This window comes from Bacillus sp. z26 (genome assembly GCF_058313635.1).
Genome location: NZ_JBZFQM010000005.1, coordinates 1 through 57,671, shown reverse-complemented (window position 1 = coordinate 57,671; position 57,671 = coordinate 1). Strand labels below are relative to the sequence as shown.

General features: G+C 39.4%; 48 protein-coding genes, 2 rRNA genes and 2 riboswitches (1 of these 52 running past the window's edge). Of the genes, 4 read left to right on the top strand and 46 right to left on the bottom strand.

Annotation, left to right across the window (positions count from 1 at the left end; translation table 11 throughout):
* From AC4G3K_RS14780 to bsh, 7 genes are all read right to left on the bottom strand, one after another.
* Nucleotides 1–423 carry the 5' end (the start) of a tRNA dihydrouridine synthase gene (locus AC4G3K_RS14780; RefSeq protein ID WP_491133795.1) on the bottom strand. 552 nt of this gene lie to the left of the window's left edge, so only the first 423 of its 975 coding nucleotides appear in the window; its start codon is at nt 421–423; the stop codon falls past the left edge of the window.
* 354 nt (nt 424–777) lie between these two features.
* Nucleotides 778–1,794, bottom strand: coding sequence for an oxidoreductase (locus AC4G3K_RS14775; RefSeq protein WP_491133794.1), 1,017 nt, complete (start codon nt 1,792–1,794; stop codon nt 778–780).
* A 245-nt stretch (nt 1,795–2,039) separates the two neighbouring features.
* Nucleotides 2,040–2,951, bottom strand: coding sequence for a PTS system mannose/fructose/sorbose family transporter subunit IID (locus tag AC4G3K_RS14770; RefSeq protein ID WP_491133793.1), 912 nt, complete (start codon nt 2,949–2,951; stop codon nt 2,040–2,042).
* Between the two features lie 18 nt (nt 2,952–2,969).
* A complete protein-coding gene (locus tag AC4G3K_RS14765) occupies nt 2,970–3,773 on the bottom strand; it encodes a PTS mannose/fructose/sorbose transporter subunit IIC (protein ID WP_491077968.1) in 804 nt (267 codons plus the stop codon).
* Nucleotides 3,774–3,816: 43 nt separating this feature from the next.
* Nucleotides 3,817–4,785: a mannose/fructose/sorbose PTS transporter subunit IIA gene (locus tag AC4G3K_RS14760; RefSeq protein WP_491077787.1), complete on the bottom strand. Its 969-nt coding sequence runs from the start codon at nt 4,783–4,785 to the stop codon at nt 3,817–3,819.
* Nucleotides 4,786–5,218: 433 nt separating this feature from the next.
* Nucleotides 5,219–5,590 (bottom strand): DUF956 family protein, encoded by a 372-nt coding sequence (locus tag AC4G3K_RS14755; protein WP_491077786.1) that lies wholly within the window; start codon nt 5,588–5,590, stop codon nt 5,219–5,221.
* A gap of 559 nt (nt 5,591–6,149) precedes the next feature.
* Nucleotides 6,150–7,148, bottom strand: a complete 999-nt coding sequence (bsh, locus tag AC4G3K_RS14750; protein ID WP_491133792.1) for a choloylglycine hydrolase — start codon at nt 7,146–7,148, stop codon at nt 6,150–6,152.
* A 289-nt stretch (nt 7,149–7,437) separates the two neighbouring features.
* Here bsh and AC4G3K_RS14745 point away from each other — a divergent pair, with 289 nt between their 5' ends.
* The 3 genes from AC4G3K_RS14745 to AC4G3K_RS14735 are packed head-to-tail and all read left to right on the top strand — an operon-like array spanning nt 7,438 to nt 9,598.
* Nucleotides 7,438–8,109 carry a response regulator transcription factor gene (locus AC4G3K_RS14745; RefSeq protein WP_491133791.1) on the top strand — a complete coding sequence of 224 codons (672 nt, stop codon included), beginning with the start codon at nt 7,438–7,440 and terminating at the stop codon, nt 8,107–8,109.
* Nucleotides 8,106–9,179 (top strand): HAMP domain-containing sensor histidine kinase, encoded by a 1,074-nt coding sequence (locus AC4G3K_RS14740; protein WP_491133790.1) that lies wholly within the window; start codon nt 8,106–8,108, stop codon nt 9,177–9,179. The genes AC4G3K_RS14745 and AC4G3K_RS14740 overlap by 4 nt, the downstream gene beginning before the upstream one ends.
* Before the next feature lie 50 nt (nt 9,180–9,229).
* Nucleotides 9,230–9,598, top strand: a complete 369-nt coding sequence (locus AC4G3K_RS14735; RefSeq protein ID WP_491077782.1) for a hypothetical protein — start codon at nt 9,230–9,232, stop codon at nt 9,596–9,598.
* A 554-nt stretch (nt 9,599–10,152) separates the two neighbouring features.
* Here AC4G3K_RS14735 and AC4G3K_RS14730 read toward each other — a convergent pair.
* The 8 genes from AC4G3K_RS14730 to AC4G3K_RS14695 form a co-directional block, all read right to left on the bottom strand.
* Nucleotides 10,153–11,112, bottom strand: a complete 960-nt coding sequence (locus AC4G3K_RS14730; protein ID WP_491077781.1) for an ABC transporter permease — start codon at nt 11,110–11,112, stop codon at nt 10,153–10,155.
* Nucleotides 11,112–12,263, bottom strand: a complete 1,152-nt coding sequence (locus tag AC4G3K_RS14725) for an ABC transporter permease (RefSeq protein WP_491133789.1) — start codon at nt 12,261–12,263, stop codon at nt 11,112–11,114. Before AC4G3K_RS14725 ends, AC4G3K_RS14730 begins: the two co-directional genes overlap by 1 nt.
* Nucleotides 12,256–13,788, bottom strand: coding sequence for an ABC transporter ATP-binding protein (locus tag AC4G3K_RS14720; protein WP_491133788.1), 1,533 nt, complete (start codon nt 13,786–13,788; stop codon nt 12,256–12,258). Before AC4G3K_RS14720 ends, AC4G3K_RS14725 begins: the two co-directional genes overlap by 8 nt.
* 125 nt (nt 13,789–13,913) lie before the next feature.
* On the bottom strand, nt 13,914–15,056 hold the full coding sequence (locus AC4G3K_RS14715) for a BMP family lipoprotein (RefSeq protein ID WP_491133787.1): 1,143 nt from the start codon (nt 15,054–15,056) through the stop codon (nt 13,914–13,916).
* Nucleotides 15,057–15,152, bottom strand: coding sequence for a hypothetical protein (locus AC4G3K_RS14710; RefSeq protein ID WP_491077967.1), 96 nt, complete (start codon nt 15,150–15,152; stop codon nt 15,057–15,059).
* 24 nt (nt 15,153–15,176) lie between these two features.
* A riboswitch (purine riboswitch) is annotated at nt 15,177–15,278 on the bottom strand.
* 374 nt (nt 15,279–15,652) lie between these two features.
* Nucleotides 15,653–16,795, bottom strand: coding sequence for a BMP family lipoprotein (locus tag AC4G3K_RS14705; protein ID WP_491077777.1), 1,143 nt, complete (start codon nt 16,793–16,795; stop codon nt 15,653–15,655).
* Between the two features lie 599 nt (nt 16,796–17,394).
* A complete protein-coding gene (locus AC4G3K_RS14700; RefSeq protein ID WP_491133786.1) occupies nt 17,395–17,592 on the bottom strand; it encodes a hypothetical protein in 198 nt (65 codons plus the stop codon).
* A 60-nt stretch (nt 17,593–17,652) separates the two neighbouring features.
* Complete coding sequence (locus AC4G3K_RS14695) at nt 17,653–17,835, bottom strand: Sec23/Sec24 zinc finger-containing protein (protein ID WP_491133785.1); 183 nt, start codon at nt 17,833–17,835, stop codon at nt 17,653–17,655.
* A gap of 672 nt (nt 17,836–18,507) precedes the next feature.
* On the opposite strand from AC4G3K_RS14695, the gene AC4G3K_RS14690 reads away from it, so the two are divergent.
* A complete protein-coding gene (locus AC4G3K_RS14690; protein WP_491133784.1) occupies nt 18,508–19,227 on the top strand; it encodes a hypothetical protein in 720 nt (239 codons plus the stop codon).
* Nucleotides 19,228–19,290: 63 nt separating this feature from the next.
* On the opposite strand, the gene rlmD is transcribed toward AC4G3K_RS14690, so the two are convergent.
* From rlmD to AC4G3K_RS14535, 31 genes are all read right to left on the bottom strand, one after another.
* On the bottom strand, nt 19,291–20,667 hold the full coding sequence (rlmD, locus tag AC4G3K_RS14685; protein WP_491077773.1) for a 23S rRNA (uracil(1939)-C(5))-methyltransferase RlmD: 1,377 nt from the start codon (nt 20,665–20,667) through the stop codon (nt 19,291–19,293).
* A 98-nt stretch (nt 20,668–20,765) separates the two neighbouring features.
* On the bottom strand, nt 20,766–21,746 hold the full coding sequence (locus tag AC4G3K_RS14680) for a diacylglycerol kinase (RefSeq protein ID WP_491077772.1): 981 nt from the start codon (nt 21,744–21,746) through the stop codon (nt 20,766–20,768).
* Between the two features lie 99 nt (nt 21,747–21,845).
* Entirely contained in the window at nt 21,846–24,014 is a 2,169-nt protein-coding gene (locus AC4G3K_RS14675) for a GDYXXLXY domain-containing protein (protein ID WP_491133783.1), read from the bottom strand.
* 226 nt (nt 24,015–24,240) lie between these two features.
* On the bottom strand, nt 24,241–25,671 hold the full coding sequence (gatB, locus tag AC4G3K_RS14670) for an Asp-tRNA(Asn)/Glu-tRNA(Gln) amidotransferase subunit GatB (protein WP_491133782.1): 1,431 nt from the start codon (nt 25,669–25,671) through the stop codon (nt 24,241–24,243).
* Complete coding sequence (gene gatA / locus AC4G3K_RS14665; RefSeq protein ID WP_491133781.1) at nt 25,671–27,140, bottom strand: Asp-tRNA(Asn)/Glu-tRNA(Gln) amidotransferase subunit GatA; 1,470 nt, start codon at nt 27,138–27,140, stop codon at nt 25,671–25,673. Before gatA ends, gatB begins: the two co-directional genes overlap by 1 nt.
* 16 nt (nt 27,141–27,156) lie before the next feature.
* Nucleotides 27,157–27,447, bottom strand: a complete 291-nt coding sequence (gene gatC, locus AC4G3K_RS14660) for an Asp-tRNA(Asn)/Glu-tRNA(Gln) amidotransferase subunit GatC (protein WP_491077768.1) — start codon at nt 27,445–27,447, stop codon at nt 27,157–27,159.
* Nucleotides 27,448–27,965: 518 nt separating this feature from the next.
* Entirely contained in the window at nt 27,966–29,243 is a 1,278-nt protein-coding gene (gene aceA, locus AC4G3K_RS14655) for an isocitrate lyase (protein ID WP_491133780.1), read from the bottom strand.
* 42 nt (nt 29,244–29,285) lie between these two features.
* Entirely contained in the window at nt 29,286–30,875 is a 1,590-nt protein-coding gene (gene aceB, locus AC4G3K_RS14650) for a malate synthase A (protein ID WP_491133779.1), read from the bottom strand.
* Nucleotides 30,876–31,140: 265 nt separating this feature from the next.
* The gene (gene pruA, locus AC4G3K_RS14645) at nt 31,141–32,688 is read right to left on the bottom strand and encodes an L-glutamate gamma-semialdehyde dehydrogenase (protein WP_491133778.1); all 1,548 of its coding nucleotides are present in this window, start codon (nt 32,686–32,688) and stop codon (nt 31,141–31,143) included.
* A gap of 163 nt (nt 32,689–32,851) precedes the next feature.
* A complete protein-coding gene (locus AC4G3K_RS14640; RefSeq protein ID WP_491077764.1) occupies nt 32,852–34,030 on the bottom strand; it encodes a CamS family sex pheromone protein in 1,179 nt (392 codons plus the stop codon).
* A 10-nt stretch (nt 34,031–34,040) separates the two neighbouring features.
* Nucleotides 34,041–36,056: an NAD-dependent DNA ligase LigA gene (ligA, locus tag AC4G3K_RS14635; protein ID WP_491133777.1), complete on the bottom strand. Its 2,016-nt coding sequence runs from the start codon at nt 36,054–36,056 to the stop codon at nt 34,041–34,043.
* A 36-nt stretch (nt 36,057–36,092) separates the two neighbouring features.
* Nucleotides 36,093–38,366, bottom strand: a complete 2,274-nt coding sequence (gene pcrA / locus AC4G3K_RS14630; RefSeq protein ID WP_491133776.1) for a DNA helicase PcrA — start codon at nt 38,364–38,366, stop codon at nt 36,093–36,095.
* 64 nt (nt 38,367–38,430) lie between these two features.
* Entirely contained in the window at nt 38,431–39,123 is a 693-nt protein-coding gene (gene pcrB / locus AC4G3K_RS14625) for a heptaprenylglyceryl phosphate synthase (RefSeq protein WP_491077761.1), read from the bottom strand.
* 314 nt (nt 39,124–39,437) lie between these two features.
* A complete protein-coding gene (locus AC4G3K_RS14620) occupies nt 39,438–39,737 on the bottom strand; it encodes a YerC/YecD family TrpR-related protein (protein ID WP_491077760.1) in 300 nt (99 codons plus the stop codon).
* A gap of 15 nt (nt 39,738–39,752) precedes the next feature.
* Nucleotides 39,753–40,778 carry a DUF3048 domain-containing protein gene (locus AC4G3K_RS14615; protein WP_491133775.1) on the bottom strand — a complete coding sequence of 342 codons (1,026 nt, stop codon included), beginning with the start codon at nt 40,776–40,778 and terminating at the stop codon, nt 39,753–39,755.
* 54 nt (nt 40,779–40,832) lie between these two features.
* Complete coding sequence (locus tag AC4G3K_RS14610; protein WP_491133774.1) at nt 40,833–42,578, bottom strand: adenine deaminase C-terminal domain-containing protein; 1,746 nt, start codon at nt 42,576–42,578, stop codon at nt 40,833–40,835.
* An 823-nt stretch (nt 42,579–43,401) separates the two neighbouring features.
* Nucleotides 43,402–44,691, bottom strand: coding sequence for a phosphoribosylamine--glycine ligase (gene purD, locus AC4G3K_RS14605; RefSeq protein WP_491133884.1), 1,290 nt, complete (start codon nt 44,689–44,691; stop codon nt 43,402–43,404).
* Between the two features lie 17 nt (nt 44,692–44,708).
* Complete coding sequence (purH, locus tag AC4G3K_RS14600; RefSeq protein WP_491133773.1) at nt 44,709–46,241, bottom strand: bifunctional phosphoribosylaminoimidazolecarboxamide formyltransferase/IMP cyclohydrolase; 1,533 nt, start codon at nt 46,239–46,241, stop codon at nt 44,709–44,711.
* The gene (purN, locus tag AC4G3K_RS14595; protein WP_491077965.1) at nt 46,238–46,819 is read right to left on the bottom strand and encodes a phosphoribosylglycinamide formyltransferase; all 582 of its coding nucleotides are present in this window, start codon (nt 46,817–46,819) and stop codon (nt 46,238–46,240) included. Before purN ends, purH begins: the two co-directional genes overlap by 4 nt.
* An 83-nt stretch (nt 46,820–46,902) precedes the next feature.
* Nucleotides 46,903–47,928 carry a phosphoribosylformylglycinamidine cyclo-ligase gene (gene purM / locus AC4G3K_RS14590; RefSeq protein WP_491133883.1) on the bottom strand — a complete coding sequence of 342 codons (1,026 nt, stop codon included), beginning with the start codon at nt 47,926–47,928 and terminating at the stop codon, nt 46,903–46,905.
* Nucleotides 47,929–47,970: 42 nt separating this feature from the next.
* On the bottom strand, nt 47,971–49,392 hold the full coding sequence (gene purF / locus AC4G3K_RS14585; protein ID WP_491133772.1) for an amidophosphoribosyltransferase: 1,422 nt from the start codon (nt 49,390–49,392) through the stop codon (nt 47,971–47,973).
* Nucleotides 49,368–51,602, bottom strand: a complete 2,235-nt coding sequence (gene purL / locus AC4G3K_RS14580; RefSeq protein ID WP_491133771.1) for a phosphoribosylformylglycinamidine synthase subunit PurL — start codon at nt 51,600–51,602, stop codon at nt 49,368–49,370. The genes purF and purL overlap by 25 nt, the downstream gene beginning before the upstream one ends.
* Nucleotides 51,586–52,269: a phosphoribosylformylglycinamidine synthase subunit PurQ gene (gene purQ, locus AC4G3K_RS14575; protein ID WP_491133770.1), complete on the bottom strand. Its 684-nt coding sequence runs from the start codon at nt 52,267–52,269 to the stop codon at nt 51,586–51,588. Before purQ ends, purL begins: the two co-directional genes overlap by 17 nt.
* Entirely contained in the window at nt 52,266–52,520 is a 255-nt protein-coding gene (gene purS / locus AC4G3K_RS14570) for a phosphoribosylformylglycinamidine synthase subunit PurS (RefSeq protein WP_491077753.1), read from the bottom strand. The genes purQ and purS overlap by 4 nt, the downstream gene beginning before the upstream one ends.
* Entirely contained in the window at nt 52,513–53,232 is a 720-nt protein-coding gene (gene purC / locus AC4G3K_RS14565; RefSeq protein ID WP_491133769.1) for a phosphoribosylaminoimidazolesuccinocarboxamide synthase, read from the bottom strand. Before purC ends, purS begins: the two co-directional genes overlap by 8 nt.
* A 105-nt stretch (nt 53,233–53,337) precedes the next feature.
* Entirely contained in the window at nt 53,338–54,630 is a 1,293-nt protein-coding gene (gene purB / locus AC4G3K_RS14560; protein WP_491077751.1) for an adenylosuccinate lyase, read from the bottom strand.
* Nucleotides 54,627–55,805, bottom strand: a complete 1,179-nt coding sequence (gene purK, locus AC4G3K_RS14555) for a 5-(carboxyamino)imidazole ribonucleotide synthase (protein WP_491133768.1) — start codon at nt 55,803–55,805, stop codon at nt 54,627–54,629. The genes purB and purK overlap by 4 nt, the downstream gene beginning before the upstream one ends.
* Nucleotides 55,792–56,283 carry a 5-(carboxyamino)imidazole ribonucleotide mutase gene (gene purE / locus AC4G3K_RS14550; RefSeq protein ID WP_491077749.1) on the bottom strand — a complete coding sequence of 164 codons (492 nt, stop codon included), beginning with the start codon at nt 56,281–56,283 and terminating at the stop codon, nt 55,792–55,794. The genes purK and purE overlap by 14 nt, the downstream gene beginning before the upstream one ends.
* 123 nt (nt 56,284–56,406) lie before the next feature.
* A riboswitch (purine riboswitch) is annotated at nt 56,407–56,510 on the bottom strand.
* A 91-nt stretch (nt 56,511–56,601) separates the two neighbouring features.
* Complete coding sequence (locus AC4G3K_RS14545) at nt 56,602–56,802, bottom strand: NETI motif-containing protein (protein WP_491077748.1); 201 nt, start codon at nt 56,800–56,802, stop codon at nt 56,602–56,604.
* 561 nt (nt 56,803–57,363) lie between these two features.
* Nucleotides 57,364–57,480 (bottom strand): 5S ribosomal RNA (gene rrf, locus AC4G3K_RS14540).
* A 73-nt stretch (nt 57,481–57,553) separates the two neighbouring features.
* A 23S ribosomal RNA gene (locus AC4G3K_RS14535) occupies nt 57,554–57,671 on the bottom strand; the annotation flags it as partial.

Genomic DNA, 57,671 nt, shown 5'->3' with positions numbered 1-57,671 from the left:
ACTTACCGGCAATCCCCCCGCTTTTGCTGCTTGTATTAAATCGGCTGCAACTTCAGGACGACAGATCAGGCCACTTCCCTTTCCATTATCAGCTACATTAGGTACGGGACATCCCATATTGATATCTATGCCTTTAAACCCTAACTCCGCCATACCAATACTCATTTTTCGGAAGTTTTCAGGCCTGTCCCCCCAAATATGGGCTACCAACGGTTGTTCATCCTCTGTATAGGCCAAACGTCCACGCACACTCTCTATTCCCAGAGGGTGACAATAGCTTTCCGAATTTGTAAACTCTGTAAAAAACACATCAGGTCTCCCTGCTTCACTAACAACATGGCGAAAAACAACATCCGTCACATCTTCCATCGGTGCCAGTACAAAAAAAGGTCGTGGTAGATCGCGCCAAAAATTTTCTTTCATATTAAAATTCCAATCCTCTCATTAAATGGGATATCAGATAGGACTCTATCCCTAAATTATACAGAAATAATCTTCTTTTACACTTATAGCATGCATAAGCACTATTTATCAAACTATAGAAATTTTGAACCCAAATAGGTTACTTCTTATATACTAATTCTGCGAAACGCTTATAAATAGTATCTCCTCCTTCTTAAACCCCTATTTAAGAATTTATATAAGCAGATAAATTCAACCTTTTTATTATCTCTTTTTGTTCCAAACAGTAAAAAAAAACGGCATTAGCCCCTAAATAAAAGAGCTAAAAGCCGCTTAAAATAATTCAATATCCACTTAACCGGAGCTGTCCTTTAATTACTTTAAATTTTCAATCCCAGTTTCTAATATTTCCATTTGGAGCAGGGTTTGTTCATCTGTAATGGTTTTATCTTTACCATTCATGATAGCTTCATATAATTCATCATATACTCGACCATAATCGCCATTGATGGATTTCACTTTTTCTTCGTGGAATGTACCATCTTCGTCAACATATGTCAGTACCCCATAATGTTCCAGTGTATCTACTCCAAAATCTTTATTGTCTGGCATATAAAATAATTTCAAGTGTTCTTCCTGACGATCTTTCGTTGCTTTCACAAAGCATCCCTTTTTGCCATAAACCACGAAGCTAGGTCTTTCTTTAATTCTAAAATAACTCGATTTTACAGTAACCTTTAATTCACCATAATATAGATCCAAATCAAAATAATCATTCATTCTGCCTTGCCCCAATAATTGCCTAACATCATAGTGAATGTGATCCGGCTTGCCGAAATAGCTGATAACCTGATCCAGTGTATGGCAAGCATGTCCATATAAAAATGACATAGCAGGATCGAAAGTAGTAGTAGACTCTGGTACTTCGGGGCGGAAATAGTCAAAATGCATTTCCACTTCCAATAAGTCCCCTAATTTCCCTTCTTCAATAACCTTTTGAACAGTTAAAAAATCACTATCAAAACGTCTATTTTGGTAGGCTTGAACAATTAATCCTTTCTCTCTCGCAATTGCAAATATTTCTTTTGCCTGCTCGGACGTTTCCATAAAAGGTTTTTCAACCAAACAGTGTTTATTATGTTCTAATACCAATTTTGCGTATTCATAATGACTGTCATGTTTTGTACAAACCACAATGAGTTGTATATCTTTGTCATTTAATAGTTGATCTAAATCAGATGTATAATGGACACCTGCAACCCGATCCCAACTTTCATGATCAGGATTTCTTTGATAAATTGTTTTTACTTTTATATTCTCTCTTTGCAGGACGAACGGCAAATGGTATCTGTTCGTACTTTTCCCATTTCCAATATAACCAATAGTTAGCATAGCAGCCTCCTGGAATATAAATTTTATATGTACACTCTTCTGTTCATACTATTGTTACTTGTAATGGACGTCAAAACGATTTCCATTTTGAAATGCGTGTAACAGGTGGCAACGATAAGTTTTGCGCTGATATATGAAGAACACCCCCTGAAAATGAATAACTCAAATTCAGGAGGTGCTTCTCTATTTGTTTATCAGTCTTCTATTATTTCTTTCAAGAAGCCTGAACAAACGTTATGAATCCATTACATGATGCCTAATACATGGAAGACAACACCAACGACGAACAATCCAAGAATCATTACGATTGGTGATACTTTCTTCCTAAGCAGCCACATGCATAGAAGTGTTAATAGCAATCCAGATAAGCCAGGGATTAAACTATCTAAATTTTGTTGTAGAGTTGTTACTTTAACATCACTTAATGAAAGACCGGCAGCTTGTTGTTCAAGCGCCGTTTTAATTCCTTCGGCTCCTGCAGGTAACTTATCCCAATTGATATAAGCACCTTCATCAAGCTGAACGGAAGATACAGTTGGCGTAAACTTAACAGATACCCAACGGTTAACTAACGCACCAAGGATAAACATCCCGAGTATCGAGGCACCTTTGGTAATGTCTTGAAGCAACCCACCAGATAAATCGTCTGTAATTTTAGAACCTGCTTTGTAACCAAATTCCTGTGTATACCAAGTGAATCCCATACGAATAAGATTCCATAATACGAAGTAAAGAATCGGTCCAAGTATGTTACCAGTCATAGCAAGAGAAGCCGCTAACGCACCAAGAATTGGCTTAACCGTGAACCAGAAAACTGGATCCCCGATACCCGCTAAAGGTCCCATCATACCGACTTTAACCCCTTGAATAGCTACATCGTCAACCGGTGCTCCATTTGCACGTTCTTCTTCAAGCGCTAAAGTTACACCAAGTATAGGTGAAGCTACATATGGATGAGTATTAAAGAACTCTAAGTGACGTTTTAGTGCAGCAGAGCGGTCTTCTTTTGTTTTATATAATCTTTTAATAGCTGGAATCATTGCATACGCCCAACCACCGTTTTGCATTCGTTCATAGTTCCAAGAACCTTGAATGAAAGTTGAACGCCACCAAACAGAAATACGATCTTTTTTCGATAATCTCAATTCTTTTTCCACTTTCTGTCCTCCTCCTTCTTAGTAATTATCAATAATAGCGCCTATTGGGTCACCTGTATTACCATTTCCGCCATTACCACCTGAACCACCTTGTTTAGAAAGAGCTAAATAGATGAGTGCCAGAGCCACACCAATAGCACCTAAACCAATAAGAGTGATTTCTGTAACAGTTGCTAATACGAATCCAATTGCAAAGAATGGCCATACTTCTTTTGTAGCCATCATATTAATAACCATTGCATAACCAACGGCAACAACCATTCCTCCGCCGATTGCTAAACCGTTTGTTAACCAATCTGGCATAGATTCAAGTAAGCTTTGAACCGGACCTGCACCAACTGCTAAAATCAATCCAGCTGGGATTGCAATACGTAATCCTTGCATACAGATTGCAGCGATGTGCCAAAATTCTACTACTCTGATATTTCCTTCTGCGGCAGCAGCATCCATAAAGTGAACAAATGCTGTTGCAATCGTACGACAGATAATTGTTAATAAAAGTCCAGCAACTGCAAGTGGAACTGCAATCGCAATTGCAGAAGATACTCCATCTTGTCCTTGACCACTTAAAACTAAGATAATGGCAGATGCAATTGATGCCAACGCGGCATCTGGTGCTACGGCTGCTCCAATGTTTGCCCAACCTAAAGCGATCATTTGAAGCGTACCGCCTAAGATAAGACAAGGTACAAGTTCTCCTGTAACTAAGCCGATTAACGTACATGCAATAATTGGCTGATGGAAGTGGAATTCATCCAAGATACCTTCTACACCGGCTAAGAATGCTACGAAAAGGACTAATATTATTTGAATAATAGTCAAATCCATAATGATTTATCCTCCCTTTTTTTCGTGATCATCATGATTACTTTTGTTTGTTTAACTCTTCTTGAGCTTTCTTGATAATGTCGTCCATGTTGCCTTTTGAGTCATTCGGGACTTTACGTACATCAAATTTCAAACCAAGCTCTTTTAATCTACCAAAAGTCTCAATATCCTCTTGGTTGAATGCAAGCACCTTATTCGGTTGAACTTTACCAGTTGAGTGTGCCATAGAACCAACATTGATCGTCTCCAATGGAACGCCACCTTCAACCGCCCTAAGTGCATCTTGCGGATTTTCGAAAAGAAGTAATGCGCGCTGACCGCCAAAATGCTGATCATCTTTTGCAAGTTCAATCATTTTATGTACAGGAACTACGTGTGCCTTTACACCTGGTGGAGCTGCTTGTTGGATTAATTTCTTACGAAGATCATCCTTAGCTACTGTATCAGATACAACGATGATACGAGTAGGATTTGTCGCCTTAGTCCAGCCAGTCGCTACTTGTCCGTGAAGCAAGCGAGAGTCGATACGAGCTAACACGTACTCAAATTTACCAGGAGTACCTGCAGTTGACGGTTTTTCAGCAGGTTTAACTTCTGCAACCGGTTCTAATCCTTCAGGTTTTACTTTAACTCCTTCTTTAGCAGTGCCTAAAATATGAGCGGCAATTTCATGTGCTTTGTTCATTGAAAAACGGGATGCAAAAGCTTCAATCAACATTGGCAAGTTCATACCAGCAACGATTGCCCATTTGTCTTGGTGTTCTTCAAGCAAGCTGTTGGCTTGGTTGAAAGGAGTACCACCCCAAAGATCGACTAAGAATAAGACTTCATCTTGGTTATCGAAAGAGGCGATTGCTTCTTTCATTTTTGCCTTTACATCATCAGGTCCTTCACTCGGCATTAATGTAACAGCTTTCACATTTTCTTGCACTCCGAAGATCATTTCTCCAGATTGCAAGAGACCATTAGCAAATTCACCGTGACTAGCAATGATAATCCCTACCATCTTTTTACCTCCTATTATTATTGTACAATCAAATAAAAACGGTAAAACACGCCTAGTTATTCCATAGATGTGTTTTCCGACCATCCTTAAGCGATTACATTATCGACAAAAAAAGACAAGAATAAAAAGTCGATTAAATGAAGTAATAGGTATAAACGCTCCCCCTTTTTCTTCATCAATCATTACTTTTTACCCATGCCTGATCGAATTTAGTAACGCGTAAAAAATAAAGGAGATGGTCATTTAAACTCGCTTTTCGAAAATTTCAATTAACTTTCATAGTGATTATAGCACGCCGAATAATCCGCTTTCAAGAACGATTTTATATTTCCATGTCCCTCGCCCTAATTTTCAATGACTACTTTATCTATCACATTTTTATTTCTTTCGACAAAAAAAGACAAGTTACTAACCTGTCTTTTTTGTGAAACTATTACTTTTTAAATATACTGATTATTCCGCGTTTAATTACATCAAAGAAACTTAATGATTGAACCATATAAGCGGGATCAACATGTTCACGAATGACTCGCAATACTTTTTTTGAATCCTTCGAGGAAAATGTAAATGTCCCATTTCGTTTAGTTTGAATAGCATAACGCGGAATCCATTTCCCTTTAAACATGATAGAAGCAATCACATAATCAACTTCCTCCCAAGGAATTTGAATAAATTTACGAGCATCACGTTCATTAAAGAATTCAAATCCTTTGTCACCAATCATAATTTTCCCGTATTCAGGAAGACCGTTATGTGAGGTCGCATCAATAACTAACTCAACTTTTGTATTGATTGATTGAACCATTTGATATACTACTCCATTTCTCTCTTTTAATATTCATTATTATACGCATTTTCTCACTTTAAGTGAATAGAGTTCATAAACATAGAAAAATCATCTTCAAAGATAAAAATAAACAAGTAGATGCTTGCTAGTGGAAATTTTCTAATTCTACTAACTGAACTTATCTAAATAATGGAAGATACTAATCAACAAATTGAAGAACCTTTCAAACCTTAAGACACTAACTACTCAACTCATTCACTCACCGGTCGAGAAATTGCTTGCACAACTGAGAGTCACATCCGGATTCAATACATATCGATAAATCTAATACCGGAAACATTAAAAGGCAGTGCCCCATTAACTGAGGCTGGACTGCCTTATTTTAAAATGTGTTGCGCAACATTTTCCACGTGTGTGGATTTAAGTGAAAATACATGAGGGGTAGTTATTTTATTCATATTGTTTAGCTATTCCTCTGAAAGAAGTTAAGCTTTTAGACACTTCGGTAAGCTATTTCTTCTTTCACTTATTATTTCTATCCGCTTATAGCCTAACTCCTTCGTCAACATGAGTAAATCTAATTCTGATAGTTAAAATCCTGGTTTGTGAGGTATTTAAAGATTTTAAGATTTATCCCCTCTAGTTGTTCCTTATGCATGTCTATCGCATTGATACGATTATTTTCATACGTTTTATAATAATAAACACCTTTGTCTTGATCCATACAAGAAGAATAGGTTGTACCATCCTCTAACCCTTCATCTGTAAGGACCCCTCCTTTAACCATTTTCACATAATCCAGCATATGAAAAAATTGTGTAATAGATTGTTTATCCCCTTCAATTTTAGGCATATGTGTACGAATATAAGCAATCCTTACAAATCTGGAAACGGAAGCAAAGTCTCCGGGTATCCCTAATGTTCCAGCTCCAATGCCCAATGCTTTTAATGTTTGCTTTCCCCATTTTGTTTCTTTTGGTGAAATCGGAGTCAGATGTAGATACTCATTCAAGTTTGTTAAATGCCAATCAAAGGTAGGGTTGTTGGTCAAAACTCCTATGAGATTGTCATGTACAGTCAAGCGGTCTTTTGTCTTTTCTACCACAATAGCCTTTCCTGTCTTATCTGCAATCATCCAGTGAAGCATTGAAACAGGTGTATTTTCATTGATTGGACAATCCACAAGTTCTAAATGCTCAATTCCACGTTTAACTTCTTCTACTGTTTCGTGATTTGATAATACCCATTGTATAAAGTCGTAGGGTGCAATATTATTTTTCCCTTCAATCGGTTCTTTCTCAAAATATGCGTATCCTTCAAAATTTAATCCTGCGCATGCTAGGCCAACATCGTTCATAGCATCAGCTAGAAGAGGATGGTTATCAATTACCGTTCCCATTCCAATAATAGCACGCTTATTGGTTACCATATTACCTGTTACTCTATCTTGATATTGATAGTTTCTTGGAATAATCATAACTGCCTGATTGAAATAATAGGCTAAGTCCATATTCCTTCCAAAAAACCACTTACCCTCTTGAGATTGAATACTTAATCCTGTACAAATATCGGTCACCTCATTTTTATCTTACTAAAGATCAGATATGCTATTATAACCACCTATTATCCAGCTATATTTTTCTGCATTTTTTAATTTTTATACAAGCTAATGCTAATTCGTATTGAATAGATACAGTTTTGTTTTAGATTCTAAATTAGGCTCTCTTTTGTATCAGTCAAGACTAGACTAATTCTTTTTCTGTTCTTATAGCATTACATCCATCTATTAGGCATTTTTAAAATACATTAACATTTCGTAAACAATCACATGCTATAATGTCAAAAATGCAACGAGGAGAATACAGATGTTTCAAATATTAGTAGTAGAAGATAATGAAAATTTAAATCAGACAGTATGTACTTATTTGAACCTAAACGGCTATCAAGCTAAAGGTGTTTTGGATGTCAATGATGCCTATGACGCGATGACTGACCGTATCTTTGATTTAATTATTTCTGACATAATGATGCCGGGGATTGATGGATTTGAATTTGCCAAGTCTGTGAGGGAATTGAACAATGATATTCCAATTTTATTTATGACAGCAAAGGAAGATCTCGAATCAAAAAGAAAAGGTTTCCATGCCGGTGCCGATGATTACATGGTAAAACCTGTTGATATGGATGAATTACTCCTTCGACTAGAAGCATTGCTCCGCAGGGCAAAAATTGCAGCCAATAAAAAAATTGAGATCGGCCAGCTGAGGCTGGATATCGAAGAGCACACAGCTTATTTAAATGAGGAAGAGATCAATCTGACGGTAAGAGAGTTCAAGTTGTTGTATAAGCTGTTGTCATACCCTAAGAAAACATTTACAAGAACTCAATTAATGGATGAGTTCTGGGATGCTGAATCCCAATCAGGACCACGTGTGGTGGATGTTTACATTACAAAATTGAGAGATAAGTTTTCTGCATGCAAGGATTTTGAGATTGTCACCGTACATGGATTAGGATATAAGACGGTGCTCAAATGAGAATTACATCAGATGAACGAAATAGGAGAAAGTTTTTATTTAATTTTGGGAGATTCCTTATATTTTTTATACTGATGGCATTTGTAGTTACCTGCAATTTGGTATTGTTTCTGCATTGGGTTGATTTGACGTCGGAAGAAATGAGAGCTGCTGTTCCCATTACCTTCTTAAACGTTATCATTCTCACATTTATTTTCAGTTTGATTGATGAAATTCGCCGTACCTTGATGGTAAGAAAACCAATAGCACGGATTCAGGCAGGTCTGGATGAAATAATGTCTGGCAATTTCAAGACACAGATTCCCTATATTAAAAACGAGAACAGCAGCAATGAATTCGATGCTATTATCAAAGGGATTAATGAGCTTGCTGTAGAGTTGTCTGGAGTAGAAACTCTTCGAACAGATTTTATTTCAAATGTCTCTCATGAAATTAAGACCCCGCTTGCGGCTATCCAAAATTATGGAACACTGCTTCAGGGACATTCCCTTTCAGAAACACAGAAGGTAGAATATGCAAAAGCCATTACTACGCAGACAAGAAGATTATCTGGTCTGATTACAAATATATTGAAATTAAATCGCCTGGAAAATCAACAAATCTTTCCGGAGAGAAAACAGTATAGTTTAACGGAACAAATTTGCGAATGTTTACTTCTATTTGAGCAGTCATGGACAAGTAAAAACATTCATATTGAAACCGATCTAGAAGAAGATATTTTCATACACGAAGATGCCGAACTGTTAAGTCTAGTATGGAACAATCTGTTTTCAAATGCGATAAAGTTTACGGATAATGGCGGAACTGTTGGTATTAAGGTAAAGAAAGAAGGACTTACTGCATTTGTAGAAGTCAGCGACAGCGGTTGTGGCATTAGCCCGGAAACAGGGAAGCATATTTTCGAAAAATTTTATCAGGGGGATACTTCCCATGCTGTGCAGGGAAACGGTCTGGGACTGGCATTGGTAAAGAGAGTGATTGATATAGTTGGCGGCGATATTCATGTACAAAGTACATTGGGAGAAGGCAGTACGTTTACTGTCTACTTAAGGAAGAACGTCATTGAATAAAATTAGAAATTGTCTTATGCGTAAATGTAAATCAAGAATGGAGGACTATGATGGAAAATAGTAAATTTGAGTATACGTATTCTGCAAAAAGACAGGGAGAAATCGAAGCGATTAAAAAGAAATATATGAAAAAGGAAGATGATCCATTCGAACAGTTACGCAATTTGGATAAAAGGGCAGAAAGACCAGGAACAATGTTGGCCATTATGTCAGGCCTTATAGGAACATTATTGTTTGGAATAGGTTTGAGTTGCTGTCTAGTATGGCGTGAACAGCTTTTCGTACCAGGAATAATCGTAGGTTTATTGGGACTTGTGCTAATAAGCGTTGCCTATCCCCTATATATAAAAATAACAAAAAGAGAGCGAGAAAAACTTGCACCACAGATTCTGTCTTTGAGCGAAGAATTATTAAAATAGATTTCATCAGGTAGGTAAGTAGGACATCCTGTAAACGGTAATCGTTTATAGGATTCTTTTTTATATATGGATAATATTTTTTCGGTTTAACATTTAGTAAACATTTCTTTTGCAATTCGCAAACATCAAATAGGTAAGATACAACTATCAAATGAAGTATATAAAGGAGATATTACAACATGGAAAACAAAAAAACTTTTATTACATTATTGATGGATGCTGCAACAGGATATGTGCTTACACTGGGTTTGTGGAATCTACCTTATATAGTCATCAAATAATTACTCCATTCTTTACTAATATAAAAGACAGAGCCCCCTTTTAAAAAGAGGGCTGACTGCCTTAATTTAATTCCAGCTTCGCAACATTTTCCACATGTGTGGACTATAATTGGCAACACAATGGGATGTTGGTAGGTTTATAATTTTATTTTATATCATGCTATCTGCAAGATGAGATTGTGTAGTGTCTTTGACGGTAATTTAGCGTTACTCACACGTTGCATTAACCGAATGTTAACATATCACCAGAATTAAACTGCTTAGTCAATTTATTTATCTCTTTCCTTTATCATAAACCTCACCTAATGCCCTAGGAGCACGGTTTGTTTTAGAGAAGAAGATTAATAACAGTAACGTTAATACATACGGTAAAATCATGAATAAATCGGTGAAACTGCTTGGCAATGCCATTGACTGGGCTATAAAAGCTCCCCCTGATTTTGCAAAACCAAATAAAAGACATGCAGCTAAGGTAGGGAGAATCCTCCAATTTCCAAAAATTAATGCGGCAATGGCCAAGAATCCATATCCCATATAGATACTTGAAGAAAAGTTTGCTGAAATGGAATAGGCAAAACACATACCGCCCAGACCTGATAATAGGCCCGAGATTAAAACGGCTGAAAACCTGATCTTCGATACATCCACACCTGCTGCATCAACCGAATGAGGGTTTTCTCCGCAAGCCCTCAAGCGCATGCCATATTTCGTTTTATATAAAAGGTACCAGGCAAATATCGCGATCACGATAATAATCACTTCGAACGGATATATATTTGTAAAAATCGCACCTATAATCGGTATATCGGCTAACCCTTCAATCGTAAAACGTTCCGATACTCCTAACTGAAACTTGTCCGAAGCTGTTCCAAATACAAGTGCATTTATTTGTGTCGTTAAGAATGTCGTAAGAGCCAACGCCAAAATATTGATCACAACACCGCTGATCACTTGGTCTGCCTTAAACTTAACACTCAGTACAGCATGAATAATGGAAAAAGCCATCCCGCCAATCATAGCAAACAGTAACGCCACGTAAAATAGATCTTGAATATCTGTGCCAAAAGCATTTGCGATCAGAACAGCTGCCAGCGCCCCAATGAATGCTCCAAAACCTTGAAAGCCTTCCAACGCCAGATTGGTAATTCCGCTCTTTTCACTATATATACCGCCTATTGCCATGATAAAAAGAGGAAGGGCAAAGGATAAACCATCAATAATTATTGTATCCATTATGCTTCACTCTCCTTTCGATCCGCTTCTTTTTCCTTCAGGCGGCTGACTTTATATTTCATGTACACTCCACATGCACTGAATAATAGAATCAATCCAACAATCACAGAAGATATTTCTTGTCTGATTCCAGCCTGCGAACTCATATATGTGCTCCCCTGCTCAATAGTGGATACTAGAAAAGATGAGAAAATAACGCCAATTGGATGTGAGTTTCCGAGCAAGGATACAGCTATGGAATCAAAACCGATGCTGGATAATACTTTTGGCTGGATAGAAGAAAAATAACCCAGATAATACGTGACACCTGCAAGACCAGCCAAACCACCTGAAATAACCATGGCTAAAACTGTATTTCTTCCTACATTGATTCCCGTATACTTTGCTGCATTCCGGTTGGAACCTACCGCTTTCAGTTCAAACCCAACTACTGTTTTATCCATGAAGAACTTAATTAAAACAGCTGTAAGGATAGCTAAAATAAAGCCCAATGGAATGTCCATTTTTAAGTTTCCTATTTCGACATTCACTAGCGTTAATCTTGCTGCTTCTGAGATATATTGAGATTGTCTTGAGACAGGGTCGATATAATACATCTGAATAAAAAAGCTAATGACATATTGGGCGATATAATTCAACATAATCGTAGATACTACTTCATTGATGTTAAATTTATATTTAAGCCACCCAACTAATCCTCCCATTAGTCCCCCAGCGATAATTCCGATTACCAACACAAGCGGCTTTGCGATGATGGCATCCAAACCACTGTAACCAACAATAATCGTCGCAAAGAAACCCGAGACGAGCATTTGGCCGGAGACCCCAATATTGAAGAGGCCCGCTCTAAATGCAACAGTAACTGCCAAGCTTGCAAACACAAGCGGCGTCATGGCATTCAGCAAACTCAAAAAATCAGTCAGCATGCTCTTATAGCCAGCATAAGATGGCTTCGGCAAGATTCCCGCCCCTTGGAGCAAATTGTAAAATGCCTGCAAGGGATTTTTGCCGATCAAAAGTATAACAATGGCTGCAGCAATGAAACTTATGAGTATGGCGACTAATGGAAGTGAAATCGGCTGCCATTTCTCATTGCTTATTGTCCGAATAAGACTATATCTTAAACTTTTTTTCTTTTTATCTTTACTCATGATTTGCCCCCATCATATATTCACCGACTTCATTCGTCGTTAATGATTCTCTTCTAGCAATCTTTTGAAGTTGGCCATTATATATAACTCCTATGGTATCCGCTACATTCATAATTTCATCCAGCTCTAATGAAATAAGCAGAATCGCTTTTCCTCGATCCCGTTCCTGAATAATCATTTTATGGATATTTTCAATCGCACCAATGTCTACTCCCCGCGTTGGCTGAACGAAAATCATGAGCGGCGATTGCAATTCAATTTCGCGAGCGATGATGGCTTTTTGCTGATTGCCACCACTCATCGAACGAACCTGTGTCTTAATGCCTTGTCCACTTCTAATATCATATTTATCAATCATCTTGTGGCCAAATTGCTCAATTTCTTCTTTATTTAAGATACCCTTACCAGAAAAAGGCTCCCTGTAATACTGTTTTAAAGCCAGATTGGTAGATAAATCAAAATCCAAAAATAACCCGTAGCTTTGCCTATCTTCAGGTATATAAGATATTCCAGCTTCTGTTCTGTTTCTTATCGTTTCATTCGTAATGTTCTTGCCGCCAAGAAGTATGTTTCCGCTGCTGACCTTTGTTAATCCAGCTATCGCATCCGCTATTTCAACCTGCCCATTATCTGCAACTCCGGCAATGGCAAATATTTCACCGCTGCGTATGGTAAAGGACACATCTTTCACTACTTCAAACCCATCTTCATTTTTAACGGTCAGATTTTCTACCTTCAATACTTCCTCTTTGAAATGGGCAGGCGCTTTTTCAGCTTCAAAATTTACCTCCCTGCCTACCATTAATCGAGCCATATGATTAACAGATGTCTTCTTCACATCCAACACATCGACTAATTTTCCCTTGTTCAATACAGCGCACCGATCAGCCACTTTCTTGATTTCTTCAAGCTTATGTGTAATTAATATGATTGTTTTTCCAGCGTTCCGTAGACCTTCAATAATGTTAAGCAAGAACTCAATTTCTTGTGGTGTTAAAACTGCAGTCGGTTCATCAAAAATGAGGATCTCTGCTTCACGGTAGAGTACTTTTAAAATTTCCACCCGTTGCTGCATAGAGACAGTTAAATCAGCTATTTTTTTAGTAGGATCAACCTCTAAGCCAAAGTTTTTGGACAGTTCTTCAACTTTTCGATTGGCATTTCGAATATCTACATATGAAAAGAGACCCGCCAATTTTTTGATTGGCTCAACTCCTAAAATAATATTCTCTGTAATCGTATAATCAGAGACTAACTTAAAATGCTGATGGACCATTCCTATGTTAAGCTTCGCCGCATGGTTAGGTGAACTGATTTCCACTTTTTCACCCCGGATATAAATTTCTCCTTCATCCGGTTCATACATGCCGCCCAGCATACTCATCAATGTTGATTTACCCGCACCATTCTCCCCGAGTAAAGCGAAAATTTCTCCTTTTTTTATGCCGATGGATACATCATCATTCGCTACTATTCCAGGGAATCGTTTGGTTATATGTTTCATTTCTACAATATAATCAGACATTTTTCTCCTCCTGTATCACAATATCCATATAGGAAAAATTTAGAAGTTTATCATCTCCCCGGTCCGCCAAAATAGGAAGCGATAAACTTCTAAAGGTTCATTTCATTATTGTGTTTCTATTGATGTTACAACCCTGGAAACTTTTCTGGCGTATGGCCATTAAAGTTAGATGCAGGTACAATTGTGCCATCTTTCACTAACTCATATGCTTCATTCATTTTAGTAAGTGTATCCTCTGATAATTGATGACGGCCTTCTTCTTTTATAAACCCAGTAGAATCTGTATCTGCATGAAGTACTACATTTCCTCCCTTAAAGCTTCCGTCAACAACTGAATTCAATGCCTTTTCAATATTCATGCTCATGAATTTTACACCGGATGTTAACACAATGTTTTCAGAACCATTTACACCGTCATCAAATTGGTCAACATCACAACCAATTACTTTTACGTCGCCTTTCGCTTCCTTAACAGCTGTGAATACACCATTTCCGGTTCCGCCCGCTGCAACAAAGATTTGATCTACACCTTTTTTAATTAACGCATTTCCGATCACTTTGCCGGTAGCTTCATCTGCAAAAGATCCTGCATAGTTTCCGCCAACATCTTTACCTGTGACATCAGTCCCTGCATAACCTGATAATTCTACAACTTCAACATCTTTTCCAAAAACCTTATTAGCGTAATGTACACCTGATTCAAAGCCAAATTGATAATTTACATTTGAAGGATAAGCGATACCATTTACAACCGCTACTTTATTTGATTTAGTTTCAAGTGCGGCTGCCATTCCGGCAAAAAAGCCACTTTCCTGTTCAGCAAAATTCATGGCATATATATTATCAAATTCTGTTTGGTCACCTACAGGCGCAGGCTCAGAGTCATTTATAATAAATTTTTTATCAGGATTTTCTAAAGCAATACTAGAAATTCCGGCGAATTGGAACCCAGGTGTTATAATAACATCATAATCTGCCACAATATCAGCAACAGCTTGTACAGCTGCAGCGGGATCGCCCGTTTCTTCTTTAATAGCCTTTACTGTTGCTGTTGGATTATTTTCGATAAAGTTTAAAATACCGTTATAGTTATCTTCATTAAAGTTACCATCATCAACACCTGAAGGACTCGTTACAATGGCAATTTTCAGCCCATCTTCACCTGATCCGGACTGTGCTTCATTGTCATTATTTCCGCATGCTGCCATAACAGCAGTCATTAATGCAATGATCAGTACCATTGCTATTTTTTGTATGCCTTTTTTCACTTAAATATCCTCCTCTGAAATCATTCTGATATTTTTCTGTCTGTAAAAATTAAAAAGCACCGAGTTATACCGGTGCTTGACTTCAGGAAGGTAGATAAAGGAAAAAGATATTTTTTTTCACTTATAAGTACACAACCTCGTAGTCAAGCTATTTATGGTAGCTTGGTAGAAACTTTCGGGCCATATCCCCAATATTATACGAGAATAACATTTAATTTTTACAACGTCATGTTAACATCGTGAATTCCAGCTGTCAATAAGACACTTATATTTTTTTGAAATAACAATTAATATTCGATAATAGATTAAAAAGAAATAACATTGCGGTTATATTTGGATAAATAGAGGTTAACAATCGTTAGTTCTAAGGATTTCATCTTTAGTCTCCTATTATCAAAATTGAAGAATCAGAGATCAGTATAGCTATTTACATTTAAAGCGTAATTTAATTGAGAATGTGATCAGATATCCTTCTCCTTCTTTATCACAATAACTAAAAAGAAAAAAATCAGAAGTTCACCATCTCCCTGATCCGCTAAAAATCAGGAAGTGATAAACTTCTAATGATTCATTTCATTACTTGTTTATATTGAATGTTACAACCCTGGAAACTTTTCTGGCGTATGACCATTAAAGTTAGATGCAGGTACGATTGTACCATCTTTCACTAACTCATATGCTTCATTCATTTTGGTAAGTGTATCCCCTGATAATTGATGGCGGCCTTCTTCTTTTATAAACCCAGTAGAATCTGTATCTGCATGAAGAACTACATTTTCACCTTTAAAGGTTCCTTCAACAACACCATTCAACGCTTTTTCAACATTCATGCCCATAAATTTAGCCGCAGATGTTAACACGATATTTTCAGAACCATTTACACCGTCATCAAATTGGTCAACATCACAGCCAATTACTTTTACGTCGCCTTTCGCTTCCTTAACCGCTGTGAATACACCATTGCCAGTGCCGCCTGCTGCAACAAAGATTTGATCTACACCTTTTTTAATCAATGCATTTCCGATTACTTTTCCAGTTGCTTCATCTCCAAAAGATCCTGCATAGTTACCGCCAACATCTTTACCTGTGACATCTGTCCCTGCATAACCTGATAATTCTACAACTTCAACATTTCTTCCATAGTTTTTATTAACAAACTCTACGCCTGATTCAAAACCAAACTGATAGTTTACGTTTGATGGGTACGCAATCCCGTTTACAACCGCAACTTTATTTGTTTTTGTTTCAAGTGCCGCAGCCATTCCGGCAAAAAAGCCACCTTCTTGTTCGGCAAAAGTCATAGAATATATATTATCGAACGTTTTTTGATCACCTACAGGTGTAGGCTCAGAATCAATTAAAATGAATGATTTATCAGGATTTTCTAAAGCAACACTTGAAATTCCAGCAAATTGGAACCCTGGTGTTACAATAACATCATAATCTGCCACGATATCCGCAACTGCTTGTACACCTGCAGCAGGGTCGCCTGTTTCTTCTTTAATAGCCTTTACAGTTGCTGTTGGATTGTTCTCAATAAACTTCAAAATACCTTCATAGTTATTTTCATTAAAGTTGCCATCATCAACACCAGTAAGGCTTGTTACAATAGCAATTTTTAATCCTTCTCCACCTGATCCGGACTCTTTTTTATCTTCACTATTTCCGCACGCTGCCATAACAACAGTCATTAAAGCTAATAATAAAACCATTGCTATTTTTTTAGTACTTTGTTTCAAGAAAAGATCCTCCTCTGTTATTCAGTTAAATTGCAGCCAAAAAAGAATCTTATTACACCAGCTCTTGACGTTTATACATAGACTCATAGTCAAGCTATTTTCGGTATTTCCACAGAAACTTTCAGGCTCAATCTTTTTATTATATTGAAATAACATCACTCATTTACTCACTTATAATAACAACACAGACCCTAACCGTCAATAAAAAATGCGTATATTTTATAATAAAAGTAATTTAATGTTCGTATATATACTAGCAAATAAATGGAAGCATAAGTTTATTTATATAAAATCAACAAAAAGACGAATACTCCTAAAAAAATCATTTTAATTAAGAGACACATCGGAGGAAAACTTTCTTAATTTAAAAAAGGCAGCACCCTCCTTATAGAGGGCTACTGCCTCATTCAATACTAATTATGCTACACTCTCGACGTGCGTGGAGTGTATGTGGCAATAAAACAAGAGAAGTTGCTGGATTTATCAACTCTTTCCTAACGACACAAGAAGCTTCAAGCACGTAAAGAAAATAAAAGCTATATAAACTTTAAGATGCCCAACACCCGGCTAACCCAATCATGCTAGCAGGGTGTTGATTTTTAAAGAGCATCTTCCAATTCTTCTTCAGTGTACCCAAACATATAATCTTCATCTTTCCCGTTCGAAGCCCATATCTCTGCAGCCTCATAAACACTTAAAGATTCATCAAATTCATCCGATTCATCAATTTCCTCAGATTTCTCATTAAGTACACCATATGGAATAACAGGGCTGTGGTCACGTTCAAAAATAGCCATAGTTTATCCTCCTTTATATTTATAAAGCAGTCTACTCAAGGTATCCTGAGCTAATTGTACTTAACCGTCGTAATTTCTGAAATCATCCTCAGGCTCATAGATTGAATTTAAAGAAATACTATTCTTATGACCGCACTCTGTACATTCCCAAACATAGTGATGGTCATCAAAATCCGGCTGTTCGCTCAGGCATGCATTACTGCGATCGCAAAACCACACGATATCTGGGAATCTCTCCTGCATAATTCCACCTCCTTATTCTGGATTGGCGCCAAGTAATTAATATACTCCTAATACTTCTGGTGCTATGGCATGGCGTATTGAGCACCTATGAATTAAGCAACACAGCACACCATATACTAATATATTATATAATAATAGTAATATTATTCTGAATATTTAGTCAAATAATTTCAATTCAGTTTATTTCACCCTTTAGCAAATTAATATATTTTGTTAGCAAAAATGCTTCTCAACAATGGCATGAATATTCCTTTCCTTGAACAACTGGCAATATTGTTGCGATTTTGCTCAAACCGCGCAACCTTTTAAAGTCAAAGGACACATCCGGATTCAATACACGTTCATAAATCCAATACAGGTAACATAAAAGGCAGCGCCCCGAGGGCTGCTGCCATATTTCAATACTAGTTTTGCTACACTTTCCACGTGTGTGGACTGTATGTGACAACACAACAAGAGATGTTGGTGAGTTTATCAACTTCTTTAACTATTTTCTTAAAAACGATACAGAAAGATTTTAAAAAAATTAACAATATATATAAAACATAAAGATATTTTTGTCTATTTATTCACATAAGTTTGAAATTTTATTATTCTAATATAGTAATGAGTTTCACAACTAAATAATATCGCTCACTATAATTTAAAAACATCTATGAAAGGAAGAACATCGTGTCTAAAGTTAAATTATTTATTATTGGAGCAGCTTCTACAGCAATTCTTTTAGGATTATTTTTAGTTTTTTTCGGAGATTCCAATACAAAAGAAACGATTATAGCCCCACTAGGGAAGGAAATCTATAAAATTACCGAATTAGAGGTTGGAGCTATACAAGATATCGTTAAAGAAACTTACATAGCAGGAAATCCAGTAACTACTACTATTAAACCTGTTGATAAACAAGGGAACTTTTTCTATAACGAGGTTATGGGAATGCAAAAAGAAATTGAACTGAAATATAAAGCATTGGTTAGATGGGGTTATAGAGGTGAAATTGACGAAAAAACTATCAAATACAATGAAAAAGAGAAGATACTGACAATTAAAGAGCCTCAACTAACTGCATTTTACGCAAAAGAATTGGTTGAATCCGATGATAATTTAGGATGGGTACAGTCCATAATCTCTCCGACATCCTATGATGATGCAAAAATATATGATAAACAAGCAAACACAATTATCGAGCAGACAATTAGAGATAATATTGAAACGGGTAGAGAAAAGGTACAAGACCATTTAAAAGACGAAATAAACAAATTAATTGAAAATAAAACAATCAAAATACCTATTAAAGATATTAATTTCGAAGAATCGGAAGAAGAGTTAAATTTAATTAACGAAGAACTAGAAGATCTTGAAATTACCCAATCAGAATCAGGAAAGAAAAACTAAAAAAAAGTAAGTAAAAGTAAAGAGTAAGGATAAAAAAGCAGCGCCCCCAAGAGGGCTGCTGCCTTATTTCAATACTAATTTTGCTACACTCTCGACGTGCATCGTCTGCGGGAACATGTCCACAGGCTGCACTTCCATTGTCTTATATCCATGCTCCTCAAGATACATGAGGTCACGTGCCAATGTAGCTGGGTTGCAGGATACATAGACGACTTTTTTCGGCTTCATTTCTGCGATGGTGTTTAAGAGGTTTTCGTCACAGCCTTTACGTGGTGGATCGACGACCAATACGTCTGCTGTGATCCCATCTTCGTACCAGGCCGGGATAACAGTTTCGGCGCTGCCTACCGCAAAGTCGACATTGGTGATGCCATTAAGTTTTGCGTTCTTTTTGGCGTCTTCTATGGCTTCTGGAACGATTTCTACACCGTATACCTTTTTCGCTTTTTTCGCTAAAAATAAAGATATGGTTCCAATTCCACAATAGGCATCAATCACGGTTTCGTTGCCTGATAGATTCGCATACTCCAGTGTCTTATCATAGAGGACCTTCGTCTGAGTAGGATTCACTTGATAGAATGAACGCGGAGAGATGGCAAATTTAACATCGCCGATATAATCATAAATCACATCAGCTCCCCATAATACAGTTGTTTTCGACCCGAGAATGACGTTTGTCTTCAGAGAATTCACATTCTGAATAATAGATTTAACCCCAGGAACTGCATCAATAATCTCTTTGATGATTTCTCTCGCATGCGGAAGCTCAGGTGTTCTTGTGACAAGGACGACCATAATTTCACCGGTCACTTGTCCATGGCGAACCATAATATGGCGAAGCAACCCTTTGTGGTTTCGTTCATCATAGGCACGAACACGGTACTTTTCACAAATCTTCTTCACTGTGCGGATCGTATCGTCGTTTTCTGAAACTTGAATCAGACATTCATCCATATTAATGATTTCATGCGAACGTTTCGCGTAGAAGCCAGCTACCAGTCCGCCTTCCATTTCTCCAACGGGAACCTGGGCTTTATTACGGTAATTCCACGGCTCACTCATTCCAAGGACTGGATGGACTGGTACATCAGGCAGTTTTCCGATTCTCGCCATTATTTCCCGGACCATTTTTTCCTTAGCCTTAAGCTGGCCTTCATATGATAAATGCTGCAGCTGGCAGCCACCGCATTGACGGTAAATCGGACATGGCGGCTCGACTCTGTCAGGACTTTCTTCCATTAGCTCCATCAAGCGCCCAAAGGCATAGCCTTTATTAATCTTGGTCACTTTAATTCGGGCTTTTTCTCCTGGAAGGCCAAACGGGACAAAAATCGGATATCCTTCTACCTTTGCTACTCCAGAGCCTTCATGAGTCAAATCTTCAAATACCACATCTATATAATCATTTTTTTGAATTGGCGCTTTTTTCTTTTCAGTCATTCTTTGCTAACCTCGATTTTTTATTGAGTAATCATGATTGTATCATAAAACAGGACAGACCGATAATCCATGGATTTTACCATAAAAAAACCAACTTCTTAAAGAAGTTGGTCCAAATCTGGCTTTTCAAACACGGCATCGTCAGAAACAAGTATATGCCGATCCGTTATTTTCTGTTTTTCATGTACACCTTCAGGCACAAAAACTTCTAAATGACGATAGAGATTAACAAATTCAGCAGGTGCCAAACCGCCAAACTCACCATCTAAATTTAATTGAAGCTTTTCAGTAGAGTGTACTTTTATACGGTTCGCTTTCACATAAATCACGGACGGATCATGAATATGCTCTCCACGTAAAGCCAACGCCGCTATACGCACAAAATCCGGCAGATTAATTTTCTTTAAAATTAATAGCGTAAACATGCCATCATTCAGGGAAGCATCTGGTGCCAATCGCTCAAATCCACCAACGGAGTTCGTATTGGCGACAAGGAAAAGCATCGCATCACCTTCGAACAGCTTGCCATCATACTCGATCTTCATCGAAGTTGCCTTCAAAGATGGCAGCAACATTTCGAGTCCTTTCATATAATATGCCAGCTGTCCAATTCTTGTTTTCAGCTTGCTTGGTACTTCATATGTCAGTTCGGTTAACCGACCACCAGCTGCTATATTAATGAAATATCGATTGTCCATTTTTCCGATATCAATTGGAATCGTAAGTCCTTCAGCAATTGTATCCGCTGCTTCAGGAATGGATTTCGTTGATATACGTAAGGCACGGGCAAAATCATTCGTTGTACCCACCGGGATAATTCCCAATTTCGGCCGGTATTCCTGTTCCGCCAATCCGTTGACCACTTCGTATATCGTTCCATCTCCTCCCGCTGCGATGACCACATCATAGCGCCTTTCCACAGCAATTTGTGCTGCTCTTGTCGCGTCACCCGCTTCAGTAGTCGCATGACAGGAAGCCTCATATCCAGCTTTCTCTAATTTTTCCAAAACTTCAGGTAAATGTTTTTTAAATGCTTCTTTTCCTGAAGTAGGATTGTATATTATCCTTGCTTTTTTCATAATCAATCATCATCCTATTTTATAAATTCGGAGTTAATATCTCTGTTTCAAATTTTCTTATATTATTATACATCCGTAAAAAGACATTTGCTAATGTGTTTACTCGAGCTTCGACAGACTACTTGACACACTTTTCAAAATGGCATCACCATTACTGCCAACAGTTATGGTTGCAAACTTGGCATTTTGTTCTAATTCAGCTCCAGTTCCTTCTTCAATGAAAAAGTTTTCAATGCCATAGAGAATCGTATCGCCGTTGACCTTTCCTGTTAGGATAGCCTGATTATTTCCTGTATGTTCGTCTTTTGCTTCTTCTATAGTATCATATATTTCTTTAATTTGATAAATTCCCTTTCCGTCTTCTTCCACCAGCACATATACCTGGTTAGGAAAATTAGTTGATTTTACCTGACTAATATTATAGGACAATTGGACATAATCCCCTTGTAATAAAGACCGCGGATCCACCGGTTCTACTTTCAGGACAATATCAGTTCCATTACGTAAAATCGCTTCCTTCTGAAAAATGATAATTGACAGAATCAGCACCTGAAGTACAACGATCGGGAACCATTTTCGAACACCCCGCAACACAAATCCGAAACGCTCATGGTTACGACCGTCTTTTATACTTTTATCCATATAAATCGCGATACATAATAGTAGGACTGCCAAAATTGCAAACGTAATCGATTTATGAAGCAGTGTCCAAAATAAATCGTAATATTTATAGCCGAGGTATCCGATCAAATAAAGAAAAACAGAATTCTCAAGCCAGTGATTTTTCTTATTCACAACGCGATACGTAAAATATATCAGGAAGAAAAGATAAGTAAAGTTGTAAAGATAGTATAGGACAGTATGTTCTGAGAAGAATGTAAGAATAAGCCACAGCGTCAGAATCGCAACCAAGTTCCATCCTTTGGTATACGGATTTTTCAGTCCGAAGTATAAACCAAAGGTTAGGGCCATCATTATTATGGCAACAGTGTCACCGGAGATGTCTGGGAATAGTTTATAGAGCAGAAGCACACCTGCATATATGATTCCGCCTAATCCAAAAGGATACATCACTCGCTCTCTTTCACGCCAAGTTGTATAGGCTATAAGAATAATATAGGTTAAGAGAACAATAATGGAATGATTCCACAGGATGACGGATGAAATAGCCCCTCCCGACAGCATGATCGTGTACCGGAGAATGGAATCATTCCTTGAAATAGTACTTCCAATCGGTACCAGAATGACCATGGCTAGCATAAACCACATAATATACTCTCCTAACCCAATCAGGAACAGGATTCCAATTACCGATGCTGATAGAAGTAAAACGGCCAGTATAATGAAGACCAGCTTGATTAACGAAGAGAGAAAATGACTTTCACCGGATGTTTTCGATGCAGTGAGTTTTGCCAGCCATTTTGTACCCAGCACAACAAGAGCAATAGCCATAAGGAGTCCAACAAAATAGATTAAAAACCCATTAATCCATACTGAAATAATCAGGAACTGAACAATGAGATTGATTGAAATCCCCAAAGAAAAAATAACACTAACCACTTTATTTTTTCTATTGCTCAAATAATCATAAAGAATCCAACCTGAAACGAGCGCAATTATCAGATAGGCTAGCATTCCAGTAAAAGAAAACTCATTATTATTATTATTATTAAACAAATATATAACCGTCCATTTGGTTGTCAAAACAATACATAACCATTGAATCCACACGCTTGAAAAAGAAGCAATTAACCTTGACCCTCTAGTTTTGAATCCATACAGACAAATAATATTCATAAGAATAATCCCTAGTAGAATCAATGTATCTTCTGTATCACTTTTCGGAAGCCAGCTATTCAAAGGATAAAAATATGTATACACGGTTATATTCAAAAGTATGTATGACTGAACAAAAAATATCGGATAACGAGTAAACATAGCTAACAGAACAGAGGGAATCAGCCATACTAAAAATAAAGAATAGCTGTCTGCATGAGAATTATATACCTGACCCAGCAGAGCCACGGCCACACCAAAGGCGATTGATCCTCCCCAGAAAATCCAGGCCCCGACGTCCTGTTGATGTTCCTTCCATTTAGAAAATCCATAACTAACCCCATAAAACAGAAGCATTAAAGTTACAATTAACCCTATTTTCACATATCGATCCAACCCTCCCCAATTGGCTGCAAAAAAATAAATTATTGCGCTTAACCCAAAGAGCAATCCAATCAGATAACTTGTTTTGGTTATCTTCTCTTGTTTCATGTACTTCACCCCTTTTTTTACATGTATATTCCTTCTACTCCTTAAAAACCTACTATCTATATAGTAGTGGAAATAAGATGGCTGATTTATCTGTTAAATGTATATATCTACCATACCAAACTTAATGACGGAGAGAAACACATAAAAAAACGACTAAGATTGTCAGCTCCCTATCGCGTAACAAAAACAGAGCCTCCCGTTTAAACCCGGGAGGCTCTATTTTTGTTTATCTTTTTTGAAGCTCTTCCATAATCAGTTTATTGACCATTTGTGGATTGGCTTGCCCTTTTGTAGCTTTCATCATTTGTCCAACAAGGAAACCAACTGCTTTTTGCTTACCATTTTTAAAGTCCTCGATGGATTGAGGATTCTTATCCAAAATTTCTGTTACGATTGTACGCAGCGAACCTTCATCAGAAATTTGAACAAGACCTTTTTCCTTCACAATTGCTTCAGGATTCCCCCCATGCTCCACTAATTCCTTAAAGACAGTTTTAGCGATTTTTGAAGAGATAGTACCATCTACAATCAATTTAATTAAGCCTGCCAGTCCTTCTGGAGTGAGGGCTATATCATGCAATTCTTTTTGAGAGGTTTTCAAGTAAGCAGAAAGCTCACCCATTATCCAGTTGGAAGCCTGTTTAGGCTCTGCTCCTGCACTTATTGTTTCTTCAAAGAAATCGGCTGTTTCTCTTGTCACGGTTAACACACCTGCATCATAGGCCGGCAATCCCAACTCTTCTGTATAACGCTTAATTCGTGCATCCGGCAATTCAGGAATTTCCGCGCGAACGCGACTTTTCCATTCATCATCAATATATAGTTCAACTAAATCCGGCTCAGGGAAGTAACGATAATCATCAGATCCTTCTTTTACACGCATCAATAGAGTTGCCCCGGTTGCTTCATCAAATCTGCGAGTTTCCTGCTGAATTTCTCCGCCTTCATTCAGTACTTCGGCTTGTCTTTGTTGTTCAAACTCAAGTCCTTTACGAACAAAGTTGAAGGAGTTTAAGTTCTTCAATTCTGTCTTCGTACCAAACTCTTCCTGACCATACGGACGTAAGGAAATATTCGCATCACAACGTAAGCTTCCTTCTTCCATCTTACAATCGGATACACCAGTATATTGGATTATCGTTTTCAGTTTATCAAGGTAAGCATAGGCTTCCTCCGGCGTTCGAATATCCGGTTCAGAAACGATCTCAATAAGCGGTGTTCCCTGTCTGTTATAATCGCACAAGGAATAGCCATCAGCAGTATGTGTCAATTTCCCTGCATCTTCTTCTAAGTGAAGGCGTGTAATTCCGATTCTTTTCTTCTCGCCATTTACTTCAATTTCAATCCAGCCATTTTCTCCAATCGGTTTGTCAAATTGTGAAATCTGATAAGCCTTCGGATTATCAGGATAAAAATAGTTTTTACGATCAAATTTTGTATCAGTCGCCACTTCACAGTTAAGCGCCATCGCTGCTTTCATCGCATATTCGACCGCTTTTTTATTTAACACCGGCAAAACACCCGGGTATCCAAGATCGATGACGGAGGTATTTGTATTAGGCTCCGCTCCAAACTGGTTCGGAGAGGATGAGAATATTTTTGATTCCGTTTTTAATTCAACATGGACCTCAAGACCAATAACTGTTTCGTATTTCATTACTCCACCTCCTGTAGAGAGGGTTTTTGTTTATGAAAATCTGTTGCCTGTTCATATGCATGGGCAACTTTATATACTGTGCTTTCATCAAAATGCTTCCCGATAATCTGCAAACCTAGCGGCAATCCGTTGCTAAAGCCATTTGGCACGGAAATTCCCGGTACACCGGCAAGATTGACAGGAATGGTTAAAATATCATTCATGTACATAGTCATCGGATCATTTGTGTTTTCGCCCAGTTTAAATGCAGGTGTCGGTGTAGTTGGTCCTACAATGACATCATATTGATCAAATATTGTTTCAAAATCCTGCTTAATCAATGTACGGACCTTTTGCGCTTTTTTATAGTATGCATCATAGTAACCAGAACTAAGTGCAAATGTACCAAGCATAATCCGTCTTTTTACTTCATCTCCAAAACCTTCTGCTCTACTTTGTTTATACATTTCGAGTAAGTTCTGTGGATTTTCCGTTCGGTGGCCATAACGCACACCGTCAAAACGAGAAAGATTCGCAGATGCTTCAGAAGAAGATAACAAATAGTATGTTGACAGAGCGTATTTAGAATGCGGCAGGGATACCTCTTCGTATGTAGCCCCCAATTTCTCCAGAACTGCCAATGAATCCAGAACAGACTGGCGTACTTCTGCACTAACACCTTCCCCTAGATATTCTTTAGGAACAGCTATCTTAAGACCCTTTACATCACCTGTTAAAGACTTTGTAAAATCAGGGACTTCAATATGCGCTGAAGTTCCATCCATTGGATCTAGACCGGCAATGGCATTTAATAGGTAAGCATTATCCTCTACCGACCGTGTAATTGGTCCAATTTGATCAAGTGAAGATGCAAATGCCACTAAACCATAGCGGGAAACACGCCCGTAAGTCGGCTTCATTCCTACAACTCCGCAGAAGGATGCGGGCTGACGGATGGAACCGCCTGTGTCTGAGCCTAAGCTAAACGGAACTTCTCCGGCTGCAACCGCCGCAGCTGAACCACCGGAAGAGCCGCCAGGTACTCTATCTAAATCCCACGGATTAGCTGTTTTTTCATATCCTGAGTTTTCAGTGGAAGAACCCATGGCGAACTCATCCATATTTAACTTACCAATCGTAATCGTTTTTTCTTTTTTCAACTTCTCAATAACAGTTGCATCGTAAATTGGGTTAAAATTGTCCAATATCTTACTGGCACAGGTTGTGCGCAAATCCTTTGTGACAATATTATCTTTGATTCCGATCGGCATACCAAATAAAGGACCGCCAATTTCACCGGAAACAAGCTGTTGATCCAGTTTTTCAGCTTCCTGGTAGGCATTTTCCTCATTTAATGTTAGAAAGGCATTTATATTGCCTTCTACTTTTTTAATTCTGGTAAAGGACTCTGAAACCAAATCCGTTACTGATAATTCCTTTTTGCGAAGCGACTCATGCAAGTCGGCTATTTTACGATCAAATAAAGACATGATTTTCCCTCCCTGGCTACTCCATTATTCCCGGTACACGTATTTGTCCATCTTGTTGGTCAGGAGCATTTTTCAGCACTTCTTCCCTTGGCAGTCCTTGAGACGCCTTATCTTCTCTTAAGACATTCTTCATATGTAAAACATGTGTAGTAGGTTCAATATTTTCTGTATCTAACTCATTTAATTGTTCAGCAAATGTGATAATTGAATCCAATTGCTTCTGTAACTTTTCAGTTTCTTCTTCTGTTATAGCCAATCTCGCCAAATTAGCAACATGCTTAACCTCTTCTTTTGAAATGCGAGTCATTTTTATACACCTCCATTTTACTGCGTGCCACAATACAATTATTATGATAATACCAAACTTTCGCGCGTTAAAGCAATCGGAATCAATGGCATATTGTAGCTTCCTGCCAATTAAGTCGAAAACAGCAAAAGATTTCTCTTCTTTTGAATTATTGCCCGGGAAAAGTTTGTCGTGAATTGATGATTCATACGGAATTTAAAAGGGGATATAAAGCAGATTATACCTTCTTGTTAGTTTTCCTCTACTATTCTATGTGGATATCCTGATATCCTATCATGTGCATTATTTGTATATTCCACAGCAAGCCTAGATGCTCTCCATTTATAGGTCATGAGTTATCAACCTTTGAACCCTGAAGTTAGACATTACCAGCTGAGCCGGTATATAAACGATTCTTTCAGTCGAACTTGCCTCTCTCTATACTGTCATAAATAAACAAAGCAGGTGAAGAGTGATCTCCACCTGCTTTGTTTATTTTATAGCTTAATGCCTAACTCTCTACTTTTGAAACTTGTATACTATGCTTTCTGGAATTGTTCTTCTTCAGTGGAACCTTTAAGGGCTGTTGTAGAAGAAGTTCCTCCAGTGATAACCTGAGCCACTTCATCAAAATAACCAGTACCGACTTCACGTTGATGTCTTGTTGCCGTGTAGCCGTATTGCTCACTGGAGAATTCGTTCTGCTGAAGTTCGGAATAGGCAGCCATCCCGCGCTCTTTATATCCTCTTGCTAGTTCAAACATACTGTGATTAAGGGCATGGAATCCTGCAAGGGTAACAAATTGGAATTTGTAGCCCATTTTTGCAATTTCTTTTTGGAAGTTCGCAATTGTTTCATCATCTAATTTTTTCTTCCAATTGAAAGACGGAGAGCAGTTATAAGCTAACATTTTGTTTGGATATTTTTCATGGATGGCATCGGCGAATCTCTTCGCATCCTCAAGATTTGGCTCAGATGTTTCACACCAAATTAAATCTGCATATGGTGCGTATGAAAGTCCACGTGCGATTGCTTGATCAATACCCGCTTTTGTTCGATAGAATCCTTCTGGCGTTCTTTCTCCAGTGATAAAGTCTTTGTCCGTTGGATCAATATCACTTGTAATCAAGTCAGCGGCATCGGCATCCGTACGAGCAATCAGAAGAGTAGGAACACCCATTACATCCGCAGCCAGACGAGCTGCAATCAAGTTCTTTACTGCTGTTTGAGTTGGAAGAAGTACTTTACCACCCAAGTGGCCGCATTTCTTTTCGGAAGAAAGCTGATCTTCAAAGTGGACTCCTGCCGCTCCTGCCTCAATCATCCCTTTCATAAGTTCAAAGCAGTTTAACTGGCCGCCAAAGCCCGCTTCAGCATCGGCAACAATAGGCTGAAACCAATCGATCTCTTCTTTGCCCTCTGAATAGTGGATTTGGTCCGCTCGTTGAAGAGCCTGATTAATTCGTTTTACGACAGATGGAACACTATTAGCTGGGTACAAAGATTGGTCAGGATACATATTGCCGGAAAGATTAGCGTCTGCAGCTACCTGCCATCCGCTCAAATAAATTGCTTTTAATCCTGCTTTTACCTGTTGGACAGCCTGATTTCCTGTCAGAGCACCAAGCGCATTAATATAATCTTCTGTTTTAAGGTAATTCCAAAGCTTTTCTGAGCCTCTTCTTGCCAAAGTGTGCTCAATTTGTACAGATCCTCGCAGTTTCACTACATCTTCAGCTGAATATGGTCGTTCAATTCCTTCCCATCTTTCATCTTTCCACTCTGCTTCAATTTGCTTAATCAGTTCTTCTCTCATCGTTTGTATTTCCTCCTTTTATATGAAACCTAATTAATTGTTTTATAGAATTTCGTAGGCAGGTAAAGTCAAGAAGTCATAATACTCATCACTGATAATCAATTGGTCAAAAATCTCTGCTGCTTCCTTGAAACGGCCATTTGAAAAGCGCTCATCACCAAGTTCTTGTTTAATCTTTTCTAATTCTTCTTCTTTAAATGTTTTGTACATCTTCTTATCAACCTTGCGTCCATCATCCAATACTCCTTTTGGATGACGTACCCATTGCCAAACCTGTGCCCTGGAGATTTCAGCTGTAGCCGCATCCTCCATCAGATTATTAATCGGAGCTGCCCCTTTTCCATTAAGCCAGGATTCAATATACTGAATTCCTACATTAATATTAGTTCGAACACCCTGTTCCGTGATGGAGCCCTCTGGAACTTCAAGGAGATCAGCTGCTGTAACCTGTACATCTTCACGCTTTTTACCGATTTGGTTTGGCTCTGGCATATAGAGGTCAAACACTTCCTTTGCCACTGGGACGAGAGCAGGATGGGCAACCCATGTTCCATCATGACCATTCTTAGCTTCACGTTCCTTATCAGCTTTCACCTTAGCAAAGGCTTCTTCATTAGCTTTTTTGTCATTTTTAACCGGTATTTGTGCAGCCATTCCCCCAATAGCAGGTGCATTCCGTTTATGGCAGGTTTTAATGGCTAACTGGGAATAGGCAGTCATGAATGGCACAGCCATGGTTACCACCGATCGGTCCGGGAGAATAATAGAATCATGGTTTCTGAATTTCTTCAGATAGCTAAAAATATAATCCCATCTTCCACAGTTCAAGCCAGCTGAATGATCCTTCAGCTCATACAAGATTTCATCCATTTCAAATGCAGCAAGAATAGTTTCAATAAGAACAGTTGCCTTAATGGAACCATGCGGCAGTCCTATGTGATTTTGTGCATAAACGAAAACGTCATTCCAAAGGCGTGCTTCCAGATGGCTTTCTATTTTAGGCAAATAGAAATATGGACCGCTTCCATTCTCCAGCAAGGTCTTTGCATTGTGGAAAAAATAAAGCCCAAAATCGAATAGCCCACCTGAGATCGGCTGACCATCCAATGTGACATTCTTTTCTTCAAGATGGAAGCCTCTCGGACGAATGATGAGCACTGCTGTCTCTTCATTCATTTTATATTTTTTTCCATTTGGATTTTCAAAGGTAATCGTACGATTCACTGCATCACGAAGATTTAACTGGCCTTCAATATTGTTTTTCCAAGTCGGGGAGTTGGCATCTTCAAAATCAGCCATAAAGCATTTGGCACCGGAATTTAAAGCATTGATGACCATTTTCCGATCAACTGGTCCTGTGATTTCAACCCGTCTGTCCTGCAAATCTTTAGGTAAAGGCGCAATCGTCCAATCACTCTCCCGTATACTTTTCGTTTCTGTCAAAAAGTCCGGGAGTTTACCATTATCAATTTCTTTCTGGCGTCTGATACGCTTCTCCAGTAATTCCTTACGCCTTGTTCCAAAGTGCCTTTCTAGGTTTTCAATGAATTCAAGCGCTTCTGAAGTCAATATTTCATCAAAACCACTTTCCATTTTCCCTAGGATACTGATCCCATTTGTCTGCACTGTCATGTAACACACTCACTTCCTTTGCTTGTACGTTTTGTTATAAAACAGAATACTTAGTATATTCTGTATTATATAACAGTTTTTAGAATTTGCAAACTGTTTTATGGGAATTTTTGTGTTTTTATAGAAATGTTAAAAACTATTAAAAACTCTCCATTGACGGTACTAAATCAAAACATAAATATTCTTAATTAATCGATTGATTAATAGGCAACGCAAAAACTCCCCTCCGAATGATTCAGAAGGGAGTTTTGAAAATAGCTATCTATTAATAAGTTTCAGATGTCGTTTTAGCTTGCATATGCAATGTTAAGTAGTCCGGACCGCCAGCTTTTGAATCCGTACCGGACATATTGAATCCACCAAATGGTTGGTAACCAACAATCGCACCGGTACAGCCTCTGTTGAAGTAAAGATTTCCGACATGGAAGTCTTCACGAGCTTTCTCTTGGTGCACACGGTTCCTTGTAAGAACTGCTCCTGTTAAGCCGTAATCTGTGTTATTGGCAATCTCAATTGCTTCATCAAAATTGCGAGCTTTGCTGAATGCCACAACAGGTCCAAAAATTTCTTCTTTCATGATGCGCGCATCAGGTGCCAAATCGGCGATAATAGTTGGTTGAATGAAGAAGCCTTTGGAATCATCAGATTCTCCACCCGTCATAAGACGGCCTTCATTTTTCCCAATTTCAATATACTCAGTAATCTTTTTAAATGCAGAAGCATCCACGACTGGTCCCATAAATGTAGCAAAATCAGTTGGATCACCTACCGTCAACTCTTTAGTCAGTTCAACGGCTCTATTCAGCACTTCATCATAAACATCTTCTACAATGACGGCTCTTGAACATGCCGAGCATTTTTGTCCAGCGAAACCAAACGCTGATGCAACAATTGACTTGGCAGCCAATTCTAGATCCGCATCTGAATCTACTACGATTGTATCTTTACCGCCCATTTCAGCGATGACACGTTTCAACCAGATTTGACCTTCCTGCACTTTTGCCGCTCTTTCATAAATCCTTGTTCCAACTTCACGTGAACCTGTAAAGCTGACAAAACGAGTTTGTGGATGGTCAACAAGATAGTCTCCCACTTCACTTCCGCTACCAGGAACAAAGTTAATCACGCCTGCAGGCAGACCTGCTTCTTCCATAACCTCTACGAATTTTGCTGACACTACCGGTGTAGTGGAAGCTGGTTTTAATAATACGGTATTCCCTGTAACAACAGCTGCTACACAGGTACCTGCCATAATGGCGAATGGGAAGTTCCAAGGGGAAATAATAATCCCAACACCAAGCGGTATGTAATCATATCTATTATATTCATTAGGACGGCTTTGTACCGGCTGGCCATCTTTTAATTTCAACATTTGTCTTGCATAGTACTCTAGGAAATCAATCGCTTCAGCCGTATCTGCATCTGCTTCCACCCATGGTTTACCTGCTTCTCTTACCATGATTGCAGAGAACTCATGCTTTCTGCGGCGGATAATGGCAGCTGCTTTAAATAAAACATCCGCGCGAACTTCAGGTTTCGTTTTGCTCCATGTTTTGTAAGCTTCCAGTGCTTCCTGCATCGCTCTTTCCGCTAACTCTTTATTTGCCTTAGAAACATTGCCTATTACTATTTCTTTATCGGAAGGACTGATAGATATAATTTTATCGTCTGTAGATACTCTCTCTCCACCAATAATTAAATCATAATCCTGACCAAGATAGCTATCTACTAATGCCAATGCATCCTCAAACGCACTTTTGTTTACGCTTTCAGAAAAATCAGTGAGTGGTTCATGCTTATATGCTTGTACCATATAATTCCCTCCCTATATATCTATGTAGTAATCCCTCTTATTCTACTCCATTGTAAGCTTGAAAGTCACTTAATATAGTTTATATTCAAAATCTTTGTATAACTATTTTTATCCTTTTTGCTTTATTTTATAAAAAAAAGCTACCTCAAGAGGTAGCTACTGTTTATTCGTTATAAATATACACGTCTGGTTCTTTGGTATTTGCCTTTTTCATAATAAGGGCTTCCTGTCCGTTGGAAGATGCTATTTTAGTTTCCACTGCTAAATATTCCGGAAAACTAGATTTCACCAAACCAGCCACATATTGTGTAAATCCAATAACCTCTGTTTTCCCATAGAACTGCATGTCTATTGAAATGGTCAACTTTTGCAGTTCTTTATTTACATAAAAGGCCTTCCCAATTACACCATTAAAATTAGGGAAGTATTCTTCAACATCCTGCTTAAAATTAGCAAAGGTCGTTGCATCATCACGGAAATCCTTTGTTGCTTTATCTGATGGGAACAAATAATATTCTTCTTGTACATTTGTCCATTTGGAAATCTTGTTGCTCTTCTCTCCCACTTTTGCATAGGAAATAAAATTCCCTGGCACAACCGCATCCTTGCTTCCTTGTTCAAATAAACCAATCATAATCGGAACGGTTTTTCCGCCCTCCATAGTTCTAATCCGTTTCACAACTTCAGCCGCAATCTTATGGCCTTCTTCAAGCAATTTATCTTCCTCAATTTTTATTTCGTACGTTTCCCCGTACTTTTCCTTTTGATAATAAAATACTGAGTTCAAGGCAAGTCCAATCGAAATACCGCCAAGTTCAACTTTATTATCATCTGTTTTGACTAGATAGTCATGCTCTAAAATATGGGCAAGATATTCCGGGTTCTTCTCATATCTTTCCTCAATATCGCCTTTTCCATCATCAAGCGGATTTAATCCAAGATTATCCTCCGCAGTTAATTTGTTCTCTTTCAACTGCTCTTTTGTATACTTACGATTCAGCCAGCTTTTAATCGTCTTTGTGTCCAATAGCTGACCTTCTCTGAAAATATATTCATCGGTTGGAAATGGATCCTGAGCCAGTCTCATCAATCCTGTTTCAAACTCTTCCAAATCAAGTCGAGTATTAATGTTTGAAACCACCAGACCTCTGGAACTGCTTATTTGATAAGGCAGCATCGTTTGATAATAATTGTCGGAGATTTGATATTCGGGAATAATGGATGACTCCTTTTTGGAATCTTTTTCGGTATTATCCTCTACTACCTCATCCTTATCAAATTTTGGTGCGCAGCCTACAAGCATAAGTGCCAGTACTATTGTTATTGCTATCAAACGCTTCATTCCTACACCTCTATCCCTGCTTGCCCAGTTCTTCCAGTAAATTGCCTTCATCCCACACTTCAATTCCTAAATCCTGGGCTTTTTTTAATTTTGAACCGGCATCTTCTCCGGCAATCAGTAAATCCGTCTTCTTACTTACGCTCCCCGTCACATTGCCGCCAAGCGCTTCAATTAATTCTTTCGCTTCATTCCTTCCGTACTTTTCCATTTTCCCTGTAAGTACAATGGTTTTACCGGAGAAATAACTATCTGTCGCTACTGCAACATTTTTCTTCTTACCTTTATAATCCATATTAACGCCGACATTTTTCAACTCAACAATCAGCTGCTGGCATTCTTCCTGGTTGAAATACGTAACAATCGCATCAGCCATTTTGTCACCTATTTCATTAATAGCGGTCAATTCATCTACATCAGCAGACATTAGGCGATCCATGTTTTCGAATTCTTCAGCGAGAATCCTAGCAGCCTTTGCTCCTACATGGCGGATTCCGAGCCCAAATAAAAGGCGCTCCAATGAATTGCTCTTAGAAGCTTCAATGGCGTTCAAAAGATTGGTAGCTGATTTATCCCCCATACGCTCCAAATTGATCAGCTGATCATAAGTCAATTTATAAATGTCAGCTACATCCTTAATTAAGGACTCACCAAATAGTTGGATGATCACTTTTTCACCAAGTCCATCAATATTCATAGCATTACGGGAAACGAAGTGAATTAATCCCTCTTTGATTTGTGCCGGACATTTTGGATTGATGCAACGCAGGGCTACTTCTCCTTCCAAACGGACAAGCTCACTGCCACAATCAGGACAATGTGTAGGCATATGGAATTCCTTTTCTTCCCCTGTCCGCTTATCAAACAGGACATTCACGACCTCTGGAATAATATCCCCGGCTTTTTTAACAACCACATGGTCACCGATCCGAATATCTTTTTCACGGATCAGGTCCTCATTATGAAGGGAGGCTCGTTTGACTGTCGTTCCGGCTACTCTTACTGGATCCAGTAAGGCAGTCGGCGTAATAACACCTGTACGTCCAACAGTTAATTCAATATCGCGAAGGATGGTAATGACTTCTTCTGCAGGAAACTTATAAGCAATTGCCCATCTTGGGCTTTTTGCAGTATAGCCTAATTCTTCTTGGTGAAACAGTGAATCTACTTTGATTACAATCCCATCAATATCATAATCCAAATCAGGCCTTTTAGCTGACCATTCCTGAATATACTCCAATACATCCTCAATCGTAGCACATTTTCTTCTATGCGGATTAGTTTTCAGTCCTAATTTTTGTAGCAGGTCAAGTCCTTCACTATGGGTTTCAACACCAGTTTCACCCGTTTCGCCGATTCCATATAGGAAGATATCCAAATTCCGAGATGCAGCTATACGCGGATCAAGCTGGCGCAAGGATCCCGCCGCTGCATTTCGTGGATTAGCAAACGGTTCTTCACCATTTTCTTGCTTTTTTTCATTTAAGGATACAAAAGATTTCTTTGGCATGTATGCCTCACCGCGAACCTCAAATGTAATAGGATCATTCAGTCGAAGTGGAATGGAACGTATCGTCTTGAGATTGGCTGTAATATCCTCACCAGTGGTTCCGTTACCTCTTGTAGCTCCTTTAACAAATAATCCCTCTTCGTAACGCAAAGATACAGCCAGCCCATCAATTTTTAATTCACATATATAGGAATATTCATCTGTGCCAAGCCCCTGCTTTACCCTTCTATCAAAGTCACGCAGATCACTTTCATTAAAAGCATTTCCAAGACTTAGCATTGGCGTGATATGTTCCACTTTTGTAAACGTATCAAGCACTTGTCCACCAACTCTTTGAGTAGGTGAATCAGGGGTTTGCAATTGCGGATATAGACTCTCTAATTCCACCAATTCTTTATATGTCTGATCATATATAGAATCTGGAACTGACGGTTGGTCGAGAACATAGTATTCATATCCATATTGATTTAATAGTGATTGAAGTTCAGCCACTCGTTTTTGCGCTTCTTTTATATCCATATCTTTCGCCCTCTCTACTCAAAGTTTCCTTTGGGACTATTGTTTTGTGATGGGTGCAAATTTAGCAAGCAATCGTTTAATGCCCATAGATGGGAAAGCAATATCAAGCTCCAGGCCATCCCCGCTTCCTTTTACACTGACGACTGTGCCAACGCCCCATTTTCCATGTGCAGCTTTGTCACCAACCTGCCAGTCGAGTTTCTCTCCACCGGACTCATTCATCATCGTTCTTCCAACTGCCTTATGTTTCGCCGGTCCATTGATTCCAGCACTGCTCATTCCAGTACCATTGATTCCAGTTCTTGCTTTGGCACCTGAACCTGATTGCATAAAGGAAGGTCTTGTTTGCCTCTTTTCTTCTGGCGGATTTAACATTTCGATTAAATCCTGTGGAATTTCTTTAATAAAGCGGGAAACAGGATTCAATGTTGTACGTCCATATAATGTACGCATCTGTGCATTGGTTATAAATAATTCACGTTCAGCCCGTGTGATTCCTACATAGGCAAGGCGGCGTTCTTCTTCCATTTCCACTTCTTCCATCAGGGCACGGCTATGCGGGAAGACACCTTCTTCAAGACCAATTAAGAAGACAACAGGGAATTCCAGCCCTTTTGCAGAGTGAAGGGTCATTAATACAACCCCATCTGTCACAACTTCATCCTCATCCACGCGATCAATGTCAGCCACGAGAGCAAGGTCTGTTAAAAAGGCAACCAAGCTCTTATCATCACTGCCCTTTTCAAAGTTTTTCGTAACAGATAAGAACTCATCAATATTTTCTAAGCGTGTTTCTGCTTCAATTGTTTTCTCGATTTCCAACGACTTTCTATAACCTGATTTTTCGATAACTTCCTCTATTAATTCAGTAACTGACAGGAACTCCTGCATTTGCGTATAGTTTTTAATTAAGTCTCTGAATTCAGCAGCCCCATTATAAGCTTTTCCGCTCAAGCCGATAAATTCAAGCTCCATCATCGCCTGGTACATGGAAATATCCTGATCGGCAGCATAATTCGCAATTTTGTCAACCGAGCTTGCACCAACCCCTCGTTTTGGAACATTGATGACTCTGCGCAAACTGATATCATCATCCGGATTGGCAATGAGGCGCAGATAAGCAAGAATGTCTTTAATCTCTTTACGATCATAGAATTTAATACCGCCGACAATTGTGTATGGAATATTTGATTTAAGCAGAACTTCCTCCATTACACGTGATTGAGCGTTTGTGCGGTACAAAATAGCGATATCAGATAGTTTCTTCCCTTGATGCTCTGTCAGCTCTTTAATTTTTCCAGCCACAAACTGCGCTTCACCCTGCTCACTATCCGCGCGGAAATAAGCCAGTTTATTCCCTTCCACATTCTCTGTCCATAAATTCTTTTCCTTGCGGTTCAAGTTATTGCCGATTACGCCATTGGCTGCTGCCAAAATTCGCTTAGATGAGCGATAATTTTGCTCAAGCATAATCACTTTAGCATTTGGATAATCCTTTTCAAAGGATAGGATGTTAGCAATATCGGCGCCGCGCCAACGATAAATAGACTGGTCGGAGTCCCCTACCACACACAGGTTTTTAAACCGCTGTGCTAATTTCTTAACAAGCATGTATTGAGCACGGTTTGTATCCTGATACTCATCCACATGGATAAATTGAAACTTTCTTTGATAGAATTCCAGTACTTCCGGAACCTTATCAAAAAGTTCAAATGTTTTCATAATCAAATCATCAAAATCCAATGCCTGATTCTTCCGAAGTCTTTTTTGATATTGAGTATAAAGGTCCGCTACTGTTTGCTCATAGTAATTGCCTGCACTATTGGCAAATTCCTCATGGTTAATTAATTCATTTTTGGCAGAGGAAATCGTTCCAAGTATCGTCTTAACATCAAATTTTTTCGTATCAATATTTTTTTCTTTCATGATTTGTTTTATAACCGTTTGTTGATCACCCGGATCGAGAATAGAGAAATTACGATTCATGCCAATTCGGTCGATATCACGGCGTAAGATCCGAACACACATCGAGTGGAAAGTGGAAATCCATATTTCCTCAGAAGCTCCGCCAAGAATACCCTGAATCCGTTCCTTCATCTCTCTTGCCGCCTTATTCGTAAATGTGATGGCAAGTATATTCCAAGGCGCTACTTCTTTTTCTACAATTAAATAAGCGATGCGATGGGTAAGAACCTTTGTTTTACCACTGCCCGCTCCAGCCATAATTAGCAAAGGGCCATCCGTAGCTTGTACTGCCTCTTTTTGTCTATTGTTTAATCCGGTTAACAGTCGATCTGATAAGAACTGCATTATGACACCACCCTAACGAACATTTGTTCTTATTATACTTCATCCAATGGCTTTCCACGATAATTTATTTATTTTTTTTAGCAGAATCTACTGTCAAGAGTGCCGTATTTAAATCATCATAAATGAGGTTTCCGACAACAATGACATCTGCCAATTCGGACATTTCCTTAGCTTTTTCTGGACTTGTAATACCCCCGCCGTAAAACAGGGTTGTATCCATCAATGTATTTTTAACAGTTCTAACAAGTGTTGGATCTCCGTACTGTCCACTGTATTCTAAATAAAAAATAGGTAAATGCAACATTTTTTCTGCCATAAGGGCATAGGCTGCTGCATCATCTTCTGTAATATCTGTATCGGCCTCCGTCAAATCTGCCACTTTACAATCAGCATTCATGATGCAATACCCCTCCACATGCATTTCATCCCAATTGATCATGTGGCCAAATTCTTTGATTGCTTCTTTATGCAAACCAAGGATCCAGTTTGGATTCTTGCTATTTAATACAGATGGTATAAAATACAAATCAAATCCCGGGGTTAAGGATTCTATATTTGAAACCTCAAGCACACAAGGCAGTGTATAACGCCTAACGCGGGCCATTAAGTCCAGGACATTTTCTAATGTAACACCATCTGAACCTCCGACAATAATCGCATCGGTACCCGATTCACATACCTTCTCCAGTGCTTCATCTGAAATTATTTTATTTGGATCGAGTTTAAACACATGTCTCCACTCGCGAAAATCATACATCCATGACAACCCCCATTCTAATTACCATTTAATCATTATAGCATTCCTTTTAGTGATACCAAAGAGTTAGAAAATTCACATGGTCTGCCAATATTTCACCGTTTGGTAAAACCGTTAAACACTGTTGATGGTAAGTTTTAACCTTGACGTTTTTCAGCAAAAAATAGACAAAAAAATTGTAGATGCCTCTCCTCACCATCATCACACAAACGTACTGTAAGGCAGATTTACTATAAAAATAGACAAAGAAAGACATATAAAAAAGCAAGCAGCCGTAGCGCTATTTCTACACGGTCTGCTTGCTTTTATTTAAGTTACGCATTATTTTCTTTCAATCTGCCAAGTGCCATTGTATAGGCATCATTTCCGTAATTCAGGCACCGTTTAACCCTTGAAATAGTAGCAGTACTTGCACCCGTTTCCGTCTCAATCATATGATACGTTTTTCCTTCTTCGAGCATACGAGCAACCTCTAGACGCTGGGCAAGAGATTGTATTTCATTTATCGTACATAAATCGTCAAAAAAACGATAACATTCATCGAGATCTTTTAAAGATAATATAGCATTGAATAGTTGATCCAAATCCTTGCCTTTTAGTTTGTTAATTTGCATATGTTCAGGTTCCTCCTAATCATTTGAGAGTGTGACACTCTTATTTAAGCCCGGTTGATCCGGAACAATATTAATCCATGTTTTTCCCTGTACCAATTTAACTTCCGTATCGCCGGATACAGGCACAATCCTACCATCTTTATTCTCCCATTGAACCTCTGAGCGTTTACCCTTTTGCAGTAGGTAAGCATCTCCACCTGTAGTTAAATCAATTTCCCGCCGGCCTTTATCATCTTTGACCTTGTGAATTGCTTCAACTATAAGGATATTATCCAGTTGAACAGGCTTTTTTGTCTCTTCATCTTCCGTACGTACTCCTGCAGTATAGCGTGTATACTTTTCACTGGCAGTATCATACTTATAGGTTACATCATAATCTGCAGAGCCATAAGATACGTTTGCGACTGTATAGTCCTCGCCTGAAATTAAGCCTGTTTCATCTTCTGAAAAAAAGGTATAAGCAGGCGTGTTTTCTTGCATTGTGTATCCTGCTTTTTTTGCACCATTCAAGATGGTATCATATGTGATATAGGAATTATGAGGTGCTTTGCGATCAGAGGATCGTTTGAAAAGCGTCCCATCATGGTCAAGCCCATTCAAGTAGTCTATATAGTCAGATTGAATTAACTTTTGTGCGTCGGGACTCCAGCCATGAAAAATATACAAGCTTTCATGCCCTTTGGCAAGCTCTATGTAATAATCTCTTGCACTTCTGACCGGACCGATATTCTCAGGAAATTCACTTTGGAAAATAGCTAAAAACCTCGTTATATTACTTTCGGCCAAAACCTCATATATGATGTCTGCTTTTGAAATACCTGATTGCGGTCTTGCTATGGGATGGTTATTAACCATAACCGAAATGGCTCTGTGATTGCTTTCCTCGTCATTAGAAACTCCTGTTAACGGATACGCATTCAGTGACTTTTTCAAGACCTCTTCCGTCTTCTCAGACTTTTCATTCGTTTCTTCCTTATTACCTGAACAACCTGCCAGAAGGACAAAAACTAACATCACTATGAACCAAGCTTTCTTAGTCATGCTATGTACCTCACCCCATCACATATAGGATATATTTCTCACTTCTTTACTATTTTAACGCATTATAGTCGGAAAGAGTACAGATTTATTCATAACATCATACAAACCTGCTTGTGTGACTCTCATATAAGGCAAATGAGTAGATGAGAAGAATAATAGGGAATAAATCGGATCTTCGAAAGGAAAGCCCTTTTCAGTCAACAATTCCCGTAATCCAGCCTCTTCTTCTATTAAAACAGGAAGTTCCTTATTGGACATCATGCCTTGTATCTGCAGAGGCATTTCAAACAATATTTCCCCTTTCTCTGCAATTACAATACCGCCGCCAATCTCTTTCATCCGATTAAAGGCCAATCTCATATCTTTTTTGCTCTTCCCAATTAACAGAATATCCCCTGAGTTGGAGAATGATGAGGCAAATCCATATAAACGTTTCGCAAAACCTTTCAGCAATGTATTGATTCTAAACTTGCCATCTCTGGTTAGGTACGTAAAAAAGCACTCATCATGATCTTCAGCCAATACCTCTCTTGAAATATCAATATGAATGGAATACGGCTTAGTAATTACATTATTATCCATATTTATACCAAATGGCATAGAGTATTGAAAATCATTTTCTGTTAGATTCCAATCAAGCTCCAGAGGGCTGAGGTCAAAGTCCTCCCACGCAATCGATGACCGTTTCATTTCAACCAGTTTATCCTCCCTTTTCACCCATTGTCCTTTCGATAATACAGAGTGAGGAGTTGGTTTATCTTTTGCAGACAGGAAATTAATGTTTGCTACCCGGCCTGTTGCAATATTTCCGTGTAAATAATCGATACCATAATAGCGGGCAATATTTATGGAAGCCATATTGTAAGCATCTATAATAGGCACACCCTTTTCAATTGCAATTGCAATTAATTGATCTGTAAATCCATCTTTATAAAACCCAGGCGTAGAGCCATCTGTGTTGAAAAATAACCGGTCATAAGAATTCAACTCATATTCTTTTAAATCATCTAAAATACGTGGAAGATCCGGACGAATGGACGAATGCCTTAACGATACATCATATCCCTGCATCAGTCTGTTGATCACTTCCTCGCCTGTCATAGCTTCATGATCACAATCAGCACCAAGCAACATTAATTTCGATAATGTTTTTTCAGAAGCACCCGGAAAATGGCCTTCAATTTTCCTCCTCATCCTTTTCGCTTCCTGAATCCAATGAAGCATCATATCATCCCCATCGAGAAGACGCGGCCATCCTGTCAGCTCTCCAGCTTGCAGGACACCATCATGCTCAAGCCAGCTCTTCACATTGGAATGCGAAAATACCATTTCTTCATTCCTCAGTTCTGTTTGGGAATCAAGCCTGGCCCACCAATACATAGAAATTGGAAGATGGCGCAATTCCTTGAGCAGTGCAAACGCTTGTTTATTATCCATTAGGGTAAACAAAAGCATATTATCATTGATTAAGGTCGTTGTTCCATACTGGGCCGCGTGCATACCAAGGGTTTCCGGATTATATAATTGAAATGGGTGGGCATGCGGCTCAATATAGCCAGGTACCAGATATTGATCTGTGCAATCTACAATCTCATACCCCTCCTGAATAAAAGGCATTTTTTCGCCTACATATACAATTCGATCTGCATAAATCCAGATATTCGCCTTCATCCACTTCTTAAATACCTGGTTCAAATACACCGCATTTGTTAATACTAGCGTCGGCGCCACTTTTCCATCTATCACATCAACATGCTCTCGTAGCTGTTTATTTTTCCATCTGTATCTTTGTCCAAGCACGAATATAACCCCCTTCTCAAAACGTAATTTATTATATTTTAAATAATGGAAGTATCGACTCAACCATTACAAATCATAAATGTAAGCCTTTTCAATATACTACCATATTTTTATAGTTTAGAGCATTAAAGAATGATAATTTCCATTTTTCCTTTTTATCTGAGAACCAATAAATTAGTGTATGTATTGTTTCAAATAAATACGCCTTTTTCTCGAATAGGTGTCACAAGGATATCCAAAACCCGTTAAATATAAGGTTATACATCTAACATGCAAGTCCTCAGTCCTCAACACATAGTTCATTCCCTTGATCCATTAATCAAAACCTGCACAATCCATCTATTCAGCAAGCTCACAGAACATTGCTGTATATAAAATGCATTGAACAGCAAAAAACATACTCAGGCAAGTATGTTTGTGTTATAGATTGACCTTAATTAACATAAGGACCTAAATTTAATTTTTTCAATGACATAAAACTATGTATCTAGTATTTAATGGCCGAAATAACTGGTTATCCAGTTAAATATATAGAAAATTTTATAAACATATGAGCGTAATTAGTCTATTATTGTGGGCTTCTGAGATTAATTGAGCGATTTTAGAGAGGTATTGAGTGAAATTTTTAGGTAATGAATGTATGTTGAGCAAAAACAAGTTTATCTTGATTGATCGAAAATCTATTTAAGCGATGTTAAGGAGTGAACTTCATCACGCTGTACTATCATGCCTTTTCGCGCCAACTGTATCTGCTCTTCACACTAAAAAATGATAAGATCCAGCCTGCCATTATTAATCTTCATAAAGCACCCCCTAAAAAGTCTCAATCCTCTCCTTTAGGGGCCGTACTAAAAAGCTGAATAGCGTTTTCACCAATATCATAACGATAGTAGAGACCCTTACATTGAATTCCTTCCAGTTCGTGATAGGCCTTTTTTTGAGCTAGTTCCAATGTTCGATCCAGCGCAGCCAGCAAGAGGACTCTTCCGCCATCTGTCACAAATTCGCCCCGTTCATTTTTATTTGTTCCGGCATGATATAGATGTGTATACACATCTATATAATTTAAGCCTTTTATGACATTGCCCTTTTCATACTCACCTGGATATCCATTCGCTGCCATGACGACTCCGACGGCGCTTTCCTCCGACCATTCAAACTCCATATCGACCGCCTTTAAGACATTTTCTACAACTTCCAATAAATCTGATTTTAATCTTGGCAGAATGACCTGCGTTTCGGGATCGCCAAATCTCGCATTAAATTCGATAACTTTAGGACCCTCGGTTGTAGTGATTAGTCCGGCATAGAGGATACCGGTAAAGGAGCGCCCCTCTTTCACCATTGCCTTTGCTGTTGGAATCAGGATCTCTTCAAGAGCCTGGCTAACCATATCTTGACCAATGTGAGGAACAGGTGAATAAGCTCCCATTCCACCTGTATTGGGACCTTTATCACCGTCAAAAGCTCGTTTATAGTCCTGAGCAATTTCCATTGGGTAAACCTTTTCTCCATTCACAAAGGCCATAAAGGTGAACTCTTCCCCGTTCAAAAATTCCTCAATCACAATTTTCTCTGATGACTCTCCAAACCTTTGATTAAGCAGCATCTCTTTTAAAGCTTCAAGTGCTTCTCCTTCTGTCATCGCGACGACTACTCCCTTGCCTGCTGCAAGCCCGTCCGCTTTGATGACAATCGGCACACCTTTTTGCTTCACATATTGGACAGCTTTCTCAAAATCCGTAAATATTTCGTATTCCGCTGTAGGAATTTCGTATTTTTTCAACAATTCCTTCGCAAATGACTTACTGCCTTCAATAATAGAAGCAGCTTTATTCGGCCCAAATACAGTCAAACCCTGTGTTATAAAGTCATCTGCCAAACCATTCACTAACGGAACCTCCGGACCAATGAACGTTAATCCTATTTCGTTTTCTTTTGCAAATCGAATTAATCCAGCATGTTCCGTCTCTGGGATATTCACGATTTCAGCCACATCGTTCATTCCCGGATTACCTGGTGCTACGTATACGTTTGTTACACGCTTGCTCTCAGCAAATTTTCTGGCTAAAGCGTGTTCACGGCCTCCGCGCCCGATAACAAGTACTTTCATCATTTCACTTCTCTCCCTTAATGTTTGAAATGCCGTACTCCGGTAGTGACCATCGCTATTCCGTACTCATCTGCTTTTTTCACAGAGTCCTCGTCCCTTTTTGACCCACCTGGCTGAATGATGGCAGTGATCCCTGCTTTAGCTGCCGCTTCGACTGTGTCATCCATTGGGAAGAATGCATCAGATGCCATAATGGCTCCCGACGCTTTTTCACCAGCCTGCTTTAATGCGATTTTTGCGGCGCCGATTCGATTCATTTGGCCCGCTCCAACCCCAAGAGTCATCTGCTCATCGGTTACAACAATTGCATTTGATTTAACATGCTTCACAATTTTCCAACCAAATTGAAGAGCTCTCCACTCAGCTTCTGTTGGCTCTCTTTTTGTGACAACCTGAAGCTCTGCATCTTGAAGATTTGCATAATCTGAGTCCTGCATCAGTAAACCACCTGCAATGGAAGATAGCTTCTTCTCCCTATTTTCTTTTCCTTCAAATTGAATGGTAAGCAGGCGAATATTTTTCTTAGATGTTAAGATTTCAAGTGCCTCGTCTGAAAATGCCGGAGCAATCACAATTTCAAGAAAGATTTCGTGGAGCATTTTTGCTGTTTTAGCATCGACTTCACGATTCAATGCTACAATGCCACCAAAAATAGAAGTAGGATCTGCATCATATGCTTTTTGGAAAGCTTCATAAATGGTGCTCCCTGTCCCTGCCCCGCATGGATTCATATGCTTAACGGCTACAGCAGCCGGCTGTTCAAATTCCTTCACCATTTGCAGAGCAGCATCTGCGTCATTGATATTGTTATAGGATAACTCCTTGCCATGCAGCTGCCGGGCTGCTGCGATTGAACATGTAGTTCCAAGCAATCTTGCATAAAAAGCAGCTTTTTGATGTGGATTTTCTCCGTAACGGAGCGGCTGCTTCAGTGTGTATGTAACGGTAAGGTTTTCAGGCTGATCCTCTTCTGCCAAATTCGTCATATACTCCGCAATCAGTGCATCATAGGCAGCAGTATGACGAAAAACCTTTGCTGCCAACTTTCTTCTATCTAATAAAGATAGTTCTCCATTATGGAGTGCTTCAAGTACTTTTCGATAGTCTGCCGGATCAACTACAACTGCTACCGACTCATGATTTTTGGCAGATGCCCGTAACATTGCAGGACCGCCGATATCAATGTTTTCGATGGCATCATCAACTCTCACATCTGGTTTGGAAACCGTTTCCTGGAACGGATACAGGTTAACACAGACAAGCTGAATAGGGACGATTCCATGATCCTCAAGCTGAGCCATATGAGCTTTATCATTTTGTTTACCTAACAAACCACCATGAATAAATGGATGCAATGTTTTCACACGTCCATCCATAATTTCCGGAAATCCTGTAACATCACTTACACTTATGACCGGAATGTTGTGATCAGCTAACGTTTTTTTCGTTCCTCCTGTGGAAACAATCTCAAACCCGAGTTCCACAAGCCCTTTGGCGAACTCAACAATCCCTTCTTTATTGGACACACTGACTAAAGCACGCTTCTTCATACTGTTTCCCCCTGTTCGTTACATATCTGCTCAATAATCTTAGGATATAATTCATGCTCAACCTGCTGAATTCTTCTATGTAGATCCTCTATGCTTTCCCCTTCATGAATTGAGATTGCTCTCTGTGCAATAATCGGCCCCGTATCCATGCCTGAATCCACATAATGAATGGTGACACCCGTTACTTTAACCCCTGCTTCTATTGCCTGCATAACTGCATTTTTCCCTGGGAATGTTGGCAATAAAGAAGGGTGGATATTAATAATTTGATTCGGATAGACCATTAACAACACAGGGCCAATCAAACGCATATAGCCTGCCAGAACAATCAAGTCTACTTCTTTTGCCTGCAGCTGTTGTAGAATCTCCTGTTCGAAATCCTTTTTCGAAGGATAGTCCTTTGGTTGAAAGGAGAATACCGGGATATTTAATTGTTCAGCTCTATCTATACAATAAGCGCCTGGATGATCACAAATCAGCCATTCTATTGAAGCATGCAATGCCCCGCTCTCCACTGCTTCCACGAGTGCTTGAAAGTTACTGCCATTGCCTGATGCAAAAATCGCTATTCTTTTCATGGCCTCTCCCTTAGACATATATAATAAAATCCTATCATTCTAATTTTATTTTTCTACTAAGCTGCCTCTGAATAACTCACTAATCAAATAAAATGAACGCCTTCTCCACGAATTACCTGGCCAATTCTTTTAGCCTCTTCTCCCCATTTAATCAGCCGTGTAATCAGTTCATCTGCTTTTTCAGTTTCAACAGCCAGAACCATCCCAATCCCCATATTAAAAATCGAAAACATTTCTTCTTCTCGCAGAGAACCTTTGCTTTTTAAAAGGGAGAAGATCGGGTTTATCTTCCACGAGCCTGTTTTAATTTCGACTCCAAATCCATCTGGTAGCATACGCGGGATATTTTCGATAAATCCCCCACCTGTAATGTGAGCGATCCCATGGACTGAGTCTCTCTTCAATAACTCAATCACAGGTTTAACGTAGATTTTAGTCGGGCGCAGTAATTCCTCTCCCAACGTACAATCCAATTCCTCAATAAATTGATCCAGCTTCATTGATGATTCATCAAGCAAAATCTTTCTTACTAATGAGAACCCATTACTATGAATCCCGCTTGAAGGCAGACCGATTAAGACATCACCCTCGCGTACAAAGCTTCCATCAATCAGCTTACTTTTTTCTACCACACCAACCGTAAAACCAGCCAGATCATATTCATCAATCGCGTACATTCCCGGCATTTCAGCTGTTTCACCGCCAATCAGGGCACAGCCTGCCTGCTCGCACCCATCTGCTATTCCTTTTACAATTGCTTCTACTTTTATCGGATCCGCTTTTCCACAAGCAATGTAATCTAGGAAATATAACGGCTCCGCTCCTTGGGCAATAATATCATTTACACACATGGCAACGCAGTCAATGCCAATGGTATCATGCTTATCCATCAGTATAGCGAGCAATAATTTAGTTCCTACTCCATCTGTTCCAGAGACAAGGACAGGCTCCTGAATGGACAATGCCGATAAATCAAACATCCCTCCGAAACTGCCTAAAGGGCCAATAACCTCAGGCCTCTGTGTACGGCTAACATGCTTTCTCATGCGCGCAACAGATTCATATCCCGCTTCAATATCCACACCTGCACGTTTATAGGCATTCGACAAAGTAATCATCCTTTCCTACTCCTGCAAATGAATCCGCTGCCGTTATTTTATTTTTTCATATGCCTGATGGTCAGTTTCATAAATATCAGTTGGATATTCCCCCGTAAAACATGCCATACATTGGCCCCGATACTCGCCCTCAAAAGGCCGTCCAATTGCCTCAACCGTCCCATCTACGCTCAAAAAGGTTAAGGAATCAGCACCAATCATTTCTCTGATTTCTTCCACTGTGTTTGATCCGGCAATCAGCTCTTCTTTAGCAGATGTATCAATTCCATAGTAACAAGGATTCTTGATTGGAGGAGAACTAATGCAAACATGGACCTCTTTTGCACCAGCTTCCTTAAGCATCGCCACAATCCTTCTGCTAGTCGTACCTCTTACAATTGAATCATCCACCATAATGACTCTTTTTCCTTCGACAACCCCACGTACCGGAGCCAGCTTCATTTTCACCCCTTGTTCACGCAGCGATTGTGATGGCTGTATAAAAGTACGTCCTACATATCTATTTTTAATTAGTCCAATCTCATATGGAATCCCGCTCACTTCAGCAAAACCAATCGCTGCCGATATGCTTGAATCCGGAACACCTGTGACCACATCCGCATCGATTTGCGTTTCCATAGCCAGCTGTTTTCCGAGATTCTTCCTGGCCGTATGAACATTAATCCCATCTATATTACTATCCGGTCTTGAAAAATAAATATACTCCATACTGCACATGGCTCTGCCAGTTGATAAAGCAAAATATTCTGATCGGATTCCTTCATCATTGATGATGACCAGCTCTCCGGGCCTTACATCGCGAATATAGTCCGCTCCTATTAAATCAAAGGCACATGTTTCCGATGCAGCTACATATCCCACTCCAATCCGCCCAATCGAAACAGGGCGTAAACCATGGGGGTCCACAGCTATCATCAATTCTGTTTCTGTCATGACCAGGAATGCATAGGCTCCCTGAACGAACGATAAAGCTTTCTTAACCCGCTCCTTAAAACATGGTGAACCGGAGGAGCGCCTGATTAAATGAGCGAGAACCTCTGTATCCGAAGTAGTGTGAAAAATACTTCCATCTATTTCTAGCTGATCTTTCAACTGGGTTGCATTAACCAGATTTCCATTATGTGCGAGAGCAAAGCTGCCCATAGTCTGAGAGTTAAATAAAAATGGCTGAACATTGGCCACTCCGCCTCCGCCTGCCGTAGCATAGCGCACATGTCCGATTGCACTCCGCCCCTTCATATCCTCGATAATCTTCTGGTTGAAAACATCATTTACGAGACCTTCAGCTTTATGTGATTTCAATATATGGCCATCCGTCACGACCATTCCGGCTCCTTCTTGTCCACGATGCTGCAGACTGTGTAAACCATAGTAAGTTAATTGAGATGCTTCCTCATGCCCCCAGATTCCAAACAACCCACATTCTTCATTTAGTCCACGGATTTCAGCAAGCACGGTATAGCTCCCTTCCAGACATTCATTAGCTGTTTCGATTCAATATCAATAACTACTTCATCTTGCCCATTACGAATCAGATACTTTCCTGTACTGGTTACCTTCCCTATTTGTACTGCTTCAGAGATGATTTCTTCAAATTTTTGCCCTTGTTCCGAAGAAACTGTTACAAGGAAGCGGGATTGTGATTCCGAAAATAATTCCGTCACCATGTCTCCCTCTATTTTGACTTCCAGGCCAAGCTTTTCTGTGCCAAACAATCCTTCAGCAAGCGCTACTGCAAGCCCCCCTTCTGCTAGATCATGCGCTGACTTGACCAAACCTGTCTGTATGGCCTTCAAAAGTTTATTCTGTCGTTCTTTCTCAACCTTTAGATTCAGGTGAGGTGCCTGACCAAAAATTCGTCCATCATTCTTTAATTTTTGTAACTCACTTCCTCCAAATTCAGGATACGTTTCTCCGATTAAGTAAATCAGATCTTCCTTGTCTTTGAAAGATTGAGTGGTCATATGATTGATGTTGTGAACTAGTCCTATCATTCCCACAACCGGCGTTGGATAAATGGCTTCTCCATTTGTTTCGTTGTATAAGGAAACATTCCCGCCAATAACCGGTGTACCCAGTAACCGGCATGCTTCACTTATGCCATCTGCGGCCTTTTCAAGCTGCCAGAAAATCTCAGGCTTTTCCGGATTCCCAAAGTTTAAGCAATCAGTAATCGCCAGCGGTTCACCGCCGGAACAAATAATATTACGTGCCGCTTCAGCAACCGCAATTTGGCCACCTATTTCAGGATTCAAATACAAATATCGAGAATTGCAATCTGTTGTCATAGCCAACGCTTTTTCTGTACCGCGAATACGTATAAGGGCAGCATCAGAACCGGGAGCGACGATTGTATTGGTCCGTACCATATAATCATATTGGTCGTAAACCCATTCCTTACTTGCGATGGTTGGCTGTGCCAATAAGGATAATAGAGTTTCTGTATAGTTGCACACAGCCGGCGTTTCATTTTCCATTGCTAGAAACTCTTTAAAATACTCAGGTTCTTTAGACGACTTATAATAAACCGGAGCGTCCTCAGCTAGCGCATCAGCTGGTACATTTGCCACGACTTTGCCACAATGTGTTAACCGTAGCATTTTATCCTTCGTTACAGCACCAACAGCTACCGCTTCAAGTCCATATTTTTCAAACAGCTCTTCAATTTCCGGCTCCCGACCTTTTTTCACTACAATCAGCATACGTTCCTGTGTTTCAGACAACATCATTTCATAAGGTGTCATTCCCACTTCTCGCTGAGGAATCTTATCTAAATTCATTTCAATCCCAGATCCAGCTTTGGAGGCCATCTCAGCGGAAGAACTGGTTAAACCGGCTGCCCCCATATCCTGTATGCCCACAAGTGCATCCGATTTTACAAGCTCCAAACATGCTTCAAGTAAAAGCTTTTCCATGAATGGATCTCCAACTTGTACAGCCGGTCGTTTAGAATCAGAATCATCTGTTAATTCTTCTGATGCAAAGGTTGCCCCGTGGATACCATCACGCCCAGTTTTTGCGCCAACATACATGACCGTATTTCCTATACCATGTGCCTGACCTTTTTTAATGTCCTTATGATTAATTATTCCGACACACATCACATTTACAATTGGATTGCCGTCATAGGATGAATCGAATTGAATTTCGCCACCCACAGTCGGTATTCCGATACAATTTCCATATCCCGCAATTCCAGCTACAATTTCTTCAAACAAGTACTTCATCCGCGGTGTCTTTAATTCTCCAAAGCGCAAAGAATTCAGGATGGCAATCGGCCTGGCTCCCATGGAAAAGACATCTCGGATAATTCCGCCCACACCGGTTGCAGCACCTTGATAAGGTTCAATCGCAGATGGATGGTTATGACTCTCTATTTTAAATACAACCGCTAAGCCCTCACCGATATCAACAATACCTGCACCTTCTCCCGGACCCTGTAACACTCGTTCACCCGTTGTGGGGAATTTCTTTAATACAGGCTTGGAGTTTTTATAGCTGCAATGCTCAGACCACATGACAGAAAATAAGCCGGTTTCTGTATAGTTTGGCAGGCGCCCGAGGATTTTCTCTATTGTCGCAAACTCAACATCCGTTAAACCCAATGTGGTATATACCCGATTTTCTTTAATCATGATTGGACTTGGCTCAAGCATTAACGGCATGGGTTTCCCTCCAATATTGAACGATCGATTTGAATAATCTAATCCCGTCAACACTTCCAAGCAAGGAAGAAACAGCTCTTTCCGGATGCGGCATCATCCCCAGGACATTGCCTTCTTCACTCATAATTCCCGCAATATCATTATGACTTCCATTTGGATTCCCATCATATGAAAAAAGAATACGATGTTGGGTAATTAACTGTTCCAATGTCTCCTCATCACAATAATAATTACCCTCGCCATGTGCAATAGGGATCGTGATTTTTTCATTTTCCGCATAACAGCTCGTAAAAGGAGTATTGTTGTTTACGACACGCAACGTCTGCGGTCTGCAAATAAATTTCAAATCAGAATTGCGCCGCATAGCTCCCGGTAATAATCCCGCCTCCAGTAATACCTGAAAGCCATTACATACCCCGAGAACCGGAATGCCTTCCATTGCCACTCTTTTTACGGCCTCCATAATCGGCGAAAATCGGGCAATCGCTCCACACCTTAAATAATCACCATAGGAAAAACCCCCAGGCAGTAAGATTGCATCAAATCCTTCAAGACTTGTTTCCGTATGCCAAACATATTCTGCTTCTTCACCCAGTTCATCACGAATGGCATGGTACATATCTATATCACAATTCGAACCCGGAAAGACGATTACTGCAAATTTCACTGCTTGATAACCTCCTCGACTTCATATCGATAGTCTTCAACAACCATATTGACTAACAATTTTTCACACATCTTGCGGACGGATTCATCAACATCTGCAGTAGATTCAGAGAGTTCCATTTCCATATACTTACCAATCCGAACATCCAGTACCTCCAAAAAATTCAGGGCATTCAATGATTTTTGGACTGCGGTTCCCTGCGGATCCAATACACTTTCGCGAAGAGTGACATAAACCTTTACTTTATACATGTTGGACGTCCTCCAGCTTAGCAAGAATTTTTTTATAGGCATCTGTTAAACTACCAAGATCCCGGCGGAAAACATCCTTATCCAATTTTTCATTTGTATGCATATCCCATAGACGGCATGTATCCGGTGAGATTTCATCCGCAAGCAAGATTTCACCTGCTTCATCACGGCCAAACTCTAGCTTAAAATCGATTAACCTTATTTCCATAGAAACAAATAAACTTTTTAATTTCCCATTAATTTGCATGGCGTATTTTTTCAATATTCCGACTTCTTTGATTGTAGAAAGGCCTAGGATATCAATATGATCTTCTGTAATCAGCGGATCACGAAGTAAATCATCTTTATAATAAAATTCTACAACTGGTCTTTTAAGAGGGATTCCCTCCTCCATACCTACTCTTTTTGAAAAACTGCCGGCAGCGACATTCCGGACCACTACCTCTAAAGGAATCATGCTAACTCGTTTAACAAGTTGTTCTGTTTCCGATATTTTCTTCATAAAATGAGATTTAATGCCCTCACGGTGAAGCCATTCAAATAAAAGGCTCGTTATTTCATTATTTAGGCGTCCTTTTCCCTCAATCATCGCATTCTTTTCACCATTAAATGCGGTAGCGGAGTCCTTGTATTGGATAAGAACGATTCCTGGATCATCAGTTGCATAGATTTGCTTAGCTTTCCCTTCATAAAGGAGTTCACTTTTCGCCAATGTATTGCCTCCTATAAAGTCATAGTCCTAAGTCACTCAACATTATATAAAAGTTTGGAGATGGGCATCCCCTCATCCTTTTAAGGAAATGCCCCCTCACAAAACTTACAGTCCCATACGTTCGAAGATGAAATCTACATTTTTCAGATGATAGTGATAATCGAAACAATCATCCAGTTCTTCTTTAGACAGGTAGGATGTAATCGTTTCATCCGCTTCAAGCAACTCACGGAACTGAACCTGTGTTTCCCATGCTTCCATTGCCTTTGGCTGGACAGTATCATAGGCTTTTTCACGAGATAGCCCTTTATCAATTAAAGTAAGCAATACACGCTGAGAATAAATTAATCCATACGTACGATCCATGTTGCGTTTCATATTCTCCGGAAATACCGTTAAGTTTTTCACGATATTGCTGAAACGATTCAACATATAGTTCAGTAAAATTGTGGCATCCGGCAGGATAATTCGCTCAGCCGATGAATGCGAAATATCACGTTCATGCCAAAGTGAAACATTTTCATAGGCCGTCACCATATGACCGCGAATCACACGTGCCAAACCCGTCATATTCTCGGAACCGATTGGATTCCGTTTATGCGGCATAGCGGAAGAACCTTTTTGCCCTTTCGCAAAGAATTCCTCCACTTCACGAGTTTCACTTTTTTGTAATCCACGAATTTCAGTCGCAAATTTTTCAATAGATGTGGCAATCAATGCGAGCGTGGACATGTAATGTGCATGTCGGTCACGCTGTAAGGTTTGAGTAGAAATTAGTGATGGCTTAATTCCAAGCTTTTCACAAACAAACTTCTCTACAAATGGATCGATGTTGGCATAAGTACCAACAGCGCCGGAAATTTTGCCATACTCTACTGTATCTGCCGCTTCTTTTAATCTCTTTAGATTACGCTTCATTTCTTCGTACCAAAGTGCCATTTTTAAGCCAAATGTCGTTGGCTCCGCATGAACGCCATGTGTACGCCCCATCATGACCGTATATTTATGCTCTTTTGCTTTTTCAGCCAAAATTGTAATAAACCGCTCCACATCTGCGATTAAAATATCATTGGCTTGTTTAAGCAAATACGATAAAGCCGTATCCACTACATCGGTAGAAGTAAGTCCATAATGGACCCACTTACGTTCCTCCCCTAGTGTTTCTGAAACAGCACGTGTAAAAGCAACTACGTCATGGCGGGTTTCTGCTTCAATTTCCTTAATACGCTTTACATCAAACGATGCACGTTCTCTCAGTACTTTCACGTCTTCTTTAGGAATCGCCCCAAGCTCAGCCCATGCTTCACATGCCAAAATCTCCACTTCAAGCCACGCTTTAAAGCGATTCTCTTCAGTCCATATCCTTCCCATTTCAGGTCTTGTATAACGTTCAATCATAAATTAAAATCCACCTTTTCTATTTGTTCTTCTGATTGTTCAATCCATATTTTTGTACGATTAAGCTCCTCCAATATTTCTATTGGATGCTCTCCTAAGATTGTAATATGCCCCATTTTTCGGTTTGGCTTCGCTTCACTTTTTCCGTAAATATGTATATTCCAATCTGGTTCTTCTCCTAAAGCCTGTATAACAGGTTCCATGTGCTGGCCCAGAATGTTGACCATTACCGCACTCGAATGTAATTCAGTATGACCTAGTGGCCAATTGCATACTGCTCTTATATGTTGCTCAAATTGAGAGGTCTCACATGCTTCAATGGAATAATGACCAGAATTATGAGGTCTTGGTGCTAGTTCATTCACCAAAATGTCATCCTCGTCCATCAGAAACATTTCAATGGCCAATGTACCTACCAGCTTTAATGATTCTGCCAATTGCACTGCAATTCCAATAGCATAGCTCTGAGCGTTTGGACTAATTCTCGCTGGGACGATTGATTGATGTAAAATATTATTCACATGTATGTTCTCAGCAACGGGGAAGACCCTTACTGAACCATCCAGTTTTCGAGTTACAATAACCGAAATTTCTTTGTGAAACGGGATGAACTCCTCCAGAACACAAATACCATCATCCAACAATCCAGTTGCTTGGGCTAAATCTGCTTCCTCCCTTATAACAAGCTGGCCTTTTCCATCATAACCGCCACGTGCCATTTTCAGCACGGAAGGATAACCCAGTTTAACAATAGCCTGTCGAAGGTCTTCGTGATTGGTAATCACAGTATAGGGAGCAATTCGGACACCAGATTTCTCGATTGCTTGTTTTTCCAAGACCCGATCCTGTGTAATTCTTAATATATCCGTGCCTTGCGGGATATATGAATCACTCATTAATTGATCGATTGCATCTGCATTAACATTTTCAAACTCAAAAGTCACAAGATCACTTATCTTAGCCAATCTTTGTAAAGCTTCTATATCATCAAATGCTGCGGTTATTTCAATATCTGCAACCTGTCCGCATGGACTCTTCGGTGTTGGATCAAGAACAGCTATTTTAAAACCAGATTGCCTAGCTGCCAGCGCCATCATGCGTCCCAGCTGACCTCCGCCTATAATTCCAATCGTCTGTCCCGGTAAAATCACTGGTACCTCGTTATTCAAGTTCATCACAACTTTCAATCGATTGTCTTTGAATTTTTAATCTATATTGTTCCAGTGCTTCTGCTATATCCTGCTCGTATGCTCCTAATAATTGAACAGCCAATAGTCCGGCATTTGTTGCACCCGCTTTACCAATTGCCATTGTTGCAACAGGTACTCCTCCTGGCATCTGCACAATCGATAGCAGAGAATCCAAGCCATTTAACGCACGGGATTGCACGGGGACACCGATTACTGGTAAAGTTGTTTTGGCTGCTACCATTCCTGGTAAATGGGCTGCTCCTCCTGCGCCTGCTATAATCACTTTGATCCCACGGCCTCGTGCACTCTGCGAGTATTCAAACATTAAATCAGGTGTTCTATGGGCAGATACTACATTTTTCTCATAGGCAATCTCAAATTCATCCAAAATAGCACATGCATGCTTCATCGTTTCCCAGTCTGATATGCTTCCCATGATTACTCCAACCTTCGGCTCACCCATCATTTTCGCCTCCAAATAAAAAAGCTGCATGAACAAACTTTCAAAAAGAGAAAGCAGTCCACACAGCTTATATGCTATGCCAAACCAAGCACTTAGGACAAGTACTATGCCCTCACATATAAGGTGAGGTCCGCTTTCTCTCATAGTCCAAAAATTTATTCGGTCTTTGGGTAGAAACTTGCAGGCCATATCCCCGCTATTATATGAGAGAAGTATTAATTTAAATGTTTCTTTTACGTATTTATCTTAACAATGGGACCATTTGTATGTCAACTAAAAATCGAACATTTCTGCCATTTAATGTTATATTGTTCGTTTTTACTCCATTAATTTTCCTTCAAAAATGATTTGGCGTGAAATTGGAACATATTCCGGCTGATTGCCATTTTTTACTTCCTTAAAAATTGGTTTCTCTGTACGTTTTACAGGGAAATAACCTTCCCTTTTCATACGCTCCAGGCATGCATCAATGCTCTCATTCTCTTGTAATTCAAATCTTAGTTTCTTTGGCTTAGCCAATTAATCGTCGTCCTTTCTTTATTAACACTACTAGTAGTGTATCCCATTTAGTACTCTTTTCGAAAGATTTTTTGATGGCTATCTATAAATGCCTGTTCATAGGCCTGACTGTATCTACTAAAGGACTTTATCAAGTCAGATAGACAAACACTATGCTCATTCCAATACCGTTTGTAACTAGCTTCATGACACTGGTTTTTGATTTTCCTATACCTGAGCCTTCACTCCACTTTACTTTGGGTAACACAGCTTTAACCCGGTCAAAGATATTTCATAGGTGTGTGATAGCTAGTTTCCTACACACTTCTAACAGCTTTCATGCACCTTTACCCGGGGAAACGTGTATAAGAGGTGTTGCATGGATGTAGGATAGATGTTTTCCTGCAGACCTCTAATAGCTTTCACGCACCTTTACCCGATCATTTGAGTTGCATAGGTGTATAAGAGATGCAGGAGAGCGCGGCTTTCCCAAGATATAGATATAAATAATATAGTTCATCTCCTCGAACCTAAAAAATCGCACAAAAAAACCAGTTCAAGAACTGAACTGGTTTTAAAATTGCCCGGCAACGTCCTACTCTCACAGGGACTCGCGTCCCAACTACCATCGGCGCTGAAGAGCTTAACTTCCGTGTTCGGAATGGGAACGGGTGTGGCCTCTTCGCCATCGTTACCGGACTATTTGATTAGAAAGAAAATCATTCTTTCAAAACTGGATAATGTAATTTGGGCAAGTTGCGTTTTGAATCATTTGGTTAAGTCCTCGAACGATTAGTATCCGTCAGCTCCATGTGTCACCACACTTCCACCTCGGACCTATCAACCTGATCATCTTTCAGGGTTCTTACTAGCTTGCGCTATGGGAAATC

What these genes read in the sequence shown, in the direction of transcription:
- AC4G3K_RS14775 (WP_491133794.1), bottom strand. Translation starts at nt 1,794, where the DNA reads ATGCTAACTATTGGTTATATTGGAAATGGGAAAAGTACGAACAGATAC.
- AC4G3K_RS14760 (WP_491077787.1), bottom strand. Translation starts at nt 4,785, where the DNA reads ATGGTAGGGATTATCATTGCTAGTCACGGTGAATTTGCTAATGGTCTC.
- AC4G3K_RS14755 (WP_491077786.1), bottom strand. Translation starts at nt 5,590, where the DNA reads ATGGTTCAATCAATCAATACAAAAGTTGAGTTAGTTATTGATGCGACC.
- AC4G3K_RS14745 (WP_491133791.1), top strand. Translation starts at nt 7,438, where the DNA reads ATGTTTCAAATATTAGTAGTAGAAGATAATGAAAATTTAAATCAGACA.
- AC4G3K_RS14740 (WP_491133790.1), top strand. Translation starts at nt 8,106, where the DNA reads ATGAGAATTACATCAGATGAACGAAATAGGAGAAAGTTTTTATTTAAT.
- AC4G3K_RS14735 (WP_491077782.1), top strand. Translation starts at nt 9,230, where the DNA reads ATGGAAAATAGTAAATTTGAGTATACGTATTCTGCAAAAAGACAGGGA.
- AC4G3K_RS14730 (WP_491077781.1), bottom strand. Translation starts at nt 11,112, where the DNA reads ATGGATACAATAATTATTGATGGTTTATCCTTTGCCCTTCCTCTTTTT.
- AC4G3K_RS14725 (WP_491133789.1), bottom strand. Translation starts at nt 12,263, where the DNA reads ATGAGTAAAGATAAAAAGAAAAAAAGTTTAAGATATAGTCTTATTCGG.
- AC4G3K_RS14720 (WP_491133788.1), bottom strand. Translation starts at nt 13,788, where the DNA reads ATGTCTGATTATATTGTAGAAATGAAACATATAACCAAACGATTCCCT.
- AC4G3K_RS14700 (WP_491133786.1), bottom strand. Translation starts at nt 17,592, where the DNA reads ATGGCTATTTTTGAACGTGACCACAGCCCTGTTATTCCATATGGTGTA.
- AC4G3K_RS14695 (WP_491133785.1), bottom strand. Translation starts at nt 17,835, where the DNA reads ATGCAGGAGAGATTCCCAGATATCGTGTGGTTTTGCGATCGCAGTAAT.
- rlmD (WP_491077773.1), bottom strand. Translation starts at nt 20,667, where the DNA reads ATGACTGAAAAGAAAAAAGCGCCAATTCAAAAAAATGATTATATAGAT.
- AC4G3K_RS14680 (WP_491077772.1), bottom strand. Translation starts at nt 21,746, where the DNA reads ATGAAAAAAGCAAGGATAATATACAATCCTACTTCAGGAAAAGAAGCA.
- AC4G3K_RS14675 (WP_491133783.1), bottom strand. Translation starts at nt 24,014, where the DNA reads ATGAAACAAGAGAAGATAACCAAAACAAGTTATCTGATTGGATTGCTC.
- gatB (WP_491133782.1), bottom strand. Translation starts at nt 25,671, where the DNA reads ATGAAATACGAAACAGTTATTGGTCTTGAGGTCCATGTTGAATTAAAA.
- gatA (WP_491133781.1), bottom strand. Translation starts at nt 27,140, where the DNA reads ATGTCTTTATTTGATCGTAAAATAGCCGACTTGCATGAGTCGCTTCGC.
- gatC (WP_491077768.1), bottom strand. Translation starts at nt 27,447, where the DNA reads ATGACTCGCATTTCAAAAGAAGAGGTTAAGCATGTTGCTAATTTGGCG.
- aceA (WP_491133780.1), bottom strand. Translation starts at nt 29,243, where the DNA reads ATGAGAGAAGAACTGATTAAGCAAATTGAAGCAGAGTGGAAAGATGAA.
- aceB (WP_491133779.1), bottom strand. Translation starts at nt 30,875, where the DNA reads ATGACAGTGCAGACAAATGGGATCAGTATCCTAGGGAAAATGGAAAGT.
- pruA (WP_491133778.1), bottom strand. Translation starts at nt 32,688, where the DNA reads ATGGTACAAGCATATAAGCATGAACCACTCACTGATTTTTCTGAAAGC.
- AC4G3K_RS14640 (WP_491077764.1), bottom strand. Translation starts at nt 34,030, where the DNA reads ATGAAGCGTTTGATAGCAATAACAATAGTACTGGCACTTATGCTTGTA.
- ligA (WP_491133777.1), bottom strand. Translation starts at nt 36,056, where the DNA reads ATGGATATAAAAGAAGCGCAAAAACGAGTGGCTGAACTTCAATCACTA.
- pcrA (WP_491133776.1), bottom strand. Translation starts at nt 38,366, where the DNA reads ATGCAGTTCTTATCAGATCGACTGTTAACCGGATTAAACAATAGACAA.
- pcrB (WP_491077761.1), bottom strand. Translation starts at nt 39,123, where the DNA reads ATGTATGATTTTCGCGAGTGGAGACATGTGTTTAAACTCGATCCAAAT.
- AC4G3K_RS14620 (WP_491077760.1), bottom strand. Translation starts at nt 39,737, where the DNA reads ATGCAAATTAACAAACTAAAAGGCAAGGATTTGGATCAACTATTCAAT.
- AC4G3K_RS14615 (WP_491133775.1), bottom strand. Translation starts at nt 40,778, where the DNA reads ATGACTAAGAAAGCTTGGTTCATAGTGATGTTAGTTTTTGTCCTTCTG.
- purD (WP_491133884.1), bottom strand. Translation starts at nt 44,691, where the DNA reads ATGAAAGTACTTGTTATCGGGCGCGGAGGCCGTGAACACGCTTTAGCC.
- purH (WP_491133773.1), bottom strand. Translation starts at nt 46,241, where the DNA reads ATGAAGAAGCGTGCTTTAGTCAGTGTGTCCAATAAAGAAGGGATTGTT.
- purN (WP_491077965.1), bottom strand. Translation starts at nt 46,819, where the DNA reads ATGAAAAGAATAGCGATTTTTGCATCAGGCAATGGCAGTAACTTTCAA.
- purL (WP_491133771.1), bottom strand. Translation starts at nt 51,602, where the DNA reads ATGCCGTTAATGCTTGAGCCAAGTCCAATCATGATTAAAGAAAATCGG.
- purS (WP_491077753.1), bottom strand. Translation starts at nt 52,520, where the DNA reads ATGTATAAAGTAAAGGTTTATGTCACTCTTCGCGAAAGTGTATTGGAT.
- purB (WP_491077751.1), bottom strand. Translation starts at nt 54,630, where the DNA reads ATGATTGAACGTTATACAAGACCTGAAATGGGAAGGATATGGACTGAA.
- purK (WP_491133768.1), bottom strand. Translation starts at nt 55,805, where the DNA reads ATGAACTTGAATAACGAGGTACCAGTGATTTTACCGGGACAGACGATT.
- purE (WP_491077749.1), bottom strand. Translation starts at nt 56,283, where the DNA reads ATGGGTGAGCCGAAGGTTGGAGTAATCATGGGAAGCATATCAGACTGG.